Raw genomic sequence first — 56,793 nt, 5'->3', positions numbered from 1 at the left:
CGTGGATCGGATCGCACGATCCCACCCTCCCTATCGCCCTCAAGCGTCCAACCCCGGCCATCTCACCGAGCGCGTCGGAGGTGCAGCCTTCAACGCCGCTATGGCGCTCCAGCAGTTCGGAACCGCTGCGTTTCTCGTCTCGGTGCGCGGAGGTGACGCGGGCGGGGCGAGCGTCGAAGCGGCCTTGGCGGATCGCGGGATCGGCGACGGCTCGCTGACTTGGCTCGACCGCGCGACCCCGACCTACACCGCCATCCTCGATGATCGCGGCGAGCTGGTGGCCGGAATTGCCGACATGGCACTCTACGATCTCATGACCCCGCGCGTCCTATCGCGCAAGCATCTGCGCCTTCAGCTCGACGCCGGCGCCGCCCTGCTCGTTGATGCCAATCTTCCGGCGGAGACACTCTTGGATCTCGCATACGCCCGGCGCAGTCCGGTCGCGGCGATCGGCGTCTCGCCGGGCAAGGTCGGAAGGCTTGCGGCGGCCCTGCCGCGCCTCGCCATGCTCTTCGTCTCCCGCCTCGAAGCCGCGGCTCTGGCCGCATGCGAGCCGGACGCCGAGCCTCGCGTGTTCGTTCAGGCGCTCACGGCCGCGGGACTTCGTCGCGCCGTCATCACCGACGGTCCGCGCGAGGCCTGGATCGTCGAGGACGGACAGATCTTTGCGCAGGCACCGCCGCCCGTCGATGCCGTCCGCGACGTGACCGGCGCGGGCGACACGCTCGCCGCCGTCACCCTCGCCGAGTGTCTGAACAGAGCCTCCTTCCGCCAGGCGGCGCGAACGGGAATGGCGGCCGCCAGCCTTCATATCGCCGCAGGTCTGTCGCCCGGCTGTGCGGAAACCTGCCGAAACCTCGGCGCCGATCTGGCGCCGCTTCGTCCCATCGCCTAGACGAGTTTGCCCATGCGCCTGCCTTTCACCACCTCGCCCGCCGTCGAGGCCGCTCTTTCCGAGGGACGGCCCGTTGTCGCGCTGGAATCGACGATCATCACCCACGGAATGCCGTGGCCGCAAAACCTGGAAATGGCCCGCGGTGTCGAGCAGTTGATCCGCGATGCCGGCGCCGAGCCGGCGACGATCGTCGTCATCGACGGCACCCTGCACATCGGCCTCACCGACGCCGAACTCGAAGCGCTGGCGCAGACGCGTGACGCGCTCAAGCTGTCGCGCGCCGACCTCGCCTATGCGGTCGCCGCCAAGCGAACGGGATCGACCACGGTCGCCGCGACGATGATCGCGGCGGCACTGGCCGGCATCGAGGTCTTCGCCACCGGCGGCGTCGGCGGCGTGCATCGCGGCGCCGAGACCTCGTTCGATATCTCCGCCGATCTCGAAGAGCTGGCGCGCACGCCGGTGATCGTCGTCTCGGCCGGCGCCAAGGCGATCCTCGATCTGAAGAAGACATTCGAAGTGCTTGAAACGAAAGGCGTTCCCGTCGTCGGCTTCGGCGTCGACGAGCTTCCGGCCTTCTGGTCGCGCTCGTCCGGCATCGCATCTCCCATCCGCCTCGACAGCGCGGCGGAGATCGCGGCCTTCCAGCAGGCTCGCGAGGCGTTGGCCATCGACGGGGGAATGCTGATCGCCAACCCCTTGCCGTCGGATCTCGAGATCGACACGGCGACGATCGGCAGCTGGATCGACGTCGCGCTGGCCGATTCCGAGCGCGACGGGATCAGCGGCAAGGCTGCAACGCCCTACCTGCTCAAGCGGATTTTCGAGCTGAGCGAGGGCCGCTCGCTGGCCACCAACATCAATCTCGTTCGCTCGAACGCGCGGCTGGCCGCCGAGATCGCCGTGGCGCTCAAGGCCCTCGACGACGCCTGATGAAGCTCGGCCGGCGGGCGGCCGATGGTCGCCCGCACCACGGCAACCGGATCGTCGGGAACGGCGCTACCGCGAGCGGCATGGGTGAGACAGACCGGACGGCGGCACTGACGCCGCCCGTCAGAAAGACATTTTCCGAATAGTAGCGGCCCGTTGGGCGCTACTCCTCGAGCGCTTCCTTCACGGCGACCGCGAGTTCGCGCAGCGAGAAGGGCTTGGGCAGGAAGCCGAACTTCTCGCCGTCCGGCAGGTTCTTGGCGAAGGCGTCCTCGGCATAGCCGGAGACGAAGATGAACTTGAGGTCGGGACGCACCTTGCGCATCTCGCGCAACAGCGTCGGGCCGTCCATCTCGGGCATCACCACGTCGGAAACGACGAGATCGACCTTGCCACCGATCTCCTCCATGACTTCGAGCGCCTCGACGCCGCTCGATGCCTCGTGAACCTCGTAGCCTCGCATCTTGAGGGCGCGAACATTGCCGGCGCGCACGTTGTCCTCGTCCTCGACGAGCAGGATCGAGGCGGTGCCCGACAGGTCCATCTTGGCCGCCGAAACGGCCGCGGTCGGCTCGGCTTTGAGCGCCGGCCCTTCGGCCGGGATGTGGCGGGGCAGGAAGATGCGGAACGTCGTGCCCTCGCCCAGCACCGACTCAACGAAGATGAAGCCGCCAGACTGCTTGACAATGCCGTAGGCCATGGACAGGCCGAGACCGGTGCCCTTGCCGATGTCCTTCGTGGTGAAGAACGGCTCGAAGATGCGCTCGGCAACGTCGGCCGGCATGCCCGATCCCGTGTCGGCGACTTCCATCAGGACGTATTCGCCCTCGATCAGCTCGGCATAGCCGAAGCCCTTCGCCTCGGCCGAACTGACGTTTCGCGTCGAGATGGTCACGCGCCCGTTCGTCGACATGGCGTCGCGCGCGTTCTGGACGAGATTGGTCACCACCTGCTCGAACTGGCCGATATCAGCCATGACGGGCCAGAGGTCGCGGGCGTGATGGCGCTCCAATTTGACCAGATCACCGGAAATCCGCTTGAGGAGAAGATGCATGTCGGCGACGACATCCGTCAGGTTCAGCATCTTCGGCCGCATCGTCTGACGGCGCGAATAGGCGAGCAGCTGGCGCACCAGCGATGCAGCGCGGTTGGCGCTCTGCTTGATGAGGAGCAGATCCTGGAACGAGGGATCGCCCGTCCGATGGTTGAGGAGCAGGAAGTCGACCGAGGCGGTGATGATCGTCAAGACGTTGTTGAAGTCGTGCGCGATACCGCCGGCGAGATTGCCGACCGCCTGCATCTTCTGGCTCTTGGCGAACTGGTCTTCGAGCGTGCGCTGCTGGGTGATGTCGACGCCGTAGAGGATCGCAACCTCGCCCGTGTCGTCGCGCGGGTCTGAATTGGCGCTGATGTAGAGGCGGGAGGAGCGCATCGGCTCCGTGGTGAGTTCGGCATCGACCGAGGGAATGCCGGCCTGCCCGCGCACGGCGGCGGCCAGCGCTTGACGGATCGCCTCGCGGCTCTCGTCGCGGACGCAGTCGGTGATGAGCGTCGTACCCACCGCGGCCGCCTCGCCGAAGAGGCGTGCGAAGGCCGCGTTCGCCCGCGCCACCTTGCCCGACGCGTCGAGCGCGGCGATCGCCATCGGCGAGGAGTTGAAGAAGCGGGTGAACCGCACTTCGGCGGCCCGCAGCGCACTTTCCTTCTCGCCGCTGCCCGAACGGTTGAGGACGAGGGTGCGCGTCAGCCCGGGCGCACCATCGCCGGCGCGCGCCATGTTGCGCAGGAGGCGCACGGGCAGCCGATGCCCGGTCGCGGTGACGAGATCGAGGTCGATCGTCGTGGTGCCGCTGTCGTCGTCGGGGCGGCCGTCGCGCTTGAGGAAGGTGGCGCCGTCGTCGCCGACGTGATCGAAGATCGTGCGCCCATAAGGCTTGAACGTGGCGAGATCGACGCCGAGCCAGCCGGCCAGCGTCGCATTGATGTAGGCGATGCGGCCGGTCTCGTCGGCCGCGAAGAAGCCCGCCGGCGCATGGTCGAGATAGTCGATCGCGTGCTGGAGATCCTTGAAGAAGCTCTCCTGATCCTCGCGCTCGCGGGTGATGTCGGCGATCTGCCACGCCTGCATCGGGTTGGTCTCGCTCGGCAACGGGCGAACCGAGGCGCGATACCAGCGCGGCGACGGTTCGCCGCCACCGCCGAGATGACGCGTCAGGCGAAACTCTTCCTGCCCGGCGACGTTTTCGCGGGCGAGGTTGGCCAACCGGTAGATGGCCTCCGACGCCTCGGGCTCGCGCGACAGCAGACGCTCGAGCGTGCGAACGTCGCTCGACGAAGCCGCCCCGGTGAGCTGACCATAGGCCCGGTTGGCGTAGACGATCCGCGCCTTGCGGTCGGTCAGGAGCGTGCCGGTCGGCAGCTCGTCGAGGAAATCCTTGGCGATGTCGCGCCCGCCGTCGCGGCCGCCGAACTGCAGGATCCCCAGCGCCAGCGCGAAGACGGCGGCGATGCCGACCATGGCGAGAACGCCGAAGATCGCGAGCAGAGCGATGGCGCCGTAGACATGCCCGAAGAGCGCGAGGGTCGCGGCGAAGACGAACAGGAAACCGGCGAGGAAGAGAAGGCGGCGCACGCCTACCGAGTCGGTGTTCCGATCGATCAAGGGTTTCTCGCTCATGCTGGACGCCATCTGGGCCGTCTGTTCCACAGGTGATGCTCCGTGCGCCGAGATCGGCCCTATCGGGGACAGGCATTAACGATTACGAGCTTAGGACGCCGAACGCACGAGATTCTGTCGAATTTGCGCCTGACGTATTCGTCCGACATGATGCTTTGGCAGTATGGGCCGAACCTGACCTGGCGCTGGACCAGGAACCGGGGCGACCTAAGAAGTGGAGTACCGGCCGTTGGTCCGCACCGTCAACGGTTGCGCGCCACCGCTCATCGGAGGACGTGGTAAATGCGTGAATGGCTCGCCGGCGTGGTTGGCAACGATTGGGCCCCGGTGGTTTCGGTGATCCTGGCAGCGGCGGTGGTGATTCTGCTGGCCCTCGTCCTGATCGAACTGGCCAAGCGCGTCTTTTCAGGAACGGGCGGGATCGGAAGCCGAAGCCGGGCGCCGCGTCTGGCGGTCCTCGATGTCGCGGCGATCGACCCCAAGCGCAAGCTCGTGCTGGTACGGCGCGACGAGGTCGAGCATCTCCTTTTGATCGGCGGGCAGAACGACGTGGTGATCGAGCCCAGCATCGTTCGTGGCCAGCCGCAGGCGCGCCGCGCCCGCATCGATCCGGCCGTCCGCTCGGAACCGGAACTGGCGCGCGATCCCGCGCCCGAGCGTGTCGGCCAAGCGGTTCCTCAGCGCCGCGTCCCGGTTGCGCCGGCTCCCGTTGCGGTGCCGGCCCCGGCCCCGGCGATACCGGCTTCGGCAGACGTGGCGCCGCCGCAGCGCCAGCCCATTCCGCTCGTGCCCCCGGTCGTCGCACCTATTGCGATGGCCGTCCCCCCCGTGTCGGCACCGGTCGCGGCGGAACCCGCGCGCGTGATCGTCGAGCCCGTTCGGGCAGCGGACACGGAACGCAGCGTGTCCAGCTCGGGCGAAACACGCGCGACCTTCGGGCGGACGCCGCCGCTCGTCTCCGCCATCATTCCACCTCCGGCCAACCCGATCGCGGCATCACGCATCGCCGCCGAACTGGACGGAGCCGGCAAGGATTCCACCCCGGCACCGCGCGAGCGGGAACCGGTCGTTGTCATGGAAGAGGCAGCCAGCCAGCCGGCGTCGAAGGCACCGTCAGCCGCGCCCATACCGGCGCCTTCGGCGGTTGAGGCGCAGCAGCCCGCGCCCGAGCGGCCGGCTGTGCCACGCCAGGCTCCCATCGAACGTCCGATGGCCCCACCGAGGCCGGCGGCGACGCGACCGCCAGAAGTCGAGCAGGTCCGGACCGGTCCGGTGGTGACGCAGCCCGCGACGCCCGTCGACGTGCCCGAGCGCCCTTCGGACCCGGTGCCTGAGCCCGCGCCGACTGCCGCCCTCCATTTCAACCCCGCGCCGCCACAGCCGGCCGCACAAGTCGCTTCGGCGACGACGCCGGTGCCTCCTCCGTTCGCGTCGGCGCGTTCGATGGCGACGCCGACGCTGCCGGTGCCGCCGCGTGCACCTGCCGCCCCAGCCCCAGCCCCAGCCCCATCCACGCCGACGCCGGCACGCTCTCTGTGGTCGAGCGCGCCTGCCTCCCCTGCCCCTCGAGCTCAGAACGGCTCCGACAGCACGGCCGCCGGCGGTGACGACGCCGTGATCCGCAATGGCAGCGGTGCTCAGACCGACAAGGCGGCGCCGGCTGCCGCGACCGAAGTGCCACGCACTCCGTTCGCCGACGGACCGATCCTGCGGGCCGACGAACCCTTGATCGAGACGAGCCCGTCAGCGCCCGCACCGGCGCCCGTCGTGACAACCGAGGCAAGACAACCGCTCTCGGTTCGCAGTTTCGCCACCACCATTCAGGAGCGCCGCCCACCCGCTCCGACGGTCGCGGTGACGCCGGTCATGGCCCCGATCGATCGTTCGATACCCGCACCGCACGAGCCGGTGCGCAATGAAGCGCCCTCGCACATCGAACCGGAGATCCACGCCATTCACGAGCCGACCCTTCCGCAGGGCGAGGACAGCATGAAAGCTGCACCGCAGGCCGAACCGGAACGGGAACTGACTTTGGAAGAAGAAATGGAGCGCCTGCTCCATGACTTCACTCTTGACGTGTCGGATCGGCGCTAGAACAAGCGCACCCTACCCGGAAAACGAAGACGGGCCGCAATGCGGCCCGTTCTTTTTTGTCTTCGGCTCGTCTGCGACGCTACTCGTCACGATAGACTTTCTCGCGGCGCTCATGGCGCTCCTGCGCCTCAAGCGACATCGTCGCGATCGGACGAGCATCCAACCGCTTCAAGCTGATCGGCTCGCCGGTCTCTTCGCAAAAACCGTAGGTGCCTTCGTCGATCCGCTCGATCGCAGCGTCGATCTTGGCGATCAGCTTGCGCTGCCGGTCGCGCGCACGCAGTTCGATTGCGCGGTCGGTCTCGGAAGACGCGCGGTCGGCGGCGTCGGCCTGGCTGGCATTCTCGCTGGCGAGCGCTTCGAGCGTTTCGCGCGACTCACGCAGGATGTCGGTCTTCCAAGCCATGAGCTTCTTGCGGAAGTAATCCTTCTGGCGGTCGTTCATGAACGCGCCGTCTTCCGAAAGACCCGTTCCGATTGGTAAGGTTTCGCTCATGCTGCATCCTCCAAGACCGTCGTCGCGGTGCTTATAGCGGCGGAGACGCCAGCGAACAAGTTGTGCCGGGAATCGTCCCTTGGCGCTCCCGCCTCGGATAAGCCTCGACAAATGCTGCGCTTTCTCATGGCGGTCAAACGCCCCCGCCCCATCTGCTGTAAGGGAAACGCTTGCGGAGCATTTGCGCCGCCTTCGCAGGGCAACACACGCGCAAATTGCCCCACGGCAGCAGGGCAAGGTTCGCAATGAGGCGTCGGCCGCTCGCTTGACCGCGACCGCGGTTGCTGGCCCACTCCGTCCAATGACATTGCCCGGCCGAACCCTCCATCTCCTGCGTCACGCCCATTCGTCATGGGCACTCCCGGGACAGCGCGACCACGAGCGTCCGCTCGACGATCGAGGCCGGCAGGATGCAGCCAGCTTGGCGGAAAATCTGCGGATCGAGCCACCTTGCGTCGACCGCATCCTCTGCTCGACCGCAAGCCGGGCGCGCGAGACCCTCGCCATCATCCGCCCGGCACTGCCGTCCGACCTTGCCGTCGACTTCTCGGACGATCTCTACGCGCTGGGTCTCCAGGCCTATCATGCGGCAGCCCGTCGGCATCGGGCCTGCGCCGGGGTTCTCCTCGTCGGTCACAATCCGACGATCGAGGAGTTCGTGGCAGCCTTCTGCGCGAGCGGCTCGCCCCAAGCATTCGAGACCATCCGGCAGGGGGTGGGCACCGCCCATTGGCTGACGATCGAACTGCCCGGCGGCGACACGCCAAGCTTGAGGCTGCATGGTATTCTTCGCGGCGTGAGAACGCCCTGAAGACAGGCGCCGCCACCTGTCGGCCGGCCGGCACCGCAACTATATAGGCGAGGCCATAATCGACCGAAAGCGCCGCGCAACCTCATGACGTCCCTCGCCGACGAAGCCCGCATCGCGCTCGACAACCTCGCCGATCGCGGCGCCGGCTTGTTTCACCCCACCGTTCGCCTCGGCGTCGCCGGCCTGTCGCGCGCTGGCAAGACCGTCTTCATCACCTCGCTGATCCACAACCTCCTCCACGGCGGCAGGCTTCCGTTGTTCGAGGCGCAGAGCTCGGGGCGGATCAAGCGCACCTACCTGGAAGAGCAGCCCGACGACGCGGTGCCCCGCTTCCAGTACGAGGAGCATATCCGGGCGGTGCTCGAAGACCGGGTCTGGCCGCAGTCGACGCGCGCCATCTCCGAGTTGCGCCTGACGATCGAATACGAATCGGCGTCGGGCTGGTCGCGCTTCTTCTCGCCGGGCAAGCTGTCGCTCGACATCGTCGACTATCCCGGCGAATGGCTGCTCGACCTGCCGCTGATCGACAAGGACTACGCCACCTTCTCGCGCGAATCGATCGAGCGGGCCCGGCTGCCCTCGCGCGCCACAATGGCGGGCCCCTATCTTGCGCTTCTGGCCGATCTCGACATCACGGCGCCCGCCGACGAGCAGACGAGCGGAAGGCTGAGCGCGGCCTTTGCCGATTACCTACGCGCCTGCCGCGCCGACACGACGGCTCTGTCGACGCTGCCACCGGGCCGGTTTCTCATGCCCGGCGATCTCGAAGGGTCGCCGGCGCTGACCTTCGCACCGTTGCCGGTCGAGCCGAACGTCGACTACGCCAAAGGCAGTTTCGCCGCCGTCCACGCGCGGCGCTACGAGGCCTACAAGACGGTGGTCGTCAAACCCTTCTTCCGCGACCACTTCGCCCGGCTCGACCGTCAGATCCTCCTCGTCGACGCGCTACAGGCGATCAACGCCGGCCCCGAGGCCGTGCGTGATCTCGAGACGGCGCTCGCCGACATTCTCGCCTGCTTCCGTCCGGGCCGCGCCAGTTGGATGGGCTCCCTGCTCACCCGGCGGATCGACCGGATCCTCGTCGCGGCGACGAAGTCCGACCATCTCCATCGCGAGAGCCACCAGCGGCTGGAAAACATCGTGCGGCGCCTCGTCGACGACGCGATCGGCCGCGCCAACTTCTCCGGCGCGACTACCGACGTCGTGGCGATGGCCGCGATCCGCGCGACGCGCGAGGCGAGCGTCACCGATCGCGGCCAGGCGCTGCCGGTGATCGTGGGAACGCCGATCGCGGGCGAAGAGATCGCCGGCGAGCGCTTCGACGGCGAGACCGAGACCGCCGTGTTCCCCGGAGACCTGCCAACCGACGTCTCGCGCGTGCTGCGCGAAGGCATCGTGCCCGGTCGCGGCCTCGATCCCGTGACCTTCGTCCGCTTCCGCCCCCCGCGGCTGGAGCGGACCGCCGAGGGCCTGACCCTGTCCCTGCCGCACATCCGGCTCGACCGCGCGCTCGAATTTCTTATCGGGGACAAGTTGCGATGAGCGACGACACGCCCCGCCGTCCCGCCGCGTTCCGTCTCGACGAACCGCCCACACCCGCGACACCGCCGCCGGTGCGCCAACCCCGTGCGATCGGCGACCTCAGCCGGGTGGAGATCGAGGCCGACGGCGCGTTCGAGGCCGAGGCGATGGCGCAGATGGACGCCGAGCCCGCACGCCGGCGCGCACGCCGGGGCTTCTCCTTCGGCCGGCTGCTGGTCGGGGCGCTCGGGGCGATCGTCTCGCTCGTCACGGGTCTGGCGATCGACGCCTTCGTGCGCGATCTCTTCACCCGCGCCGACTGGCTGGGCTGGCTGGCAATCGGCCTGACGGCGCTTGCCGCCATCGGCCTTCTCGGCGTCGCCGGACGCGAGATCCGCGGCATCCTCAAGCTCAACCTCGTCGAGCGCGAACGACGCGACGGCGCCAAGGCGTTCGAGACCGATTCCGCCCGCGACGCGCGGGACGTGGTGGGGCGGCTCGTCTCGATCCTGGCGGACCGGCCGGAAACCGCGCGCGGCCGCGAGCGGATGGCGGCCACCGCCGACGACATCATCGACGGGCGCCAACTCATCACTCTGGCCGAGCGCGAGCTTCTCCTGCCGCTCGATGCACGGGCGCGGGCGCTCGTCATGGCCTCTTCCAAGCGTGTTTCGATCGTGACCGCCGTCAGCCCGAGAGCCATCGTCGACCTCGCCTTCGTCTTCTTCGAAACGATCCGGCTGGTTCGTGCGATCTCCGAACTGTACGGCGCAAGACCCGGAACGGTCGGGCTGATCCGATTGACGCGCGACGTGCTGGCGCATCTCGCGGTGACGGGATCGATCGCGGTCGGCGACAGTCTGGTGCAGCAGGTGGTCGGGCACGGGCTCGCCACCAAGCTCTCGGCCAAACTCGGCGAGGGCGTCGTCAACGGACTGCTGACGGCACGGGTCGGGCTGGCGGCGATGGATCTCTGCCGCCCGCTGCCGTTTCTCGGCGTCCAGCGCCCACGGATCGGCGATTTCCTGCAGGATCTGACGCGCCTGACGCGAACACCCGGCGAGCGAACGGATTGAGGCGAGAGGGCAACAGCGCCGGCTGGCTACGGGTTCGCGAAAGGATCGGTTAACCAATCCCCTTGATAAAGGGCACAACCTGTTTTTTCCTTCTCCCGAAGGGTTGCCCATGCTCCGCTCGCCCGCCCGCGTGTTGTCGTCCCTCGTCGCGCTTGCCGCCCTCTGCGGCCCGGCTGCGGCAGCAGACCAGGACGCCGCCTTCTTCGAAACCGTCTTCGGGCGCTGGGTCGGCCCCGGCGAGATCGTTGCCGGCAAGTACAAGGGCACCAAGTTCGTCTGCGATCTCAGCGGCGTGAAGCCGACCATCGACGTCGGCATGGCACTCGACGGCACCTGCCGGGTCGGCATGTTCTCGCAACCGATGAGCGCCCAGTTCACGAAGGGCGGCTCGTCCTACAAGGGCTCGTTCCTCGACGGGTCGCAGGGCAAGGGCCTCGACATCGTCTCGGGCGACGTCGAGGGCAACCGCATCGTCGTCGGTCTCGATCGCAAGCAGTTGAAGGGCGCGATGGTCGCCCGCCTCGTCGATCCCGACAAGCTGAACGTCACGATCTCGGTGCAGGTCGCCGACGAACTGGTCCCCGTGATCGGCATGAACCTGAAGCGCGACGCCACCGTCAAGCGCGCCGCACTCGGCGACTGACGGCTCAGGCCTCCCCGCGCCACCAGTCGACCGAAGCCGCCTCGCGGACGATCCCGTCGCTCTGCAGGCTGTCCCGCCACGAGGCGACGCTGCGCCCGTCGATGAGCAGGTCCGGCGCGATCTCCGCCAGCGGAACGAGAACGAAGGCACGCTCCCGCATGCGCGGATGCGGCAGCTGCAGGTCGTCGGTCTCGACCGTACCGCCGCCGAAATCTAGAATGTCGATGTCGATCGTGCGCGGGCCCCAGCGCTCGCCGCGGATCCGATGCAACTGCCGCTCGACGTCGAGACAGGCCGACAGCAGATCGGTCGCCGATCGAGCCGTGTCGATTCCGGCGCAGGCGTTGAGGAAGTCCGGCTGGTCGAGCTTGCCCCAGGGCGGGGTCCGGTACGGCGCGGAGACGCCGACGACGCGCTGCCCGGGCTGCGTATCCAGGAGCCTAAGCGCAGCCGCCATCTGCCGCCTCGGGTCGCCGAGATTGCCGCCGAGGCTGAGATAGGCGCGCGTCATGTCCGGCGGGCTCCGAGGGCGGCATCCGCCATCTGCAGAGCATCCCGGTTGGTCGCGACGTCGTGGACCCGGAAGATCGCTGCGCCGCGTTCGCGCAGGAGAACGCTGGTCGCTGCCGTCGCCACATCGGCGTTGGCGGGCTCGCCGCTCAGGACGCCGCGGACGAACCGCTTGCGGGAGGTGCCGACCAGCAGTGGAGAGCCGAGCGCGTGGAGTTCCGTCAGCCGCATCATCAGTTCCAAATTCTCATGCGCCTCCTTGGCGAAGCCGAAGCCGGGATCGAGGACGATCCGGTCACGTTCGACGCCGGCCGCCGCTGCGATCGCCAGCGAACGTTCGAGAAAGTGGAACTGGTCTGCGATCACGTCGGTCAGGCGCTCGCGCTCGCGCCCGGTGTGCATCAGGCAGAGGCCGGCGCCGGTGCGCGCCGCGACATCGGCGATGGCGGGATCGCGCTGCGCGCCCCAGACGTCGTTGACGATATGCGCCCCCGCCTCGACCGCCAGCCGTGCGGTCTCGGCGCGGTAGGTGTCGACCGAGATCAGGCATGTGCCGGATTTCGCCAGACCCTCGATCACCGGCAGGATGCGGGTCTGCTCCACCTCGGCCGACACCGGCTCGGCGCCCGGCCGCGTCGATTCCCCGCCGACGTCGATGATCGAGGCACCGTCTACGACAAGGCGCAGCCCCTCCTCCACCGCGCGTTCGGCTTCGCCGGCAAAGCGACCGCCATCGGAAAAGCTGTCCGGCGTGATGTTGAGGATCGCCATGAGAATGGCGGACGGCCCGAGCACGAGCTCCCGCCCGTGGGCCAGCCGCCAGACGCGGGAATTTCCCCAATTCATGGATGGGATAGACGACTGGAGCAAATCGAACGCAAAATTAATCTGTCCCGGCGGTTGCACTCGCTGCGCGACCGCTTAGCGTGGCGTCAGAGGGTTTCAAGTCTTTCGAGGTCGAAACATGAAGCGTGCATGCGTCCTCAGTCTTGCCATCGGCCTTTGCGCCGCAGGCTCCGCCTCGTCCGGCGAGATCAAGGAACGCACGACCTATTTCATGGTCAAGGGTCAGACCCTCGCCGACCTGACCAAGTCTTTCGGACGGGGTGGCCCGATGCTGGGATCGGGCGAGCGACACGGGGGCGCCACGCAGGTGACGTTCGCTGGCGACGCGACCTATGCCGAAGGCGCCGGAACCTGCCGCGTCGACCGCGCGGCCTTCAGGCTGAACCTCGTGACGACTCTGCCCCGCTGGTCGCCCCCGGCCGATGCGACGCCGGAGATGAAGGTCGTCTGGCGCACCCTTCGCAACGACGTCGCCACCCACGAGGCCAAGCACGCCGAGATCGCCAAGCGTTGGCTTCGGCAGCTGGAAACCCGCGTGAAGGCGCTTTCGCCCGAGCCCAACTGCGCGGCGATGAAGCAGCGCGTGGCCACGGAGCGGCGCGATGTCCTGAAACAGCACGACCTCGCGCAGGTCGACTTCGATCGGCATGAGACCGGCCGTGTCGATGCACGCGTCGAACATCAGCTGTCGCGCAATCTCGGCCGCTTCACCCTGCGCTGAAACGTCGGCGCCAGGTGTGCCGGCCGCCGTCACGCTTGGCGCGCGGGCACCTGCAGGGTCATCCCGGCAAGGTCGGGACGAATGCGGATCTGGCACGACAGCCGCGATGCCGGCTTCACGTCGATCGCGAAGTCGAGCATGTCCTCTTCCATGGCCTCCATCGGGGCAATGACCTCGAGAAAACGCTCGTCGACATAGACGTGGCAGGTGGCGCAGGCGCAGGCGCCGCCGCAATCGGCGTCGATCCCCGGCACGTCGTTCCGGATGGCATTTTCCATGGCGCTCGACCCGTCGGGAGCATCGATCTCGTAACGGGTGCCGTCGTGGGCGATGAAAGTTATGGCGGTCATGCGTTCGCCTAGTCCGCTTGCCCGCGTCGTGTCAATCGGCGGCGTCGCCCGCGACGAAGGGTGACAGGAACGCCGAGACGCGGCGCATCTCGCGAAGAAGCGCATCGTTGGCCTCTTCGCCGCTGGGGTTGCGCTCGACCAGGGACGCCGCTTGCGCGAGCGGAAAAGCGCCGACATTGCGCGCCGAGCCGGCCAGTGCGTGGGCGATCGATCCACGAGCGTCTACGGCAGCGCCCAGAAGCCGCGCTTCCATCAGTTCCAGCTGCCGATCCAGAAGCACCAGGATCTCGCGCTCCAACCCGCGATCGCCCATCGTCTGCGCCGCGAGGTGGACAAGATCCACCGGGCGTCCGCGAGAGGGGCAGGACGCGCGGAGAACCGGCATCTCTGAGGACGAATCGAAGTCTGATCGGACGGCCAGCATGCGTGCTCTCTTCTCCTTGGCGATATGAGCGGGGGAAAGCAGGACTTCCCGGACATGGAAGCGTTCCCCTCGGGCTCGATCGGGTCCATCCTGCCCAATCGACGTTTGGATTTCCTGAACGCCCTTTGCAAAACGGGGGGCGTAGGGTCAACCGCTCACACGTGTGGTTACCGGTTCCTGCAACCAGCGCTGAAACTCTGCGCCCAGGCGTTAACCAAATGTTTAAACTTGTACCGATCGGGCGCTTTTACGGTTTCTTTCGACCGTAGGGCTCATTAGGTTTCAAGCAGTTGGAATTCCGTCTTCCGTCCGCCAGCTCCAGCGGCGGAAGCGCAGTGGCCAGCGCCCCAACGTTCCCCTCTGTTCGAGGGGTGCGGGGCGAAGTGGCCGAGTGTAACGAGTATCGAGGCGCGGCGGACCATGTCGAAGATCAAGACGGCCGAACAGCTTTCAGACGAAGCGGTCAACGAACTGGAAGCCGCGCTGCGAGGCGAGGATTTTGCAGGTCCCGACGCTTCCGATCCCGGCACGTCCGGAACTGCCGAAGGCCATGTCGAAACGGAGACGTTGAAGGCCGACGAAGTCTCGATCGACTTCGCCTTCAGCGAATTCGACAGGACGGTGGAAGCGGCGACGAGCGCGTTCCGGCAGGAGGCCGAAGTCGCTGCCGCGACCGAGCAGCCCGCCGACGAGCCTGTAGCGACCGCCGAGGCCTCGACCGTCGAAGCCGACCCGATGGCGCTCGACGACTTCTATCTCGGTGAAGAGGACCTGATCGAGGCCGTCTCGCAGGACGAAGGAACGGCACAGGTCGTCGATCACGCGGAGCGCGCCGAGCCCGCGCTTGCAGCCGACGATGCCGACGGATCCAGCCTTGGCGCCGCAGCCGCGATCGTTGCGGTTCCGCCGGTGGCCGAAGCCGCCGCGACCGCCAGTTCGCGGCTTCGTGCCGAACGTCGCAACGGTCCGGAAAGCCGCGTCCGCCGCGAGGAGGACTCGTCCGCTGCTCCCGCCTTCCCGTCCGCCGGCGCGGCTCCCGCCTCGCCTGCTGCCGCGAATGGCGGGCGCAATGCGCGCGACTTCAAGGCGACCGTCGCCAACGACGAGAAGCGGTCGGCCGCGGTAATGGCCGATGCCCTGCTCTCGCGCCGCACCTCGCGGCGCACAATCCTTCTGGGCAGCGTCGTCGCGGCCGGCTGGGTCGTCCTTTCCGCGGCGGCTGCCGTCGCCTTCGTCGGTGCCGACACGTCCGGCGCAACCACGGGAGCCGGTGCGGGCGTCACGCTGGCGATCGTCGCCGCGGCCGTCGTGCTGCCGGCCCTCCTCATCATCGCCTTCGCCGTGATGGTGCGTCGCTCGCAGGACCTGCGCCTGATGAGCCGCTCGATGGCCGAGGTGGCGTTGAGGCTCGCCGAGCCCGAATCGGTCGCCGCCGAGCGTGTCACGAGCGTCGGTCAGGCCATCCGCCGCGAAGTCGCAGCGCTGGGCGAAGGCGTCGAGCGCGCCCTCTCGCGCATGAGCGAGCTCGAAGGCATCGTGCATTCCGAGGTCACGTCGCTGGAACGGGCCTATGCCGACAACGAAGTGAAGATCCGCGCGCTCGTGACCGATCTCGGCACCGAGCGCGAAGCCATGCTGTCGCATGCCGAGCGCCTGCGCACCTCCGTCGTCGGCTCGCACGATCGTCTCGTCGGCGACGTCGACAGCGCCTCGCAGCGCATCCTGCAGCAGGTCGAGGCCGCCTCCCTGCGCTTCCATTCGATCCTCGACGAACGCGGCGAAGCGCTGACGCGCTCCTACGACGATCGCAGCCGCGCCATGATGGCCTTCTTCGACGAGCGCAGCGCGCAGGTCGACGCCGCGCTGTCGGGTTCGAGCAGCCTCGTCATCGAGAAGATCGCTCGCACCGCCGACGAGACGACGGCTCGCCTCGAGCGCACCGGCGAAGACCTCGCCCGCTCGCTCGAGCGGCAGACCGGCGAGATCCAGACCCGGTCCGACGAGCTTGCCGATCGCATCGCCACCATCGGCGCGCAGACGGGCGACCGGATGCAGGCCTCGAACGAGCGCGTCCTGGCGCTCCTCGACGAACGGTCCGAACGCCTGAATTCCGAAGCCGAGATCTTCGACCGCAATCTGGCCGAGACGCTGGACAAGCGATCCGCCCGCATCCGCTCCGACAGCGACGCCATCGCCAGCACGCTGGCTTCCAGCGTCGACGAGCGCGTCACTCTTCTCGCCAGCGCGACGGACGGCTTCCTGCGCCGGATCGACGAAGGGTTCGGCGAACGCGTCGAGAAGGCCTCGAGCCTGCTCGGTGACCGCAACGCCACCCTGCTCCAGCAGTTCGACGAGCGTCTCGCCGCCCTCGAAGAGGCGCTGTCCGGCAAGGGTACGGCCCTCGTCACCGCGATCGAAGGTCGCGCCGCCGCGATCGACCGCTCGACCGACCGCATCTCGGATGCCCTCGGCAAGCGCACGGCCGAGTTCGCGCAGGTTCTCTCCGACCGCACCGGCGAGATCGGTCGTGCCTTCGCCACCGGCCATGCCACGATGAACCGCACCGCGAGCGAAGCTCTCGCCAGCGTCGATGCGGCGTTGAAGTCGCAGACCGACGAGCTCGGTGCGACCTTCGATTCGCGTATCGGCTCGCTCGGTGCCGTGCTCAGCGATCGCTCCGCCGATATCGACACCTCTCTCGCCTTCGCCCAGCAGTCGCTGCTCGCCTCGTTCGAGGAGCGCGGCAACGCGATCACCGGCGCGATCGAGACGAATGTCGGCCGCCTGGAAACCGTCCTCGACGGCGCGGAAGGCCGTCTGGCGGCGGGCGTCGATGCTCGCACCGTCGAACTGGAGCGGGCTCTGGACGCTCGCGTCGACCGGATCGAGCGTGCGCTCGACGACAGCCAGCGCCTGTCGGGCAGCGAGTTCGACGATCGTCTGCAGCGCATCACGGCCGTCCTCGCCGAGAAGGGGTCCGCGATCAACGTCGCCTTCGACGAGCGCTCGCGCGTCCTGGCGGCCGATCTCGACCGGCGCCAGATCGAAATCGACGACGTGCTGTCGACCCGGACCGATCGCTTCCTCGGCGGTCTCGACGAGCGTTCGACCGCCCTCACAACCGGTCTGGCCGACCGGATCGCCGCCAGCGAAGCGTTCATGCGCTCAAGCGGCGAGCGACTTTCGGAGTCGCTCGAGCTCTACACGGCTCGCGTCGGCGACGACGTGATCGGCCGCCTCGAAGCTTCGCTGATGACCGGCGACGACCGGCGCCAGGAGTTCCTGACGCGTCTGGAAGCACAGACCTCCGGCATCGAAGCGACCTTCGAACGCTCGGTCGCTCTCGTTGCCGAGAACCTTGCCGCCCGCATCGTCGAACTCCAGACCGCCATCGACGCGTCCCGCACCAACCTCGTCGAGACGCTGGATGCCCGCACCGGCCTCTTCGGTCGCGAGATCGACCAGAACGCCAGCACGATCCTCACCGCCGTCGAGAACGCGCTGTCGCTTCTCATCCAGGGTCTCGATGGTCGCGGCGCCTCGCTGCGCGACAGCGTCGAGAGCGCCCGCACGGCCATGCTCGACGGGCTCGACGAACGCGTCCTCTCGATGCGCCAGATGGTGGACGCGTCCGAGACCGCCCTCCTCGGCGACCTGACGGAGCGCACGGAACGGCTCGCCTCCGAGCTCGATCGCGGCAACGCGGTCATCGTCGGCACTCTCGACTCGCGCATCGACGCTCTTCGCCAGGCCCTCGTCGACTCCGACGGTCAGCTCGGCACGGCGATGGATGAACGCCGCGAGAACCTGACTGCCGCCATTGAGGACGTCGCCAGCTCGCTGGCCGCGACGCTCGGCGATCGCGCCGACGACGTGCGCCGCGTGCTCGAACAGAGCGCCAGCAACGTCTCGACCACGCTTGACACCAAGCGCGACGAGATTCTCGCTGCGTTGGAGACGGGGACCGCCACGCTCTCGCTCGCTGTCGAGGAGCGCACCGACGCCATGGCCGTCTCGCTCGAACGCGGGCTTGCCAATGTCGAGCGCACCCTTACGGGTCGCACCACCCACATTGCCGACACGCTGCGCGACTCCATCGTCGCCGCCACCGCCACGATGGGCGAGCAGGCGGACCACGCCCGCACCGGTCTCGAAGGCGAGATCCAGAAGATCGCCATCGTCATCGGCGAGCTCGGCAACGTGTTCCATGCGTCCTCCGAGGAGGCGCAGGCCAAGTTCGGCGAGGAAGTCGCCAAGTTCGAAGCCCGCGTCCAGTCGGTCGTGCAGTCGGTGCAGGAGACCTCGGAGGCGGCCCGCAACGATCTGACTGGCGAAAGCGCCCGGATCGCGGAAGGCATCTCTCTTTCGGCGGAGACCATCCGCTCGATGAGCGAGGAGGCCCGGAGCCGCTTCGCCGACGAAGCACAGTCGCTCGGCCGGAACGTCGCCGAGGTCGTCGCCCGCATGCGGACCGACGCCGAGGAGGTTCGCGAAGCCCTGGCGCTCGAAGGCGATGCCTTCACCACGCAGATCGGCGGCGCATCGCTCGCCATGCGCAGCGAAGCGGAAGCCGCACGCGAACGCCTCGCGCTCGTGGCCGGCGAGTTCGCCGGCGGCCTGGAAGACATGGCCGACCGTCTTCGCAGCGATGCAGAGACCGCCCGCCGTATCGTATCGGATCAGGCCGTTGCGCTGTCCGGTGACTTCGAGGCGGCTTCCGATCGCCTCCGACTGGTGGGCGACCGGACCCGCGAGCAGTTCACTGCCGATGCGCAACAGATCCGCGAAGAGGTGGCCGCGGCCGCCATCCAGATCCGGGAGCATTCCGATCTCGTTCGCCGCGAAGTGTCCGAGCAGTCGGCGGCCATCGCCGGCGAGTTCGCCAATGCCAGCGGCCATCTGCGCGAGGCCGGCGAAGTGTCGCGCCGCCTCATGCTGGAGGATGCCGGTCGCATCGCCGCCGAGGTCGGCAACGTCGCCGCCGCCATGCGCGGCGAGACCGACCGCGTGCAGAGCGAGGTCGACGCGCAGGTCCGCCGGATCATCGAGGAGGTCGGCGGTGCCGCAGATCGCCTGCAGGCCAGCAGCGGCGAGACCCGCGAGCGCCTCTCCACCGAGGCCGTCCGCCTCGTCGAAGAGCTGGATGCCGTCGCGCTGTCGATGAGCGAGCAGGCAGAGGCAGCCCGCAACCGCCTGTCCGACGACGCCGCGACCTTCGCGGCCCGCGTTCAGGACGCCGCGACCCTCATCCACGGCGAGACCGATCGCTCCTCGATCGCGCTCGACGAACGCGCCGCCCGCTTCGCGGACGAACTGGCGGGGCTCTCGACCCAGCTCGCTCTCGCTCTAGACGGGACGACCGGCGGCATCCGCGACGACCTCGCGCAGTCCGCTACCGCCCTTCGCCGCGAGATCGAGGACGCTGCCGGCGTCATCCGCTCCGAGATCGGCGCCGTATCCGCCAACATCCGCAGCGACACCGCTGACGTCGCGGGCGCCATGCTCCGCGACGCACAGCAGGCCCGCGAGGTTCTGGTTCAGGAAGGCTCCGACATCTCGTCGCGCCTCGCCGGGGTGGCGACCGCCATCCGTATCGAAGCCGATCGCATCCGCGAGCAGATGGCGGACTCCACCTCCGCCTTCGGTCAGGAAATCGCGGAGCGGATCGCCTCGTCCGAGCGTGATTTGGCGGCCAGCGCCGACGCCATCGGCCAGGGCATCGACGGGCGCACCCGCGACCTCGCCGACATGCTCTCGAACCGCAACGCCGAGATCGTCGGTCGAATCGCATCGTCGGAGCAGGGCCTCGCCGCCAGCGCCGACGCCATCGGTCAGGACATCGAGAGCCGTACCCGCGACCTCGCCGACATGCTCGCAAACCGCAACGCTGAGATCGTCGGCCGCATCGCGTCGTCGGAGCAGAACCTCGCGGCCAGCGCCAGCGCGATCGGGCAGGACATCGAGGGCCGCACCCGTGACCTCGCCGACATGCTGTCGAACCGCAATGCCGAGATCGCCCGCCTGATCGACGAGGAAACCCGTCCGATCGTCGAGCGTCTGTCCGAAACCGGCTCCATGGCCGTGCGCGCGCTGGAAGAGACCTCGCAGGACATCGCCAACCGGTTGCGCACCGAGAACGCGGCGATCGTCGCCGCCTTCGTGCGCCGCGCGGAAGAGACCGTCGAACAGCTCGGCGCGTCCTCGTCAGGCCTTCTGGCCGCGCTCGATGCCCGCACCGAGACGGCCGTTGCATCGATCTCGGGCGCCCGCCTCGAGATTACGCAGGAGATAGGCGATCTCGTTGACCGCTTCTCCTCGAGCAACGCCTCGCTTCGTGATCTTCTGGACGAAGCGGCCGGCAATCTGGGCCGCGCCGAGAGTGCGCTGCAGGAGACGAGCGTGCGCTTCCGCGGTGAGACCGAGCGGGTGGGTGACGAGATCGCGTCCTCGTCCGATCGGTTCGAGCAGCAGGTCGGCCGTATGGACGGTGTCGCGGGCGCCGCCTTCGACCGGATCGAGGCTCTGACCTCGAAGTTCGGCGAACACGGCCGGATGCTGGCGGAAGCCAGCACCCTTCTGGACGGTGCACAGTCCAATCTCGAAGTCACTCTCGAGGGTCGCCACGAGGGCCTGCAGCGTCTGGCCGACGGCCTGACGGAGCGCTCGGAAGAGATTCGCACGATGCTGACCTCGTTCGACGGTGTGGTCGACCGTCTGTTCACCGACGCCGAGAAGCGTTCGCGTGACATGGCGGCCTCCATCACCGGCGATCTCGGCACGACGCTGAGCGATGCCGAACGCCAGCTCGAAGAGACCGAGCGCCGCTCCGAAGCGACCGCCGAGCATGTGCGCGAGGCCATCCGTTCGGTGATCGAGGAAGCGACGGAGCGCTTCGGCGGTGCCACCGCCGAGATGCGTCGCGCCGCCGGCGAGATCCGCGGCGAACTCGAAAACGCCCGGGCCGAGATCCGGCGCGGCGTGTTCGAACTGCCGGACGAGACGCGTGAAAGCACCCGTGCGATGCGCCGGGCGGTGTCGGACCAGATCCGGGCGCTGCGCGAACTCAGCGAGATCGTCACGCAGTCCGGCCGCGCCTTCGACGTGCGCTCGCCCGACGCCACCACGGCGGCGCGGCCAGTGGCTTCGAGCACGGCCCGTCCGGCTCCGGCGACAGCGGCCCGCTCCGTGGTGACGGCCGCGCGCGCCGAAGAGGATGTCGACGCCCGCTATGCCGGCGGCTACGTCAGCGACGGCAATCTGGCACGGTCGACGGGCGGTCCGTCTTACGACGTGCCGCGCGCCGAACTCGGCGCGTCCCGCCCGGCACCTGCGACGGGAACCCGCGCCGGCGATCTGTCGCCGCTGCGCCCGGCGGCTGGCGCCGCGCAGGCTCGGCCTCTGCCCGCGCGCTCGGAAGCGGCACCTGAAGCCACGGCCGACGACGCCCGCCAAGGTGGCTGGGTCTCGGACCTGTTGCGCCGCGCCTCGCAGGACGAGGACGGCGACGACGCGATCGAGCCGGCAGCCCCGGCCCGGTCTTCGGAGGCCCCTCGCCCGGCCGAGCGTTCGCAGGCTCATGTCGTCGACTCGCTGAACTCGCTGTCGGTCGACATCGCCCGAGCCATCGACCACAACGTTTCGGTCGAACTGTGGGACCGCTACCGCAGCGGCGAGCGCAACGTCTTCACCCGTCGTCTCTACACGATGAAGGGCCAGCAGACGTTCGACGAGATCCGTCGCAAGTACCAGCGCGACTCGGACTTCCGCAGCGCGGTGGACCGCTACATCGCCGACTTCGAGATGCTGCTGCAGGATGCGTCCCGCAAGGATCCCGACAACACGCGGAGCAAGAGCTACCTCACCTCGGACACGGGCAAGGTGTACACGATGCTCGCGCATGCGTCGGGCCGCTTTGACCAGTAAGCGAACCGGCAAACGATGACAGAGGGGCGGATCCGCAAGGGTCCGTCCCTTTTTTCTGGGTGCAGGGCGCGATGACTCGTCCCGGCTGTTCGAGGTATGAACGCTACGAAGCTTTGCCGCAGCGAAGCAATGGCTCGTCGATGGATCCCTCGACGCCAGGCGTGACGGTCCATCCATCTGACCGTCCAGAACTCCGCGGGCGGCGGATTAAAGCGATGGCGTGGTCGATGAGGAAGCAACGTTCGATCGACGCGACCGGGGTCCGAATGCCCCGTTCAGAGGAGAACCGTTTCACGTCGGACACGCCGTGCCGGTCGATCTCGGCGCAGCACCCAGCGCAAGCGGCACAAACCATCGGCAAATCATGGGTTGCCTCGGAGTTTAACGATTTGCTCCATCCCATCTGCATCTCGGCCCGCCATGGTCACGTCGGTTCCCCCGACGACTGGAGTTCGACAGTGGCCAAGAGCAAGTCCCCGACCCCGGAAACGGCATCTGACACAGCGAAGCCGTCCGGCTTGTCGAAGAAGGTTCGCCTGATCGGCACTGCGGTGCTTGGCCTCGCCGTCATGTCGGCGGGCGGGACCTACTTCGCGATGTCGGGCGCCGAGGCCTCGGAAGTCGCGGAAGCCGCGCCGGCATCGAGCGAGATCCCCGTCCCCATGCCGGTCGCTCCCGTCGCCTCCGCCGTGCCGGTCCAGGCCGACGACTACAAGATCGTCTCGATCTTCGGCGACGAGGCGATCCTGATGACGGGAACGAACCTCGTGCGGGTCAAGGTCGGCTCGACGGCGCCGGGCCTCGGCGTCATCACCGCTGTGGAAGCCACCCCCGACGGCGGCGGATCGGTCGTCGCCACGCAGGCCACGCTGCGCGCGCTTTAAACGACGTCGCGACGAAAGGACGGCGACGCAACTCCGCCGTCGCGGGTGTGGGATGGGGTTCCTCGTCAGGCTTGGGCAGCGGTCTTGCAGCGTCACTCCGTTCACGGCGAGTGACGGCGGCTCTGTTCTAGCTCAGCTGCTGCGCCCGCCTCCTTGCGCAATGTCGGCGATGAGGACGCACGGAAGCCAAGCTTGCGGATCGGCATCGTTCAGCTTGGCGGCGCGAGTTTGACCGACCATAGCAGCCGCCTCTCACCTTTCAGACCCGGAAGGGCTCGACGTCCGGCGACCGACTGTGGAACCACTCAGCTAGGACCAGTCGCATTGTCGGATCGGCAAATCCGGCCATCGCAGGGCAAATCGGCAAAGCATTTCGAGAGCAACAGCCTACACTCGATCGACCGGCCGTTGCTCGTCAGAAGGCAACGGCCGAGTGTCGCCTGCAGAGCCAGACGCGGGGATCGGCTACGAGCGACCCGCTGCGTTCGCAACGATGTGCAGTCGCATGGCCTGTTCTGCCTGCCGAAAGCCAAGCTGAGGCCGGAAGAGAAGAGATACGGTGTCGACGGCCTCTGCCAAGCTTCGGCCTTGCGCGGCATCAAGGCCTGCATTCCCGCCCGTTCCAGACGCAAGGCCCCGGTCACGCAAGACGTGATGCCTGATCGCCAGCGCCACAAGATCGAGATCAGGTTCGGTCGGCTCACGGACCCGCGCCGAATCCAAACCGGCGACGACCGGTGCGCCCTCACCTTCTTCTCTGGCGTCTGCATCGCAGCCGGCATCACCGTCGGCCGCTGACTATTTTACCAGTCGAACGTTCTCGTCACCGGCCTTTTCCCAGACCGGGCAACCGATGATGATGCGGATGTCGTTGTAGTCGCGGTCGCCATTCGGCGTGTCTTCCCAGCCATAGTAGGTATACTTCCCTTTTTCACAGGGCAGCGTATTCTTCAAGGGTGTTCGACCGGTGCCGACGGGGATGATTCCCAGAGGTTTCTCGCGGCAGGCATTGAGATTGGGGCACAAGATTGTCTCAAGAAGGTCAGCCGACAAATTATAAACGTCCCCTCCATTCTTGTCCTTTGTCGTGTCGGTAAAGTAGCGATTGACCTTCGATGGATCGGATTTGTTTTTCGGGACGTGCTTTCCCCAGACGATATTGTACAACTCGAAGCTCAATGTCTCGCCGTCCTTGCATTGTGGAACGGTGGACGAATACTGGCCGCTGTCGTTGTCGGCAATGGTCACGCTTTGCGTTCTTGCGGCAGACTTGTCTTTCGCGCCGATCGCCGCGTTGTAGCAATAGGCATTCACCTTGTTGTAGTCCCAGGCCAGCGGGTCTAAGAACAAGGTTTCAGGCTGCTTGTAGACGAGCTTGGCACCCGTGTAACGGGCAAGCGATTTGGCGGCGACCGCGATCGAGGAACCGCCAACCGGGATCAGTCGGGACAGCGTTCGCGGCACGTCGGCGGTGGCGGTGACCTCGTACTCGGTCGCCGAAGTCCAGGTTCCGACGAATTTCGCCTTGGCCAGCGTGACGCGACTTCCTGCCGTCGCCGTCATCGCATCGTAGAAGCGACTCTTCGCACCCGGTCCTTCAGAAGCGACGGCGAGGGCAATGGCGTCGGCCTCGCCCTGCAAAGTGGCTTGCGTGGCATAGGCCTGCGAATAGTCGACACCGAGACCGGCCATACCCATGACAGGAATGATCGAAACCGCGGTGATGATCGCGAAATTTCCGCGATGGCACCGTGCGAAGCGTTTCAGCAATCCGTGCACGTGATGGGCTTTCCCGGTCTAGGCCGAACGATCGACTCGGCATTCATTTGCAATTGCTTGAAGAAGAGAGCCGGAAATGTTGCGGAATGATTATACCTGACGGATGTCGTCAGGTATCCGACGTCTCGTAGCGCCGAGTAGTTGTCGGGAAGTTGTGAATTCAACACGCTCCCCTTTTTTCCGCTGGGGAAGTTTTGCGTCCAACTCGTCGAAATCTTGCCGTCGGCGCCGATGTAGCGATACGTGACATCGATCGTCGCATTCGTGCCATCGAGTGGCGCGAGGACGGAAACGGCCGCCGACATGGTTTTCTGTACGATCTGCGCGGTGACGGAAGGCGCCTTCGTGATCAGCTGGTCGACGGTGTACGCGAGTTTCTGCGTTTTCTGATAGGCGATGACGGCGTTCGTGATCTCGAACATGCCCACCATCAGCAGCAACAAAACGGGGTAGATCAGAGCGAACTCGATCGCGGCGACACCGGAGCGGCTGCGCGTGAACTTTCGCGCCAAACCCTTCACTTTTCGATCCTCACGAGCGAGGTACTGACGAGGAACACACTGCCGTTGGACAGGTTCGACAGCACGACCGCCAGCGGCTCGAGAATCAGGCTCCACTCGTAACCGACCCGCAAGCTGGTGAAGGAAGGATCGCTGATCACCTTGAAATCGAATGCGGTGTCGACGACCTTTCGGTTGGCCAGTGGCTTCGGCAGACTGAAGTCCGTCACCGCGGCGACCTCTCGATAGTCGATGCGCATGGCAGCACAATCGATCCTGAAGACCATTTCTCCACAGAGGTCGGTTCTGATCGCGGCCTTCTCGTTGATCGTCTCTCCGGTCATCAGCCGGCGCGCGACGCGATCGACCGCGTGTTCCAGCTGCATCGACGCTGTCAGGATCAAGGCAATTTCCATGATCGAAAAGAGAAGCAGGAAGAACGGGATCGCCAGCAGTGCGAACTCGATGGCCGCCACGCCCCCGTCGTCTTTGCGGAACGATCTCCAACCCAGTCTCATCCGCTTCACCCTACCTGCGAGACCCAGCCTAGGCGCAGTGGGTTAAGTCGGATTTAAGTCGCTGTCGAAATTGGTCTCGATCATAGAAAGCCATCCATATGATCTTGGCAATCTCAATGCGATGCTTCAATTTTTCCGTTCATTCTCCACTAAAGATCGAAACAGCGCCGCAACGCCCAGATTGCATTCATGCAACCCGATAGCGGCATTTGACGACCAATTTGGCGCCGTCATGCGGAATGCTCAAACCGGACCGGGGAGCGCGTCTCTAGCCCTTCGATGCGAAGAACCGTGCGAACCGCGAGCCGGGGTTCGAGAGGCGGGCGACGACGACCAGTTTCCTGATCTCGCCCCGGCGGAAGGCGGCGAGGAAGCGCTTGTAGTCCTTGAACGAGACGCAGCCGTTGGAGTCGCCGCGCGGTCCCAGCATGTAGGTGTGGGCCAGAAGCCCGTTGCGGTTGTGGATGTTGCGCTCGCCGCCGACAGGATTGAGCCGGATGGCCTGGACGCCGTGGAAGAGGCTTTCTCGCAGGGTGAGATTGTAGGTGTGCGGCGGCGTCACGCCGCGATTGCGCGTATGGGCGAAGCGTGGATCGTCGCGAAGCGCACCGAGGCCGGAATGCGCCTCCAGTTTCTCGCCGTTCGGCAGGTAGACCGTTGCGGCCTCGATATCGTAGATCGCCGTGCCGCTTGCGCGCCCCGGCAGCGACATAGGAATGCCAACCGATGGCGTGTCGGTCCGTGGCTCCTCGCCGGCGTCGGGACGAGCATAGGCGAGAACCGGCGCCTCGCGCCGCGCCACCGGTTCGCGACGAACCGCCGCGATCGCGTCGACCGCACGGACTGCAGCAACCGGCCGCCGTGTCGGCCGCACGTTTGCCACCGGCACCTCTGCGATTGGAGGTTTACCGATGAGGAGCTGGGGCGAGCGATCCGGCTCAATCATCGCAAGTTGCGTTTCGGCAGCGGGATCGGCTGGCGTGGTCGCAGCGACGACGTCCGGTTCCTCGCCGCCGACCGCAGGCATCCGCCGGTCTTCGAAGGACCGGGCACTTGCCGTGCGGTCCAGCCCCTCGGTCGATCGCAGCGTTGTCGCGGCTGTCAGCATGGGCGCGGCAAAGAGATGCGTTGTTGCCGGCGATGAGGGGGTCGTCTGCGGGCTCGGTCTTGCGGGCAGGGTGTCGGTCGGCAGGAAGCGATCGGCCAGCCGAACCGGCGCCGCGCTGGCCGGGCGTGCAAAGCGCGGGAAGCGGGTCGCACGCGAGGGACTGTCCGCCGCGATCCGCATGACGGCGCTTGGCGGCGCCACGCCGGGCGAGAGCAAGGCCAGCGGATCGAGGGGCCCAACCACCGGCATCTCGCCCAGCATCGTCAGGCCGAGCAACGCGCAGGACAGGACGATTCCGCCCCACGTGAGGCCGGTTACGATACGGCGTAGATGCCGGTGCCGCAGAGGTCTGGAAAGTCGGTTGCGGCTGCGGGAGATCCCGCGAGAGGTCGGCAGGGACAACGTCGCAGCAGGAACGAGGGTCATCGAAAGCGCCGTCATCACGAGGATCAAACCGCAGGCGGAACGCGCTGACCTCGATCAGCTCGCCCATCGGCATTTCCGATGATGATGAAGGCTTATGGTTACCAATTTCCTCTCGCACGGATGGCGGCGGGATCTCGGATATGTCGATGGCCCTTCCGCGTCTCCCCGTGAGCGAGCCGATGCGCCCGCCGACGAGAGCTGGCCGGCCCCCTTTTGAACCGGCCGCCCCGTCAGCCGGTCAGGCGAGCGTCAGCCCGACATCGACGTTGCCGCGCGTCGCGTTCGAATAGGGGCAGACCTCGTGGGCTGCCGCCATCAGGCGCTCGCCGTCGGCATTGTCGATGCCAGGCAGGTTCACCGTAAGATCGGCGGTGATACCGTAGCCGCCTTCGGAGCGCGGACCGAAGCCGACTTCCGCGGTAACGGTCGCGTCGTTCGGCACCTTCACCCCGACCTTGCCGGAGACCGCCTTCATCGCGCCGAGGAAGCAGGCGGAGTAACCGGCCGCGAACAACTTTTCAGGATTGGCGCCTTCGCCGCCCGGGCCGCCCATCTCCTTCGGCACCACCAGCTTGACGTCGACCGAGCCGTCGTCGGAGCGCGCAGCGCCATCGCGCCCGCCCGTCGAAGTCGCAGAGGTCTTGTAGATCACGGTCACGGGCATATCGAAGTCCTTCCAACACAAGGGTCTGAACGCACGACGCCAGCTCGATCGAAGAGCAGACACCGCCGGACGAATGATGCCACGGCAATCCTTATCGCGGCAATTGTCTGATAGATGACGAACCATGCAGTGTCCAGGAAAATGTTATCGCGATATCTGTCATCGTGCTACGATGCGTTCGACCGCATCGACTGCCCGCAGGATGGCTATGCCCCGCTCCAAGCCCCCTCCGCTCCTCGACGAGCACCTGTGCTTCTCGCTCTACGGCGCGTCGCTGGCGATCAACCGTGCCTACAAGCCGTTGCTCGACGAATTGGGCATCACCTATCCGCAATATCTCGTTCTCGCGACGCTCTGGGAACAGGACGACCGAGCGGTGGGCGAGATCGCCGATCGGCTTTCGCTAGAATCCAGCACCGTCACGCCGCTGGTCAAGCGGCTGGAGGCGGCGGGTTTTGTCGAACGTCGCCGCAACCCCGACAACGAACGTCAGGTCCGGGTGACCCTCTCGGCCGATGGCCGGACGATGAAGGATCGCAGCGCCTGCCTCGGCGACACGTTGTTTGAATCATCCGGGCTGTCCGGCGAGGATGTCCGCCGGCTCAACCGCGACGTCCGCCTGTTTCGCGACGCCGTTGCGCGATCCCTGTCGACCGCGGACTGATTCCCGTGGCTTCAGAAAACTGCTCGCCCGGCGCGCCGCTTGCGCTTTCGCGAGCACAGCCATCGAACGTTCCTGCGGCAGTTTGGCGACATGCCCAAGAAAGCAGCGAATTTTTTGCATTGCAATCTTGCAGCGCAACGCCGACAGCCTTCTAATGCCTGAAAGCATACGGCGATCCCGCCGCGTGATGGGCCGGAGCCTAACCAACCGATGGCCGTCTTCTCGGTGAAGCACAGGACGGTGTTCCATTATGCCAAGCCCGTGGGCTTCGGCGAACACCGCATCCTGTTTCGGCCGCGCGACAGCTACGACCAGCGCCTGCTGGAAGCGACGCTGACGGTGGATCCCCTCCCCAGCGACATCCGCTGGATCCACGACGTCTTCGGCAATTGCGTCGCCTTGGTGCGCTTCGCCGGCCGCGCCAGCCGGCTGGCCTTCGACACCCATATCCGGATCGATCACTCGCCACAGGCGGGCCCGGACTTCTGCATTGACCCCGGTGCCATGTCCTATCCCTTCTCCTACGATCGTGACGACGCGACCGATCTGGAGCGCCTGATCGTCCGCCACTATCCCGACGCGGATGACGAGGTCGGACGCTGGGCGCGACGCTTCCTGACACCGGGTGCCGACAAGACGGACACCGGCAAGCTTCTGATGACGCTCTGCTTTGCCATCCGCGAAAGCTTCAGCTATTCGCGTCGGCACGAGAAGGGCACGCAGACCCCGCTCGTGACGCTGAGAACGCGCCGCGGCACCTGCCGCGATTTCGCACTCTTCATGATGGAAGCCGTGCGCTCGCTCGGCTTGGCCGCCCGCTTCGTCACCGGATACATCTATGTGCCCGACCGCGACGGGTCGGATGTCCTCGGCGGCGGCTCCACCCATGCCTGGTGCCAGGTCTATCTTCCGGGCGCCGGCTGGATCGAGTTCGACCCGACCAACGGGATCGTCGGCAACCGGGATCTAATTCGTGTCGCGGTCGTTCGGGATCCACGTCAGGCCATTCCGCTATCGGGGACGTTCGACGGCGAGACAGAGGATGCCAAGGAGATGACCGTCCAGGTCAACGTGACGACCGAGACCGGTGCCTCCAGCCCCGCCGCCCCTATGCCCACATCCGTGCCGCGCCTCGAACCCGAAGAGGCCGGCGCTTGACCCCTCGCCCGTGCCAGCCGGCGCCGGCATGTTCGACACCTCGAACCGACTTGGAGACTCGATGAAGATTCGCGCTGGTTTCACCTTGGGCTACGAATGCTATCAGCCGACGCCGATGCTTCTCGCGCTCAACATCCACCCTTCGCGCCGCGCGAATCTCCTGACCGAACAGGTCATCACCTATGACCAGCCGGTGAACGCGCGCGACTACATCGACGGGTTCGGCAACGTCTGCACGCGCATCGTCGCCCCTCCCGGCGTGACGCACATCTCGACGTCCTTCGACTATTACGACAGCGGCGCGCCGGACGTCGTGCCGTGGAATGCCGTGCAGCACGAAATCCAGGACCTGCCTGACGACGTGCTCGTCTATCTTCTCGGCAGCCGCTACTGCGACACCGACAAGCTGGCGACCTTCGCCTGGCAGATGTTCGGCCATACGGCGCCCGGCTGGGGCCGCGTGCAGGCGATCTGCGACTTCGTCCACAACCACATCCGCTTCGACTACCAGAACGCCGATTCCACGCGTTCGGCCTTTGGCGGCTACATGGACGGAACCGGCGTCTGCCGCGACTTCGCGCATCTGGCGGCGACGCTCTGCCGCTGCATGAACATTCCCGCACGCTACTGCACAGGCTACCTTGGCGATATCCGGATTGCGCCGGTGCCGGGCCCGATGGATTTCAGCGGCTGGTTCGAGGTCTACCTCGGCGGCAACTGGTACACGGGCGACGCTCGCCATAACTATCCCCGCGTCGGGCGTATCCTGATGGCGACCGGCCGCGACGCCACCGACGTCGCACTGTCGACGAACTTCGGCACCGCCAACCTCGTGCATTTCGACGTCGTGTCCTACGAGCTGATCGACGCCTGACTCCGACCGTCCGTTGACGCAGAAAAGGCCGGCACCCTTGAGGTGCCGGCCTTTTTTCGTTCGGCGGCACTGCGTGCCTATTCCTTCACGGCGCCGGTCATCGACGAGACGTAGTAGTCGACGAAGAACGAGTAGAGGATGACCACCGGCAGCGAGCCGAGCAGCGCACCCGCCATGAGCGAGCCCCACTCGTACACGTCGCCGCGCACCAGTTCCGTCAGCACGCCCACGGGCACCGTCTTGTTCTCCGACGACTGGATGAAGGTCAGCGCGTAGATGAACTCGTTCCAGGCCAGGGTGAAGGCGAAGATGCCGGCCGAGATCAGCCCGGGCACCGCCAGCGGCAAGACGATCTTCGTCAGGATCTGCCAGCGCGTCGCGCCGTCCACCAGCGCGCTCTCTTCGAGCTCGAACGGGATCGAGCGGAAGTATCCCATCAGCAGCCATGTGCAGAACGGAATGAGGAAGGTCGGATAGGTGAGGATCAGCGCCAGCTTGGAGTCGAAGATGCCGACCTGGAAGACGATGAAGGCGAGCGGAATGAAGAGGATCGAGGGCGGGATGAGGTAGGCGAGGAATACGAGCAGCCCCGTCACCCGCGCCCCGGTGAACCGGACGCGCTCGATCGCATAGGCCGCAAAGACCGATGCCGCGAGAGCGATCACCGTCGAGCAAGTGGAGACTACGATCGTGTTCCAGAGCCAACCGGGATAGGAGGTCTCGAAGAGGAGATACTTGATGTGGTCGAGCGTCGGTCCGACCACCCAGAACGGACTGTGCGCCGAGTAGTTGGTGAGCTGGTCGTTCGGCTTCACGGCGGTGATCGCCATCCAGTAGAACGGAAACAGCAGCACGAAGATGAAGACGGCGAGCGGCAGGTAGATCACCAGGATCTTGCGCGCCATCGTGTCGTGCTGGGACATGCCGACGATATCGTCGGACATCACGGCCGGTTCGGCGGTGTGTGCGGTCATCAGGTCTCTCCTCAATCCGAACCGCCCTGCTGCCACTTGCGGCGTTGCAGGCCGAAGAAGCTGAACAGGATGGCGGCCAGCAGGAAGGGCACCATCGCCACCGCAATGGCGGCACCCTCGCCGAGGTCTCCGCCGGGGATGCCGCGCTGGAACGAGAGCGTCGCCATCAGGTGCGTCGCGTTCACCGGGCCGCCCTTGGTCAGGACGTAGATCAGCTGGAAGTCGGTGAAGGTGAACAGGACCGAGAAGGTCATGACCACCGCGATGATCGGCGTCAGCAGCGGCAGCGTGATACGCCGGAAGCGCTGCCAGGACGTCGCTCCGTCGAGCGCGGCCGCCTCATGCAGCGAAGCTGGCACCGTCTGCAGCCCCGCCAGAAGCGAGATCGCCACGAAGGGGATGCCGCGCCAGACATTGGCCGCCATGACGGAGAGCCGCGCGTTCCACGGGTCGCCGAGGAAGTTGATCGGCGCCGAGATCCAGCCCCACTTCATCAGGACGTAGGAGATCACCGAGAACTGCGCGTCGTAGATCCACCAGAACGCAAGCGCCGAAAGCACGGTCGGCACCACCCAGGGCAGGAGGATGATCGCGCGGAAGAAGGACTTGCAGGGTAGGTTCTCGTTGAGGATCACCGCCAGCCAGAGCCCGAGACCGAACTTCAGGATCGAGGCGAGCGTGGTGTAGAAGATCGTGTTGAAGACCGACATCCAGAAGACGCGATCGTGCATGAGGTAGGCGTAGTTCTCCAGCCCGATGAAGACGCCGGGACGGCCGATCTTCGTGTCGGTGAAGCCGAGCCAGACGCCGAGGCCGAGCGGATACGTCAAAAAGCAGAGAAGAAAGACCGCTGCCGGCAGCATGAACAGCAGGCCGAGCCCGTTCCGGCTCTGCGACAGGCGCTCGAAGAACGAGGCGCGCGGCGGTCGCCTGGTCGGTCTGGTGGTGATCGTCGACATTGGTCGATCCTTTGCCCTGATGCGCTCTCATGCGGTTCCGATGCGGGACGCGCTCGCCCATGACGCGAGCGGCCAAGCGCGCTCGCCGGCCGGCTCGACGGCAAGGCTGGCCGCGATCCCCGGGACCGCCGCTTCGCTGCGTTCGCTTCGTAGCCCTCGCCTCCCGCTGCCGGGAGACGAAGGTCGGGACACCTCAGACGCGGTAGTAGCGGTTGGCGCGGCGTTCGGCGTTGGTGATGGCATCCTCGGGCGAGGACTGGCCGGTCACGGCTTCGGCGAACATGTCGACGAGCACGTAGTCGGCCATCGCGCCGGCCGAAGCTGCGCCGAGCGGTCCGGCATAGCCGTTCGGGCGAAGGCTGGCGGAGGCCTTGGCATAGGCTGCGTGGATCGGGTTCGACGTCCAAACCGGGTTGCTCTCGAACGTCCGCAGTGGCTGGCAGCAATAGGCGCTGGCACCCTGGATCCAGGCGTTCATGTTCTCGGGCTGATACAGGAACTTCAGGTAGGCCTTGGCCGCCTCGGGGAACTTCGTGTGGCGGAAGATCGAGATGGTCGAGGTCTGGTGCAGTTCGACCGACTGGCCGACCGGCCCGATCGGCAGGTTGGTGGAGCGCATGTCGTCGGCGATCTCCTTCATCGCCGGGTCCTTCAGAGCCGCATAGTAGACTGAGACACCGTTGGCCGTCAGCGACACCTGACCCGCCAAGAAGGCGCGGTTGTTGTTGACGTCCTGCCAGCTCTCGGTGCCGGGAATGAAGGTCTTGTAGAGCTCCTGCGCGTACTTCACGGCCGCGAGCGTCTCGGGGCTGTTGAGCACGACCTTGCCGCTCTCATCCACCATCTTGCCGCCGTGGCTCCACAGCAGCCAATGCGCGTAGTTGTTGCCGTCGCCCACGGCCTTGCCGTGCGGGAAGCCAGCCGGCGTGCCCTTAGCCTGCATCGCCTTGCAGAGTTCGAGGAAGCCCGCAGTGTCCTTGGGAAACTCGCTGAAGCCCGCCGCCTTCATGTGGCTGTCGCGGTAGACCACGGCATTACCGATGGCGCAGAGCGGCAGGGCGATGAACTTGTCGTCGCGCTTGGCATAGGATTCCAGGCCCGGATACCAGCCGCCATTGGCGCCGCCGATATAGGTGCCGAGGTCGGTGACGTCGACGAGCTTGTCCGGGTACTGCTGCGGGTCGTCGAACCAGCTCATCACCATGTCGGGGCCGGAGCCGACATTGGCCGCGACGGCGGCCTTCGGGCGCACGTCCTCCCAGCTTTCCTTGTCGATGCGCACGGCGACGCCGGTGGAATCGGAGAATTTCTTGGTGTTGGCGAGGAAGGCTTCCTCCTCGGCCGGCACGAACGGCACCCAGCGCAAAAGCCGCAGCGAGGCGCCGGCCTCCGGCGTAAAGTTCGGTTCGGCGCCCTGCGCAAAGGCGCGGCCGAACCCCAGCGGTCTACCGAGCGCACCCGCGGCGACAAGACCGGCGGAGCCCGCCAGCAGGTTTCTACGATTGATCATGATGCTTTCCTCCCAGAAATCGTGATCGTTGATGCGGTCGGCGGTCGAACGCGAAGAAGCGCCCGCCGCCTTTTTCTTGGCCCCGGCACGAATGCCCCGGGCAGTCTGGTTCAGAGGCGTTCGCCGGTCTTGGCGTCGAAGAGATGGACCGAGTTGGCGTCGACCGAGACGTGCAGCCGCTCGCCGGGCCGGATGTCGACGCGCTCGCGGAAAACGCAGGTGACGCTGGTCTGGCCGAGCTTGCCGAGGACCTGGCTTTCGAAACCGGTGGGCTCGATGACGATGACCTCGATCGGAATGTCGCCGCCGAGGCGGATCGCCTCGGGCCGCGCGCCGTAGACGAGATCCTTGCCGACAGCGCCGCGATGCGCCTGCCCCAGCGGCAGCGAGATGCCGTCATTGGTGAGGAAGCGCGAGGGGTCGCTCGGGTCGAGCTTGCCGTGCAGCATGTTCATGGCGGGCGAGCCGATGAAGCCGGCGACGAAGAGATTGTTGGGCTTGTCGTAGAGTTCGAGCGGCGCGCCGATCTGCTCGATGCGTCCGTCCTGCATGACCACGATCTTGTCGGCCATGGTCATGGCCTCGATCTGGTCGTGCGTCACGTAGACCGTCGTCGTGGTCAGGCGCTGGTGCAGGTTCTTGATCTCGGTGCGCATCGAGACGCGCAGCTTGGCATCGAGGTTCGACAGCGGCTCGTCGAAGAGGAACACCTGCGGATCGCGCACGATGGCGCGACCCATCGCGACGCGCTGGCGCTGGCCGCCTGAGAGCTGGCGGGGATAGCGGTCGAGCAGGCTCGTCAGGCCTAGAATGTCGGCAGCCGGCTTCACGCGCTTGTCGATCTCGGACTGCGCGGCGCCCTTCAGCTTGAGCGAGAACGCCATGTTGTCGGCGACGCTCATATGCGGGTAGAGCGCATAGTTCTGGAACACCATCGCGATGTCGCGATCCTTCGGCGGCACGTCGTTGACGACGCGGTCGCCGATGCGGATCTCGCCGCCGGAAATGTGCTCGAGCCCCGCCAGCATCCGCAGCAGCGTCGACTTTCCGCAGCCCGACGGGCCCACGAGAATGACGAACTCCCCGTCCTCGATATGGACGTTGACGCCCTTGATCACCGGATGCGAGCCGAAGTTCTTCTTGACGTCGACGATATCGACAGAAGCCATGCTGAGGGTTCCTCCCTGAACTGGTGGCCGGTGGGCGTTCCGCCTCGTCTCGGCTCTCGAATGGATTGGCGTGGCTAGCCGCGTCCGACAAAGGGCATCTTGGTCGCCATGATCGTCATGGTGAGCACGTTGGCTTCAAGCGGCAGCGCGGCCATGTTGACGACGGCTTCGCCGACCAGCGCCACGTCCATCGTGGGCTCCGGGCGCAACTGCCCGTCGGGCTGCAGGACGCCGGACGACATGGCCGAGGTCATGTCGCTTGCGGCATTGCCGATGTCGATCTGCCCGCAGGCGATGTCGAAGGGACGGCCGTCGAGCGCGGTGGACTTGGTGAGGCCGGCGATGGCGTGCTTCGTCGCTGTGTAGGGCGCCGAGTTCGGCCGCGGGGTCGTCGCCGAGATCGAACCATTGTTGATGATGCGCCCGCCCTTCGGGCTCTGGCGCTTCATCAGCTGGAAGGCGCCCTGCGTGCAGAGGAAGGCGCCGGTGAGATTGGCGGCCACGACGCCCGACCACTGCTCGAAGGTTACATCCTCCAGCGGGATCGGCGGCGCGTTGGAGCCGGCATTGTTGACGAGCAGATCCAGCCGCCCGAAGCGCGTCTCGACCTCGTCGAAAAGTTTGGCGACAGAAGCGGGGTCGCCGATATCGGCGGGAACGGCCACCACCGCCGGGCCCGTCTCGGAGATCGCGGCCGCCGTCTCGTCGAGCACGCCCTGGCGACGTCCGGTGATCACGACCTGCCAGCCCGCACCAGCCAGGGCGCGCGCGATGGCCTTGCCGATGCCGGTGCCGCCGCCCGTGACGAGCGCGATCTTTGGCGAGGAACGGGTGTCGGATGCGGTCATGGCAAATGTCGGGTCCGGTTATCGGGCATCAGGAAGGGTGGCGCCGGACAGTCCGGCATAGATGCGGGCGAGCGAGGCGTCGTCGTCGCGCCCCATACCGGCGCCCGACGCCGCGAGAAACATCTGCAGGGCGGCCGCCGAGACCGGGACGGGAAACCGCGCGCTGCGCGCCATATCCTGCACGATGCCGAGATCCTTGACGAAGATGTCGACGGCGCTCTTCGGCGCGTAGTCGCCATCCAGAACATGCGGCATCCGGTTCTCGAACATCCAGCTGTTTCCGGCGGATGCGGTAATGACCTCGTAGACCTTGCGAAGATCCAGCCCCTGCCTGGCCGCAAAGGCGATCGCCTCGCAGGCGGCGGCGATGTGGACGCCGGCCAGAAGCTGGTTGATCATCTTGAACGCGGCGCCAGCGCCCGCGGCATCGTCGAGTTCGTAGACCGTGGCGGTCACGGCATCGAGTGCCGGGCGCGCGGCGGCAAAGGCCTCAGGCGATCCCGACGCCATCATCGTCAGCTCGCCGGCGGCCGCGCGCACCGGGCCGCCGCTCATCGGCGCATCGAGATAATGGCGACCCGTGGCTTCCAGCGATGCCGACAACCGGCGGGCGATCTCGGGATCCATGGTGGCGCAGGAGACGAAGACGGAGCCCTCGGGCATGGCCGCCGCGACGCCGCCCTCACCGAACAGAAGGCTCTCCGTCTGCGCCGCGTTCACCACGACGCTGATCACCGTTCCCGCCTGGTCCACGGCCTCGGCCGCACTCGGAGCGACGGTCCCGCCAGCGGCTTCGAAACGTTCCACCGATGCCGGGAAGGGATCGTAACCGACAACCGAATGCCCGCCGCGCAACAGAGACGTGGCCATGCCGAGACCCATCGAGCCGAGGCCGAGCACCGCCACAACGGGCGCAGTGCCGGATGCATGGGTGGCGCCGTCGACCATCCGTCCTCCCCTTCCAACAGACCCTTCGGTCCACCGCTTCCGAGCGGCCGTCTGCGCGGCTTGTGACCCGGGATCGCCGCCCGGATTCGGGCGCTTTCAACGATTGGTATTATACTTAGACCAGTTTGCCAATGCGAATGTGGGGCCCGGGTTTCCCCTTCCCGTAATGCCTCAGCTGGCGATGCCCGCCACCCATCCGAGGCCTTCGTCGGTCCCGGCGCGTGGCTTGTATTCCGCGCCGAAGAACCCGGCCCAGCCGGCCTCGACGAGCGCTGGCAGCAACCGCTCGTAGGCCAGTTCGCCCTCGTCTGGCTCGGCCCGCGACGGTACGGCGGCGAACTGGACGTGACCGACGAGCGAGTGAAAGCGCTGGAACCGCCGGGTGAGGTCGCCGCCCATGATCTGCTGGTGATAGCAGTCGAACATGATCTTCAGTTCCGGCCGGCCCGCCCGCTCGACCACCGCGGCGGCCTCCTCGACGGTGGCGTGAAAATAGTTCGGCGCGTCGCGCGCGTTCAGCGGCTCGATCAGCACGGTCATGTCGTGGGCGCTGGCGAGGTCGCAGGCGTGATGAAGGTTGCGATCGAAGGTCTCGGCGGCTCCAGTGACGCTGCGCGAGGCGCCCGCCATGACATGCACCGCCCTCGCGCCGATCGCGATTCCGTAGGCGAAAGCCTGATCGATCGCGGCACGTGCCTCCTCCTCGCGGCCGGGCAGCGCGGAGAGGCCGAACTCGCCCGGGCGCCCCTTGGCCGTGTTCAACCCGAGCATCGGCAGGCCGGTCTCGTCGAGGGCGCGGCGCATCGCACCGGCATCCTGATCGTAGGGCCAATGGCATTCGACGGCGTCGAACCCTGCGGCCTTCGCCGCATGGACCGCGTCGGGCAGCGGCCGGTCGGCCCAGAGGAAGCCGAGATTGGCGGAGAGACGGATCATGCGGACCACTCCACGTCGAAGGCGGTGACGACCGCCCGGATCTGGTCGGGCTGGAGGGTGCGGGGCCGGTGGCCGTGGGTGAGCATGGCCAGCCGCGCCGTCGCCTCCAGCTCCTCGATCGCATTGACCGCCGCCTCGAGATCACGCCCCGCGACGACCGGACCGTGATGGGCGAGCATCACCGCCGAGCGCTTGCCGGCAAGGCCGCGGATTGCGTCGGCCGTGGCGGGGTCGCCGGGCACGAAGAAGGGCAGAAGCTGCACGCGGCCGAGTTGCATGATCGAATAGGCGGTGAGCGGCGGCAGCAGGTCGTCGGGATCGACGTCCGGCATCATCGACCACGCCACCGAATGGCAGGAATGCAGATGCACCACCGCACCGGCCGAACGCCGTGTCTCGTAGAAGGCCTGATGCAGCGGCATTTCCTTCGTCGGCCGGTCGCCCTCGATCAAGGTGCCGCCGGCATCGAACCGGCTGAGCCGCGCCGGGTCGAGCCGCCCGAAGGACGAGCCGGTGGGCGTCACGAGCAGGCCGCCATCCTCGGTGCGCACCGAGATGTTGCCCGAGGAGCTGTGCGTCAGCCCCCGATCGAAGAGCGAGGCGGCCATCCGGCAGATCGTCTCACGCAGCCGCGCCTCGGCGCTCATCGCGCCGGCCTTTCGAGCACATGAAGCGCGGTTTCGAAGAAGTCGGCGTCGCCGAAATTGCCCGACTTCAACGCCAGCCAGAGCGGCCGGTCGGATGCCTTCACGGCGGGCACGCCGGGGGCGATCTCCGGTCCGATGTCGAGGGCCGCAAGCGCCAGCCCCTCGACAACGGCGCCGGACGTCTCGCCGCCGGCCGTGACGAGCCGGGCGACGCCGCCTTCGACCAGCCGGCGCGCGAGTTCGGCGAAGAAGTCCTCGATGCGACCAGCGATCTCAGCGCGGCCGTAGCGCTCCTGCGCGGCGCGCACCGCGTCCGGATCGGCCGAGGTGAAGACGAGCGGCGCCTCATCGATCCGGTCGAGCGCCCAGCCCGCAATCGCTTCGGCGGTCACGCGCCCGTCCATCAGCTCGTCCGGCGCCACTTCGCGGGCGGGATGGCCGGCGCGGTAGCAGTCCACCTGCCGGCGCGTCATGTCGGAACAGGAGCCGGACAGGATCGCCGCCGGCCCGCCGCCGGGCGCCCAGGCCTGCGCACCCTTATCCGCCAGCAACCCGGCATCGCGGAAGTTCGCGGGTAGGCCGAGCGCGACCCCGGAGCCGCCGGTGACAAGACGATGGTCGTGCGCGGCCCGGCCGATCGCCAGAAGATCCTCGTCGCGGATCGCGTCCACAACGACGACCGGCCTCCCGGCCCCGACCTCGCGATCGAGACCCGCGCGGATGACATCCGCGCCGGCGAAGACCTCGCGCGCCGCGACATGGCCGACCGCGGCTCGCGTCTGCGGCGCCAGCCAGAGGCGCAGATCGGCGTCGCGCATCGGCGTCAGCGGATGGTTCTGCATGCCGCTTTCGCTGAGAAGCCGGTCGCCGACGAAGAGATGGCCTTGGTAGAGCGAGCGGCCCGCCGCCGGAAAGGCTGGACAGACGATCGCGCGGTCGGCCCCCAACCGCTCCATCAGCGCGTCGATCACCGGCCCGATATTGCCCTCCGGGGTGGAATCGAAGGTCGAGCAGTATTTGAACAGGATCTGCCGGCAGCCCTGCGCCAGCAGCCAGTCCGCCGCCGCCAGCGACAGGCGAACCGCGTCTGCCGCCGGGATCGTGCGAGACTTCAGCGCGACGATCCCGGCCTCGACTGCGCCGTCGGCAGGGAGTGCGGGAACGCCGGTATACTGCGTCACCCGCATGCCGCCCTTGCGTAGCGTGTTGGCGAGGTCCGACGACCCCGTGAAATCGTCGCCGATGCATCCGAGCAGCATGCGCCCGCCTCCCTGTCGCTCCGCGGATCAGACGGCCGCGGTGCCGCCGAGTTCGTCTTCGAGATGGGCGCGGATGATCTCGTCGAACGAGGTTTCGGCCTGGAACCCCAACTCGCGAGCGCGGCGGGCCTCGATGTCGGGAGCCCAGCCGGAAACGATGCGCATGATCGTCTCGTCGGGCTCGCGCCGGATCAGCTTCACGGCGCGCTCACCGACGATCCGCCCCAGCGCGGCGATTTCGTTCCCCACCGTCGCCGAGAGGCCCGGCAGGCTGAGATTGCGCCGCGGGCCGATGTTCGCCGTGTCGAGCGCCGCGGCATGAAGGAAGAAGCCGATCGCCGCGCGCGGGCTGGCGAAGTAGTGGCGCACATCCTCGCCCACCGGGAGCACGGCCTCCTGCCCCGCCATCGGCTCGCGCAGGATGTTGGAGAAGAAGCCCGACGCCGCCTTGTTCGGCTTGCCCGGACGAATGCAGATCGTCGGCAGGCGCAGGCCCAGCCCGTCGAAGATGCCCCGGCGGGTGTAGTCGGCCAGAAGCAATTCGCAGATCGCTTTCTGCGTGCCATAGCTCGTCAGCGGGGTCAGCGCGAAATCGTCGGGGATGCGGTCGGGGAACGGCGCGCCGAAGACGGCGATCGACGAAGCGAAGACGAGGCGGGGCGTGTAGCCGCTCGCCTCGTGCTCGGCGCGGATGGCCTCGAAGAGATCACGCGTTCCGTCGAGATTGATGCGGTAGCCCTTGGCGAAATCGGCTTCCGCCTCGCCCGAGACGATGGCAGCGAGGTGATAGATGATGTCGGGCCGCTCCGCGACGAGCGGCTTGGCGGCGCCGGGAACGGAAATGTCGACGGCCAGCGTCTTCACGTTGCCGACCCGGCCTGCCGGCGCCTGCGGTTCGACGACATCGGCCAGAACGAGTTCGTCGACCGCGCGCTCGCCGATGCCGCCATCGGCACCGATGCGCTCGGCGAGCTTGCGTCCGATCATACCGGCAGCGCCGATGATGAGCACTTTCATAGGTCTTCCTCCCCTCAAAGCCCGCCAGCGTCTCGCCGGGCCGGCCCTGCTAAATCCCGTTCGCGCCGGCCGGTGTTCCGGTCCGGGCGACGACGTCCCGTGTCGTGCGGTAGATGCGATCGAGATGAGTTTCGAACGCGGCGATCGTGGCATCGGCGTCGCGGCGCTCCAGCGCGGCGACGATCGCCTCGTGGTCGCCGACGCTGCGGGCGATGGCGCCGGGCTCGGCCACGGCGCGGCAGCGGTTTTCCATCATGTAGGCGTAGAGATCGGCCACGAAGTCGCCGAGCGCCGGGTTTCCGCAGGCGCGGTAGACCGCGAGATGAAACTCGCGATCGCTGATGAGGAAGCGGACGGGATCGTCCATCGCGCCGCGCTGGGCCTTCAGAGACTCGCGCAAAAAACGCAGCGTCTCGTCGTCCATCCGCGCCGCGGCCGCGCCCACCACCGTGCGCTCGACGAGGAGCCGCGCGCCGTGGATGTCGTCGAGGCCGTAACTGTTGACCAGCCGGGGCTCGCGCATCTGCTTGAATTCGGCGCCGACCTCGTCGGAGACGACGCGGGTGCGCGAACCGTGGACGACAGCCAGCAGGCCGCGCGCCGCCAGGATCTGGATGCCACCGCGAACCGATTCGCGGCTGACCTGCAGGGCGGCGGCGAGATCGCGCTCGCTCGGCAGGTCATCTCCGATCTTGAAGATGCCGGACGCGATGAGGATGGCGATCTTGCCGGCGACGACGTCCCGGATGTTGCGCCGAACGATCTTCTGCTGAAGCTCGGGCGCATGCTCGAGAACGAAATGAGTGAGCGACATGGGACTGTCCGAATGGCGGCTGCTGGTTTGGCCAGCAGACCAGTCGAATTGATCCGATCGCCCACCGCCTGTCAAGCGAGCAGGTTGCCTCGCGAACAAGCGCTCAGGCGGTGGCCGCAGACCCGCCGCGCAGGCGCTTCCACAGCGGTCCGATCACCTTGCCGACGAGGGGAATGAGCGCGGCACCCACCGCGAGGCCGATGATGCCGGACCCGGCCGCCGTCACCAGCCAGCCGAGGATGCCGCCTGCCGCCGCGGTGACGGCGGCGGAGGCGTCGTGGATGAGATGGGCGGGCGCGACGATGCCGTACTCCTCCAGTCCGTGCACGAGAATGCCGCCGCCGACCCAGACCATCGCCGCCGTGCCGACCACCGCGAGGATCTTCAGGAAGACCGGCATGCCCGTGACGAGCGCGCGACCGACGCCCCGCCCCAGTGCCGCGAAGGACGATGGCGAGCGGTTGGAGGCGAGCGCGAGCCCGACGTCGTCGGCCTTCACGATGAGCGCGACGCCGCCATAGACGACGGCGGTGATGCCGACGGCGACCACGGCGAGCACCGCGGCCTCGCTCCAGAAGCCGGCCTCGGGAACGGCGGCGAGGCTGATCGCCATGATCTCGGCCGAAAGGATGAAATCGGTCTTGATGGCGCTCGCGACTTTCTGGTCCTCAAGCGCCTGACTGTTGCTCGCCGATGCATCGACCTTGGCCTCGTGGGCATGGGCGGCGTGCGGAAACAGCCATTCCGCGACCTTCTCCGTGCCCTCGTAGCAGAGATAGGCGCCGCCGAGCATCAGAAGCGGCGTGATCGCCCAGGGCGCGAAGGCGCCGAGCGCCAGAGCAATCGGCAGCAGGAACAGGAGCTTGTTGCGCAGCGAGCCGCGGGCGATGCGCCAGACGATCGGCAACTCGCGCGCCGGCGCGAAGCCCACGACGTAGCGCGGGGTCACGGCGGCGTCGTCGATCACCACGCCTGCCGCCTTGACGCCGGCCCGCGCCGCCTGCCCTGCCACGTCGTCGAGTGACGCGGCCGCGACCTTCGCCAGAGCCGCCACGTCGTCGAGTAGCGCGATCAATCCAATGCTCACGGGCTCACCGTCCTTTGTTTATGGCGACAGAGCCGCCGGACAGGAATTGGACAGGTCGAATGCGGAGTCAAACTTCCACGCACAGCGATCTTGCGCAGCGCAGCATTCGCTCCCATTTACCATCCAGATGGATGGTTTAGGGATGGAACGAATGCAGAAGCCGAGAGTGCCCGACAGCGAGAAGATCACGCTCAACCTTGGCCATGTCGATCTCGGTCAGATCGATCTGCTCGTCGCCGACGGATTCTACGCCAACCGCTCCGACTTCATCCGCACCGCGATCCGCAACCAGATCGGGCGACACGACGACGTGCTGCGTCGCTCCGTCGAGCGGCACGAACTCGATCTCGGTCTGCGTCGCTACGACCGACAGGCACTGGAAGCCGCGCGGGATGCCGGCCAACGCCTGCGCATCCAGGTTCTCGGCCTCGCCGTCATCGACGACGACGTGCCGGCCGATCTTGCGGCCGAAACGATCGCCTCGATCCGCGTTCTCGGCGCCCTTCAGGCCAGCCCCGCCGTCAAGGCCGCGCTCGCCGGCCGCATTTCCTGATGCCCTCGCCCTGTCTCCCTTCGACCCGAAAGGTCTGATCTCATGATGCCTCTGTCCAAAAGCGCGATGCTCGAAGCCACCCGCCTCACCCGCGAGGGCAAGCTGACCGAAGCCATGGCGGTGCTGCAGGGCAGCGCACCTGTCCCCGCGCAGAACGACCACGACGGTCCGACGATCGACCTGACGCCCGGCAGTCAAGGCTTGCACAACCGCTCGCAAAGCTCCTTCGCCGACGGGCTCGGCCACGACGCCTCGGCCATCGCCGGCCGGGTCGGCTCTATGCTGAAGAAGCTGGCGCCCAAGCTCGGCGGGCTCGGCTCGCTCGGTGGGGCGATGGCGCACGCCAACACGCCGACGGCGCCTCTGCCCGAAGGCGCCCGGTTTCTCGATCGCACCCATTCTGCTTCGGCCGGTGCCCGCGACTACAAGCTGTATGTTCCGAGCGGGCGCGAGGGTCAGGCTCTGCCGCTCGTGGTCATGCTGCACGGCTGCACGCAGTCGCCCGACGATTTCGCGGCGGGGACGCGGATGAACGAACTGGCGGAGGCGCACGGGTTCCTCGTCGCCTACCCGGCGCAGGACAACCGCGCCAACGCGCAGCGCTGCTGGAACTGGTTCCAGCCGGCCGACCAGTCGCGCGGCGCCGGCGAACCGGCGATCGTCGCCTCGCTGGCCAAGGAGATCGCGCGCGAGTTCGCGGTGCCGAAGGGCCAGGTCTTCGTCGCGGGCCTCTCGGCCGGCGGCGCTCTGGCCGCCATCCTCGCCGTCGAATACCCGGATGTCTTCGCGGCCGCCGGGATCCATTCCGGGCTGCCGGCGGGCGCTGCGCACGACATGCCCTCTGCCTTTGCGGCGATGCGCACCGGCGGCACGGCCAGTGCGGCGGCGATCGCGATTCCCGCCATCGTCTTCCATGGCGATCGCGATGCGACGGTTCATCCATCCAACGGGGAGCGGCTGCTCGTGCAGGCCGGCGCCCGCTCGGCGGTCTCGACGCAGGTGCGCAACGGCACCTCGGCGAGCGGTGCGAGTTTCGAGCGGACGGTGCGCCGCGACGCGGCCGGCCGGCTGCGCAGCGAGCATTGGCTCCTGCACGGCGCGGGGCACGCCTGGTCCGGCGGCAGCCCGGCCGGCACCTACACCGATGCAGCCGGGCCGGATGCCAGCGCCGAGATGGTGCGCTTCTTCCTCGAAGCCACCAGCCCGGCGACCGCGTCAGAGGACGCGGACGTGCTCGCAGGCGGCTGAAACCTCGTGCGGGTGGGATTTCTGGCTGGCAGCGGCATCGAAGCCGTCCATCCATTCGATCCACTCGTTGGTCTGCACGTCATAGGGATTGGCGCTGCGATGCGTGCCGTCGAGAAACGCGGCCTCGCCTTCCCGTCGAATGAGATGGATCATCATGTGGCTCCGGGCGTCCCTTCCGAGCTGAATCTCATGCGGCAAAACGACTTTTGTGGGACGGGCCGCATCGGGCCCTCTCGCGCCGGACACCATCTCCCGACTTGCAGCGGCGGGCCTCAACCGTCATTGAAGGCCAAAGACATGCGGCGGCTCGCCATTTCGATCCGAGCCCGCCCGGAAAAAGGTGACCCATGAGCGCCGCAACGGACATGATGCCCGCCGCTCCCGGCGCGGCGAGCGCCAAAGGCTATGCGACCCGGCGGACCTTCGCCATCATCTCGCACCCGGACGCCGGCAAGACCACGCTGACCGAAAAGCTGCTGCTCGCTGGCGGCGCCATCAACATGGCCGGCGCGGTCAAGGCGCGCGGCGAGAACCGACGCGCCCGGTCCGACTGGATGGAGATCGAGCAGTCGCGCGGCATCTCCGTCACCTCGTCGGTGATGACGTTCGAGCGCGAGGGCATCACTTTCAACCTGCTCGACACGCCCGGCCACAGCGACTTCTCCGAGGACACCTACCGCACGCTGACGGCGGTCGACAGCGCCATCATGGTAGTGGACGCGGCCAAGGGCATCGAGGCGCAGACGCGCAAGCTCTTCGAGATATGCCGCCTGCGCGACATTCCCATCATCACCTTCGTCAACAAGGTGGACCGCGAAGGGCGCAGCCCGTTCGAGGTGCTGGACGAACTGGAGGAGGCGCTGGCGCTTTCCGTCTCGCCGCAGGTCTGGCCGGTCGGCATGGGCACCGACTTCCAGGGTTGCTACGACTTCGCGTCGAACGAATTCCTCTATTCCAAGACGCGCGCCAACGGCACGTTCGACAGCGTCAAGGCGATGTCGGGCATCGACGACCCGGAACTCACGAAGATGCTGCCGGCCCATGTCGCCGAACGCTTCCACGAAGAGGCCGAACTGGCCCGTGACGGCTATGCCGAGTTCGACGTCGACGCCTACCGCCAGGGCCACCTGACGCCGGTGATCTTCGGCAGCGCGCTGCGCGACTTCTCGGTGGACCAGCTTCTCAAAATCGTCGCGCGCTACGCGCCGCCGCCGCGCCCGCAGCCCTCCGACAAGGGCGCCATCTCGCCGGAAACCAAGTCCGTCTCAGCCTTCGTCTTCAAGGTGCAGGCCAACATGGACCCGAACCACCGCGACCGCGTGGCGTTCGTGCGGTTCTGCTCGGGCCATTTCAAGCGCGGCATGAAGCTGAACCACGTGCGCTCCGGCAAGCCGCTGGCGGTCAACAACCCCATCTACTTCTTCGCGCAGGAGCGCGCGCTGACGGAGGAAGCCTTCGCCGGCGACGTCATCGGCATTCCCAACCACGGGACGCTGCGCGTCGGCGACACGCTGACCGAGGCCGAGCCCTTCCGCTTCACCGGCCTGCCCTCTTTCGCGCCCGAGGTCATGCGCCGCGTCCGGCTCGAGGACACGATGCGCATGAAGCAGCTGCGCCGCGCCCTGGAGGATCTCGCCGAAGAGGGTCTGGTGCAGGTCTTCAAGCCGATGATCGGGTCCAACTGGATCGTCGGCGTCGTCGGCCCGCTGCAGCTCGACGTTCTCGCTTCGCGCATTCGCGGCGAGTACAAGACCGAGATCGGCTTCGAGCCGGTGCCCTATTCCACCGCACGATGGATCACCGCCACCGACGACAAGAAGCTCAAGGACTTCATGCGCGACAACGTCATGCAGGTGGCGCAGGACCGCGACGAGCGGCCGGTCTATCTGCCCAAGAGCGACTGGGAGCTGCGCTACGCCCGCGAGCGCAATCCCGACATCCGCTTCGAGGAAACGCGCGAACTCGTGTCCGTCTGAGCCACCCGGTCCATCGCTCCAGCGAGGTCATGCCGTGAAGCTGTTCTTCTCCCCGGATCAACTCCGCCATCGCCCGACCCAGTACGGCGTCCACGGGCGCCTCGTGCGTCCGCTCGAAAACCCGGACCGGGCGCAGACGCTGACCGACACGCTGGGTCGGCTGGGGCTCGCGGCGCACGAACCGGCCGATCATGGCCTCGCGCCGATCCTCGCCGTGCATGCCGACCATTATGTCGAGTTCCTGCGCACGGCCTTCGCCGAATTCACCGCGCTGCCGAATGCCGGGCCGGAAGTGCTGCCGAACGTCCACCCCTATGCAGCGGGCGTCGCGGGTCTCGGCGCGCGGGGCCGGCCGCGCACCACAGGCATTCTCGGGCGCACCGGCTGGTATATCGGCGATCTCTCCTGCGCGATGACCGAGGGAACCTATGCCGCGGCCTACGCTTCGGCACAGACGGCGGCGTCTGCGGCACTCGACGTGGCGGGCGGGGCGCGGGCAAGCTTCGCGCTCTGCCGACCGCCCGGCCACCATGCCTATGTCGATCGCGCCTCCGGCTTCTGCTTCTTCAACAATGCCGCCATCGCCGCGCAGGTTCTGCGCTCGCGCTTTGCCAGGGTCGCGATCCTCGACTTCGACACCCATCACGGCGACGGGACGCAGGCGATCTTCTATGCTCGACCTGACGTCCTGGTCGCCTCCACCCACACCGATCCCAGCGCCTACTATCCTCACTATTTCGGCTATGCCGAGGAGCGCGGCGAAGCGGAGGGCGACGGGTTCAACCTGAATGTCCCGTTGGCCTTCGGCTCCGACGACACGGCCTTCACCTCGGCTGTCGGGACGCTCGTTGACGCCGTCGCTGCGTTCGGCGCGGAGGCTCTCGTCGTCTCCGCCGGGTGGGACGCCCACCACGCCGACCCGCTCTCGAAGCTCGCCGTCACGACGCCGGCTTACGGTGCCATCGCCGAGCGGATCGCCGGGCTCGGCCTGCCGACGGTCATCGTGCAGGAGGGCGGCTACTCGCTCGAAGCCGTGGCCGAGGCCGCGCCGCTCTTCACCCAGCGCTTTGTCGCCGGGCACCGCTGACCGCTATTCCGCCGCCTGAGCCCGCCGTGCATCGTAGCGGATGCGCGCTCCGACGACGCGCGACTCGTTGCGGTTGGCCCAGTCGCCGAGCGCGCGCACCGGCACGAGGAGGTCCTGACCAAGCTCCGTCAGTTCGTATTCGACGCGGGGCGGGATGGTGGCGTAGGCAGTGCGGGTCACGTAGCCGTCGCGCTCGAGGCCGCGCAGCGTCACCGTCAGCATCTTCTGCGAGATGCCGTCGACCTCGCGCTTCAGTTCCGAAAAGCGGCGCTTGCCCTGCCCCAGCATGACCACGACGTAGATGCTCCACTTGTCGCCGATCAGCGACAGGACCTCGTCGATCATCCGGCAGCGGCCGGGCGGGTGAAGATGGGTCGGTTTCATGGCGGTGACCTACGCATGAAAAAGTGCCGTCTTGCATTGCAGCAGTCGGTCGCTCAAATGCCCTCGGTCACTTTTCTATACGAGGTTCGTTCCATGAAAAAGGTCGCTGTTCTCGTCGGGTCGCTACGCCGCGAGTCGATCAACCGCAAGTTCGCCGAAGCGCTCGGCAAGCTTGCCGCCGGCCGGCTGGAGTTCCAGTTCGTCGAACTCGGCGACGTGCCGATGTACAACGAGGATCTGTGGGCCGATGGCGGCCCGGCTCCCGTACTGCGCATGAAGCGCGAGATCGAGGCGGCCGACGCGGTGCTCTTCGTCACGCCGGAATACAATCGCTCGTTCCCGCCGGTCATCAAGAACGCCATCGACTGGGGCACCCGGCCCTACGGCCAGAACTCGTTCGCGGCCAAGCCCGGCGGGCTCATCGGCACGACGCCGGGCTCCACCGGCACCGCGGCCGGGCAGAACCATCTCAAGAGCGTCCTCAACGTCGTCGATGTCGTGCTGATGGGCCAGCCCGAGGTCTATTTCCAGTACAAGCCGGAGCTCTTCGGCGCGGATGGATCGGTCACCGACGAGGGCACCGCGAAGTTCCTCAACGGCTTCCTCGACCGCTTCACCAAGTGGATCGAGCGCACGTCGGAGCCCAGAACCAGCGCACAGGCCGACGCGGCCTGATCGATCGACCGCCCCGGCCGCCGCATCTAGACGATGTCGGCGGCCGAAACGCGAACGACCCCGCGCGCGTCCATATCAGCGAGCGCCCGCGCCATCGATCCGTCGAGGTCGATGTCACGGCTGGCATCCTCCACCAGCACGACGTCGAGCCCGGCATCGCGCGCGTCGAGCGCCGTCCAGGCCACGCAGAAGTCGGTGGCGAGGCCGCAGACGAAGACGCGCCTGATGGATCGCTCGTTCAGATAGCCGGCGAGGCCCGTCGGGCTCTTGCGATCCGCCTCGCGGAAACCCGAATAGCTGTCGACGCCGGCATTGAAGCCCTTGCGGATCACGGCCTGCGCATGGGGAATGTCGAGCCCGTCGTGGAACGCGGCGCCGCGTGTCCCCTGCACGCAGTGGCGCGGCCACAGGACCTGCGTTCCGTAGGACAGGTCGACCGTGCCGAACGGCTCGCGGCCATGCGTCTCGGCGAAGGAAACGTGGAAGGCGGGGTGCCAATCCTGCGTCAGCACGACGTTCTCGAAGCGACCCGCCAGCTGGTTGACGACGGGCACGACCGCGTCGCCATCGGCCACCGCCAGCGCACCGCCCGGGCAGAAGTCGTTCTGGACGTCGACCACGACGAGCGCGTCGTTCGAATTCGTGTGCAGGATCATGGCCGAATCGTCTCCACAGGATGCCGAGACACCTTAGCTGTCCCGCGCCGCCATGCCACGCTCGCCCATCCCACACCCGTGAGGGAACACGCGGACGGCCCGGCGGCTTCCTGTCGTGAATACGGTTCCTACCGAGGAGACACGCCGATGCCCCCCTGGCTCGTCGCCACCGCCACCCTCATGGCCGGCCTCGCCGTCCTGCCGGCACATGCGAAGACGCTCGACGACCTGCGCTGGGACAAGCGCGTCCTCGTGCTCGTTGCCGCGGATGCGGACAGCGAAGCGCTGGCCCGGCAGCGCCGCGAGATCCTGTCGAACGAGGCGGCGCTCGGCGAGCGCGACATGTTGGTCTTCGCAATCGTCGACGGGCGCGCTGCCCCCGTGTACGGCACGCCGCCGAGCGACGCACCGGCCGACATCGCACGGCGTCTTGGCGTCGAGGGCCGGCCGAGCTTCGAGGCGATCCTCGTCGGCAAGGATGGCGGGGTCAAATGGCGGAGCGCGGAGCCCGTTGCGCTGGCTAAGATCCTCGGCGTGATCGACGCCATGCCGATGCGCCGAAGCGGGCGCTGACGTCGGAAGACGACGCAAGACGGTTCTGCCGGCGCGCGGAACCGGCTATGGCAGCGGGACCACACCGGAACCCGCCATGGAAATCGTCTTCGTCGTCCTCGCGCTTCTCGTCGCCGTCACGGTCAGCGGCACGCTGGAGCGGATCGTGCCCGTGCCGCTGCCGCTCCTGCAGATCGCCCTCGGCGTCGTGCTGGCGCTCAGTCCGCTGCCGAGCGTCGAGCTCAGTTCCGAGATCTTCTTCCTCGTTCTCCTGCCGCCGCTGCTCTTTCTCGATGGTTGGCGCATCCCGAAGGAAAGCCTGCGGCAGGATGGGCGTCTGATCCTTGCGCTGGCGCTCGGGCTCGTCGTCTTCACCGTGCTCGGCATGGGTTGGTTCATCCACTGGCTGGTGCCGGCGATGCCGCAGGCCGTGGCCTTCGCGCTCGCCGCCGTTCTGGCGCCCACCGATCCGATCGCGGTCTCGGCCGTCGCCAAGCAGGCGCCGATTCCGCCGCGCCTGATGCACATCCTCGAAGGCGAATCGCTGCTCAACGACGCCTCGGGCCTCGTCTGCCTGCGCTTCGCCATCGCGGCCGCGCTCACCGGCAGCTTCTCGGCGACGGAAGCCTTCGCGACCTTCCTCTGGCTGGCAGTGGCGGGCATCGCCATCGGCGTCGCGGTAACGCTCGGCGTGACCTACGTGCAGGACCGCATCCTGTCGCGCGTCGGAGAGGATCCGGGAACGCAAACCCTTCTCAGCCTGCTCATTCCCTTCGGCGTCTATCTCCTCGCCGAAGAGGTCCATGCGTCCGGCATCCTTGCCGCGGTCGCGGCCGGCGTCACCATGAGCTTCGTCGAGAACCAGGGGCGCGCGCTGGCTCTCACACGCATGCGCCGCAGTGCGGTCTGGGACACGGTCCAGCTCGCGGTGAACGGCGCGATCTTCGTGCTGCTCGGCGAGCAGTTGCCGGGCATCGTGGACAAGGCGACGAGTGGCGCCCTGTCGTCGGATGGGCTGAACCTCGCTGAACTCGCGCTCCTCGCGCTGGTGATCGCGGCAGCGCTCGCCTTCTTCCGCTTCGTCTGGGTCTGCATCTCGCTGGCACTGACGCTGCGGCGCAACCGACTGGCCGGCGCGCCCGTCATTCCCTTTCCGATCGGGCTCGCCGTCGCCACGGCTTTGGCCGGCGTGAAGGGCGCGGTGACCCTGGCAGGTATCCTGACGCTGCCCTTCGTCCTCTCGGACGGCTCGCCGTTTCCCGCCCGCGATCTCGCGATCTTCCTCGCGATGAGCGTCATCCTGATCTCGCTGGTGACCGCGACGATCGTGCTGCCGCCGGTGCTGCGCCGCGTGCGCCTGCCGCCGACGCCGGCCCGCGACGACGAGGAGCGGCAGGCGCGCGAAGTCGCCGCTCGGGCCGCCCGCGAGGCGATCCAGACGCTGCGCGATTCCCTCACACGCACCGCCGACGAACCGACGCTGTATTCGGAAGCCGCCGGGCGGGCGCTCGTCCGCTACGAACAGCTGGTCGACGGTTCGGAGGCCGGAGACATCGCGCGCGGCCGCGAGATGTTCCAGGCCGAACGGCGGCTGCGGCTCGCCGGACTGCGGGCCGAGCGCGACGCCCTGTTCGATCTCCGCCGCCGTCACGCGATGCCCGACGACACGCTGCGCCGCCTGATCCGCGAGGTAGATCTTCTGGAAGCGCGCTTCGACGGCGGCTGAGGCCTCAGCCGTCCTTCTTCTTCGCCTTGCGGTCGGCCTCTACCATTTGCTTGTATTCGGCCTTCAGCTTCGGGTCGGCCGGACGCGGGCTGAGGTCGACGCCGTCCGATAGCCGGTCGGCGATGGCATCCAGCGCTTCGATGCGCGCGTACTTCTTGTCGTTGGCCGGCAACACGATCCAGGGCGCGGTGGTGCTCGACGTGCGCTCGATCATCTCGTTCGCCGCGTCCTCGTACTCATGCCATTTGTCGCGGTTGCGGAAGTCCTCGTAGGAGAGCTTCCAGCGCTTGAGCGGATCGTTCATCCGGTCCTCGAAGCGCTGCAACTGCTCGTCCGGGGTGATGTAGAGGAAGATCTTGACGATGCGGGTGCCCGCGTCCGCCAGCAAGCGCTCGAAATCGACGATCTCGCCATAGGCGCGGCCCCATTGGCTGGGTTCGGCAAAGCCCTCGATGCGCTCGACCAGCACCCGTCCGTACCAGGACCGGTCGAAGACGCAGATCTCGCCGTCGGCGGGAAGGCGCTGCCAGAAGCGCGAGAGATAGTGGTGCTTGGCGTCCTCGGCCGTCGGGGCCGCGATCGGCCAGACCTTGAAGCCGCGCGGATCCATCACCGAGGAGATGCGGCGGATGGTTCCGCCCTTCCCCGCCGCGTCCCATCCCTCGAAGACGATGACCGCCTTGTCCTTCGTGTGGAGATAGGCCTGCTGGATCTCCTGAAATCGCCGCTGCTGCGCCTTCAGCCGCGTCTCGTAGGCGTCCTTCTCGATCGTCAGCGACATGTCGAGCCGCGAGAGCGGCCGATGGTCGCTGCCGTGCGGGTGGGTTTGGTGCCGCGTCATCTGCGTCTCCTCGTTCAAACTCCCGCTATACCTGTCGTTTCCGCAGGGAACATCCACCGGGGGTCTTCCCGGCGGTTCCCGCGACGTAGGCGTGGCCACGCAGATTCCGGGGGACGGCCGCAACGGTCCCGGATCGTTGGAGGGAATGCGACGTTCACCTCTGACCGGATCGTCCGGCCACAGGGTTCATGCGTTCCATGCTTCAGTCCGTCAGCCTCGAAACCCAGACCTCGACCGCCGAGAAGCTGGCGCCCCTCAGCCCGATCGGCGCGACGGCCGCACTCATCCACCGGCAGGCCGCGAACAACCGGGGCCGCCTCGTGGTCTACGTCGCGCAGACCGCCCGCCGGGCGCGCGACATCCAGGACGTGCTCGAAGCCTTCGATCCCAACCGCCCCGTCGCCTACTTCCCGCCCTGGGACTGCCTGCCCTACGATGGGTGTTCCCCGTCGCGCTCCGTGATGGGGCAGCGCATGGGCGTGCTGCGCTGGCTGACCAACGCGGACAACCGGCCCGCCATCCTCGTCACCACGGCCGAGGCCTTGCTGCGCCGGGTTCCGCCTCGCCCGATCTGGACCTCGCTCCACCGCGAGTTCCGCGTCGGCGACGTCGTCGATGCCACCGAGATCGAAGCGCATCTGCGCGAGGTCGGCTACGTCTTCGACGACCGGGTCGACGAGCCCGGCGAGGCGGCGCTCCGCGGCCGCGTCATCGACTTCTTTCCGGCCGCCGCGCCGGCGCCCTGCCGCGTCGAGCATGCCGAAGGTCGCATCGTTGCGATCCGCTCCTATGACGCCGTGACCCAGCGCACGATCGCCGAGTGCGAGATGCTGATCATCGATCCCGCCAGCGAGGTGCCGGGACCGGCGCCCGCAGACCTCGGCGGCGCGACCGGACGCGAGCACCGGCTGGCCACCCATTACGACAAGCTGGAGTCCATCTTCGACTATATCGGCGAGGCTTCCGTCACGCTGGAAGACGGTGTCGAGCGTCGCGCCGTCGCCTTCTTGGAGGCCGCCGACGAGTCGGCCGCGGACGCCGCGCAGTCCCGCTCGGGCAAGCGGCCGGTCGCGGTGTCGCGGATGTTTCTCGGCTTGAAGGAATGGGACGGCGCCATCGCCACGAGGCTGGCCGTCGTCGTCGAGGACGAGCCGGGACAGGCCGCGCGCGACGCCCATTTCGTGCCGCGCTTCGCCGAAGCCGATCAGCCATGGGAAGCCCTCGAAGCCTTCCTGACCGAAAAGGCGGCGGGCAACACGCTCGTGCTCGCCGCGCCGACATCCGCGCTGCTGACGGATTGGACGCGGCGGGCGCAGCGCCATCTCGGACGCAAGCTGAAGCGCGACGCCGACTGGCCGGCGGTTCTCTCGTCGAAGGCGGGCGCGGCGTTCGCGATGGTTCTGCCCGTCACCGAGGGTTTCCGTGTTCCCGGTGCGAAGGTCACGGTCGTCACGGTGCAGGATCTCGGCGGTCACGCCGCCACGGTTTCGCGCTCCGACGCCGCCTCGCCTTTCAACCTTGCGGATGCCGAGTTCGCGATCGGCGACGCCGTGGTCCATCTCGACCACGGCGTCGGCCTTCTCGAAGGGCTCGAGCGCATGGAGCATGGCGGCGCCAAGCGCGATGTGGTGCGCCTGCGCTATGCCGATGACGGCAAGCTGATGGTACCCGTCGAGGAGATCGGGGCCCTCTGGCGCTATTCGAGCGGCGGTGGCGGCGTCACGCTCGACAAGCTCAAGGGCGGCAACTGGATCGAGCGCCGCAACTCGATACTCCAGCGCGTGCGCGGCACGGCGGAGCGCATGCTCGACCTCGCCGCCGCCCGACGCGACGCCAGGACCAAACCGCTGAAGCCCGACCGGCGCCGGTTCGAGCGCTTCTGCGCCCGCTTCCCCTACGAGTTGTCACCGGACCAGTCGAAGGCGGTGGACAGCGTCCTCGCCGATCTTGCTTCGGGTCGCCCGATGAATCGGCTCGTCTGCGGCGATGTCGGCTTCGGCAAGACGGAAGTGGCGCTGCGCGCCGCCGCCGCCGTGGCGTTCGCCGGGCGTCAGGTCGCGATCGTCGCGCCGACCACGGTTCTTGCCCAGCAGCATGCGCGCGCCGTCGCACGGCGCTTTGCCGGGTTCGACATTGAGGTGGCGCAGTTGTCGCGCCAGACGAGCGCGAAGGAGGCCAAGCGCATTCGCGAGGGGCTGAAGGATGGCAGCATCCGCGTCGTCGTCGGCACCCACTCGCTGTGCGGCAAAGGCATCGGCTTCGACGACCTCGGCCTCGTGGCGATCGACGAGGAGCAACGGTTTGGGGCCAAGCAGAAGGAGGTGCTGCGGCGCCTCGCCGACGGCGCCCATGTCCTGACACTCACCGCGACGCCCATTCCACAGACGCTGCAGGCCAGCTTCGTCGGCCTCAACGAACTCAGCATCATCGCGACGCCCCCCGTGCTGCGCCAGCCGATCCAGACCGTGGTCGCCGCCTTCGACGACGATCTCGTGCGCGAGGCGCTGGAGCGCGAGCACCGGCGCGGCGGCCAGAGTTTCGTCGTCTGCCCGCGCGTCGAGGACATCGCGCCGATGGCGGCGCGTCTCGGCAAGCTCGTGCCGGACCTCAGTGTCGGTGTCGTCCACGGCCAATTGCCGCCGGACGAAGTCGACGAGGCCATGCTGCGCTTCACCGAGGGCGACGGCGACATACTGCTGGCCACCAACATCATCGAAAGCGGCCTGGACGTACCCGCCGCCAACACGATGATCGTCTGGCGTCCCGACCGGTTCGGCCTCGCCCAGCTTCATCAGCTGCGCGGACGGGTTGGGCGTGGTTCGCGGCGCGGCGTCGCCTATCTCCTCTGCGAAGCCGGGCAGACGCTGGCACCCGAGACCGAGCGGCGGCTGCGGACGCTCGAGGCCATGAACCGGCTCGGCGCCGGTTTCCAGATCAGCGCGCGCGATCTCGATCTTCGCGGCGCAGGGGACCTCCTCGGCGAGGAGCAGGCCGGGCATCTCCAGCTCGTCGGCCTGACGCTCTACCGCCACTTCCTGCGCCGTGCCCTCCTCGTCGCCGAAGGCAAGCCAGTGCCGGACGACTGGACGCCCGAGATCCTGCTCGGCATCGCCGGCCGCATTCCCGCGGTCTACGTGCCCGACGACGAGACCCGCATCAATCTCTATGCCGAGATCGACCGGGTCCGCGAACGCAGCGCCCTCGAGGCGCTGGATGTGGATATCGAGGACCGGTTCGGCGCCCTGCCCAGGCCCGCCCGCGTCATGCTGCAACTCGCCGATATTCGCATCCGCTGCTTCGAACTCGGGATCGCCAAGCTCGCCGCCGGACCGAAGGGGATCGCGGCCGTGTTCCGCACGCGGGACGACGCCAAGCGAGCCATGGAGCAGGCGTTGCCCAAGGACTGGCGCTGGAGCGACCTCAAGCTCGTCTATCCCGTCGAGACCTTGGGAACCGATGCTCGCTTCGAGGCGGTGGGTCGTCTACTCGGGGCCATCGAGGGCGCGTCGTGAGTATCGGCAGCCGAGCAGCGGACACCGGAACATGAGTGCCGGACCCCAGACGCTTTCTAAGACGGTCGAGCGCGTCTACGCGATCGGCGACGTCCATGGGCGCGCCGATCTCCTCGCGCCGCTCCTGCGGGAGATCGAGCGAACGGCACCGGACGATGGGCGCGCTGCAATCGTGTTTCTCGGCGATCTCGTGGACCGTGGACCCGACAGTCGCGGGGTGCTCGATCTCGTGATCGGCGCCCTCCAGCGGTTCCCGGGCTCGAAGCTGTGCCTGGGCAACCATGACGACTGGCTGCGGCGGTGTCTGGCGGGCGACCCGACGATGGCCGACGATCTCGAACTCTGGCTCGGCCAGGGCGGGCTCGAAACCCTGCAATCCTATGCGGCCCCCGCCACACCCCTTTCCGACATACGCCGAGGCATCCTGGCCGAGACGCCGCGCCATGCGTCGCTGCTCGAAGAGGCCGCGCAACTGGTGCGCTGGCGAGATCTCGTCTTCGTCCATGCCGGGGTCGATCCCGCCATCGCGTTGGTCGATCAGCCGAGAGAGGCCAGCCTCTGGATCCGCAGTGTCTTCCTGCGCTATGTCGGGCCGCTGGAGGCCGCGGTGGTCCACGGCCACACGCCCCAGTCGCCACCCCGCCCCCATGTCACCGAGAACCGCATCTCGATCGACACCGGGGCGTTCTTTTCGCACGTGCTGACGGCGGCGGTTTTCGACGCGGCAAGTTCGACGCTGCAGTTCTGGACGGCGCGGCGCGACGGGACGGTTCGGCGCGTCGTACCAATCGGGGTGGATCGCGGGATGGGAACGCTGCTCGACCCCATCGGCGACGACGCAGAAAATGCCCGGCCTCAGCTCTTTCGATGGCCGTAACAAAAAGGGGCGGCCCGAGGGCCGCCCAATTTGGCTGGAGTATCAG

The 56,793-nt window shown here is 67.3% G+C and carries 50 protein-coding genes (1 of these 50 running past the window's edge); 23 read left to right on the top strand and 27 right to left on the bottom strand.

From position 1 onward, the window contains the following. Positions 1-895 carry the 3' portion of a carbohydrate kinase family protein gene (locus AUL33_RS17635; RefSeq protein ID WP_082652701.1) on the top strand. Its footprint begins 65 nt before the window's first position, so the window shows 895 of its 960 coding nt (coding positions 66-960); the start codon falls outside the window, past its left edge; its stop codon occupies positions 893-895. A 12-nt stretch (positions 896-907) separates the two neighbouring features. Further along, on the top strand, positions 908-1,828 hold the full coding sequence (locus tag AUL33_RS17630) for a pseudouridine-5'-phosphate glycosidase (protein WP_062211275.1): 921 nt from the start codon (positions 908-910) through the stop codon (positions 1,826-1,828). Between the two features lie 160 nt (positions 1,829-1,988). Here AUL33_RS17630 and cckA read toward each other — a convergent pair whose 3' ends face one another. After that, positions 1,989-4,502, bottom strand: a complete 2,514-nt coding sequence (cckA, locus tag AUL33_RS17625; protein WP_082652709.1) for a cell cycle histidine kinase CckA — start codon at positions 4,500-4,502, stop codon at positions 1,989-1,991. A 282-nt stretch (positions 4,503-4,784) separates the two neighbouring features. Here cckA and AUL33_RS17620 point away from each other — a divergent pair, with 282 nt between their 5' ends. Further along, positions 4,785-6,596: a flagellar biosynthetic protein FliO gene (locus tag AUL33_RS17620; RefSeq protein WP_062211268.1), complete on the top strand. Its 1,812-nt coding sequence runs from the start codon at positions 4,785-4,787 to the stop codon at positions 6,594-6,596. Between the two features lie 79 nt (positions 6,597-6,675). On the opposite strand, the gene dksA is transcribed toward AUL33_RS17620, so the two are convergent. Beyond that, positions 6,676-7,092: an RNA polymerase-binding protein DksA gene (dksA, locus tag AUL33_RS17615; RefSeq protein WP_062211265.1), complete on the bottom strand. Its 417-nt coding sequence runs from the start codon at positions 7,090-7,092 to the stop codon at positions 6,676-6,678. A 301-nt stretch (positions 7,093-7,393) separates the two neighbouring features. On the opposite strand from dksA, the gene AUL33_RS17610 reads away from it, so the two are divergent. The 4 genes from AUL33_RS17610 to AUL33_RS17595 all read left to right on the top strand — a co-directional run bounded on the left by AUL33_RS17610 (position 7,394) and on the right by AUL33_RS17595 (position 11,143). Further along, complete coding sequence (locus tag AUL33_RS17610; RefSeq protein ID WP_082652700.1) at positions 7,394-7,903, top strand: histidine phosphatase family protein; 510 nt, start codon at positions 7,394-7,396, stop codon at positions 7,901-7,903. An 84-nt stretch (positions 7,904-7,987) separates the two neighbouring features. After that, a complete protein-coding gene (locus tag AUL33_RS17605) occupies positions 7,988-9,445 on the top strand; it encodes a YcjX family protein (protein ID WP_062211261.1) in 1,458 nt (485 codons plus the stop codon). Further along, positions 9,442-10,500 (top strand): YcjF family protein, encoded by a 1,059-nt coding sequence (locus AUL33_RS17600; RefSeq protein ID WP_062211258.1) that lies wholly within the window; start codon positions 9,442-9,444, stop codon positions 10,498-10,500. Before AUL33_RS17605 ends, AUL33_RS17600 begins: the two co-directional genes overlap by 4 nt. Before the next feature lie 109 nt (positions 10,501-10,609). Then, positions 10,610-11,143 carry a hypothetical protein gene (locus tag AUL33_RS17595; RefSeq protein ID WP_062211255.1) on the top strand — a complete coding sequence of 178 codons (534 nt, stop codon included), beginning with the start codon at positions 10,610-10,612 and terminating at the stop codon, positions 11,141-11,143. A gap of 4 nt (positions 11,144-11,147) precedes the next feature. Here the strand turns inward: AUL33_RS17595 and folK are convergent, their stop codons facing one another. Both folK and folP read right to left on the bottom strand, forming a co-directional pair. After that, a complete protein-coding gene (gene folK, locus AUL33_RS17590; RefSeq protein ID WP_062211252.1) occupies positions 11,148-11,654 on the bottom strand; it encodes a 2-amino-4-hydroxy-6-hydroxymethyldihydropteridine diphosphokinase in 507 nt (168 codons plus the stop codon). Continuing rightward, a complete protein-coding gene (gene folP / locus AUL33_RS17585) occupies positions 11,651-12,499 on the bottom strand; it encodes a dihydropteroate synthase (protein ID WP_062211249.1) in 849 nt (282 codons plus the stop codon). Before folP ends, folK begins: the two co-directional genes overlap by 4 nt. Before the next feature lie 118 nt (positions 12,500-12,617). Between folP and AUL33_RS17580 the strand changes: the two genes are divergently transcribed. Further along, positions 12,618-13,220, top strand: a complete 603-nt coding sequence (locus tag AUL33_RS17580; RefSeq protein WP_062211246.1) for a DUF922 domain-containing protein — start codon at positions 12,618-12,620, stop codon at positions 13,218-13,220. A 29-nt stretch (positions 13,221-13,249) separates the two neighbouring features. Here the strand turns inward: AUL33_RS17580 and AUL33_RS17575 are convergent, their stop codons facing one another. Both AUL33_RS17575 and AUL33_RS17570 read right to left on the bottom strand, forming a co-directional pair. Continuing rightward, complete coding sequence (locus AUL33_RS17575) at positions 13,250-13,570, bottom strand: 2Fe-2S iron-sulfur cluster-binding protein (RefSeq protein ID WP_062211243.1); 321 nt, start codon at positions 13,568-13,570, stop codon at positions 13,250-13,252. Between the two features lie 31 nt (positions 13,571-13,601). Continuing rightward, entirely contained in the window at positions 13,602-13,913 is a 312-nt protein-coding gene (locus AUL33_RS17570) for an Hpt domain-containing protein (RefSeq protein ID WP_192843211.1), read from the bottom strand. Positions 13,914-14,414: 501 nt separating this feature from the next. On the opposite strand from AUL33_RS17570, the gene AUL33_RS17565 reads away from it, so the two are divergent. The 3 genes from AUL33_RS17565 (at position 14,415) to AUL33_RS17555 (ending at position 23,599) form a co-directional block, all read left to right on the top strand. Then, positions 14,415-21,917, top strand: coding sequence for a hypothetical protein (locus AUL33_RS17565; protein WP_062211237.1), 7,503 nt, complete (start codon positions 14,415-14,417; stop codon positions 21,915-21,917). Between the two features lie 215 nt (positions 21,918-22,132). Beyond that, a complete protein-coding gene (locus tag AUL33_RS22305) occupies positions 22,133-22,801 on the top strand; it encodes a hypothetical protein (protein WP_156419471.1) in 669 nt (222 codons plus the stop codon). A 588-nt stretch (positions 22,802-23,389) separates the two neighbouring features. Continuing rightward, complete coding sequence (locus AUL33_RS17555; protein ID WP_156419470.1) at positions 23,390-23,599, top strand: hypothetical protein; 210 nt, start codon at positions 23,390-23,392, stop codon at positions 23,597-23,599. Here AUL33_RS17555 and AUL33_RS17550 read toward each other — a convergent pair whose 3' ends face one another. The 5 genes from AUL33_RS17550 to AUL33_RS17530 all read right to left on the bottom strand — a co-directional run bounded on the left by AUL33_RS17550 (position 23,600) and on the right by AUL33_RS17530 (position 27,796). After that, entirely contained in the window at positions 23,600-24,571 is a 972-nt protein-coding gene (locus AUL33_RS17550; protein ID WP_062211225.1) for a TadE/TadG family type IV pilus assembly protein, read from the bottom strand. It lies immediately after the preceding gene. After that, positions 24,565-25,101, bottom strand: coding sequence for a TadE/TadG family type IV pilus assembly protein (locus AUL33_RS21735; RefSeq protein WP_192843210.1), 537 nt, complete (start codon positions 25,099-25,101; stop codon positions 24,565-24,567). The genes AUL33_RS17550 and AUL33_RS21735 overlap by 7 nt, the downstream gene beginning before the upstream one ends. Beyond that, positions 25,098-25,556 carry a TadE/TadG family type IV pilus assembly protein gene (locus AUL33_RS17540; protein WP_062211219.1) on the bottom strand — a complete coding sequence of 153 codons (459 nt, stop codon included), beginning with the start codon at positions 25,554-25,556 and terminating at the stop codon, positions 25,098-25,100. Before AUL33_RS17540 ends, AUL33_RS21735 begins: the two co-directional genes overlap by 4 nt. 310 nt (positions 25,557-25,866) lie before the next feature. Further along, positions 25,867-26,949 (bottom strand): DUF2778 domain-containing protein, encoded by a 1,083-nt coding sequence (locus AUL33_RS17535; RefSeq protein WP_244492319.1) that lies wholly within the window; start codon positions 26,947-26,949, stop codon positions 25,867-25,869. A gap of 421 nt (positions 26,950-27,370) precedes the next feature. Beyond that, positions 27,371-27,796 carry an organic hydroperoxide resistance protein gene (locus tag AUL33_RS17530; RefSeq protein ID WP_062211213.1) on the bottom strand — a complete coding sequence of 142 codons (426 nt, stop codon included), beginning with the start codon at positions 27,794-27,796 and terminating at the stop codon, positions 27,371-27,373. 202 nt (positions 27,797-27,998) lie between these two features. On the opposite strand from AUL33_RS17530, the gene AUL33_RS17525 reads away from it, so the two are divergent. The 3 genes from AUL33_RS17525 to AUL33_RS17515 all read left to right on the top strand — a co-directional run bounded on the left by AUL33_RS17525 (position 27,999) and on the right by AUL33_RS17515 (position 30,492). Further along, on the top strand, positions 27,999-28,460 hold the full coding sequence (locus AUL33_RS17525; RefSeq protein WP_202815312.1) for a MarR family winged helix-turn-helix transcriptional regulator: 462 nt from the start codon (positions 27,999-28,001) through the stop codon (positions 28,458-28,460). Positions 28,461-28,670: 210 nt separating this feature from the next. Continuing rightward, positions 28,671-29,618: a transglutaminase family protein gene (locus AUL33_RS17520; RefSeq protein ID WP_062211208.1), complete on the top strand. Its 948-nt coding sequence runs from the start codon at positions 28,671-28,673 to the stop codon at positions 29,616-29,618. A gap of 61 nt (positions 29,619-29,679) precedes the next feature. Then, entirely contained in the window at positions 29,680-30,492 is an 813-nt protein-coding gene (locus AUL33_RS17515; RefSeq protein WP_062211205.1) for a transglutaminase family protein, read from the top strand. A 77-nt stretch (positions 30,493-30,569) separates the two neighbouring features. On the opposite strand, the gene AUL33_RS17510 is transcribed toward AUL33_RS17515, so the two are convergent. The 12 genes from AUL33_RS17510 to AUL33_RS17455 form a co-directional block, all read right to left on the bottom strand. Continuing rightward, the gene (locus tag AUL33_RS17510; protein ID WP_374754445.1) at positions 30,570-31,436 is read right to left on the bottom strand and encodes a carbohydrate ABC transporter permease; all 867 of its coding nucleotides are present in this window, start codon (positions 31,434-31,436) and stop codon (positions 30,570-30,572) included. 41 nt (positions 31,437-31,477) lie between these two features. Then, the gene (locus AUL33_RS17505) at positions 31,478-32,425 is read right to left on the bottom strand and encodes a carbohydrate ABC transporter permease (protein ID WP_062211200.1); all 948 of its coding nucleotides are present in this window, start codon (positions 32,423-32,425) and stop codon (positions 31,478-31,480) included. 193 nt (positions 32,426-32,618) lie between these two features. Further along, positions 32,619-33,938: an ABC transporter substrate-binding protein gene (locus AUL33_RS17500; protein ID WP_156419468.1), complete on the bottom strand. Its 1,320-nt coding sequence runs from the start codon at positions 33,936-33,938 to the stop codon at positions 32,619-32,621. A gap of 107 nt (positions 33,939-34,045) precedes the next feature. Continuing rightward, positions 34,046-35,104, bottom strand: coding sequence for an ABC transporter ATP-binding protein (locus AUL33_RS17495; RefSeq protein ID WP_062211195.1), 1,059 nt, complete (start codon positions 35,102-35,104; stop codon positions 34,046-34,048). Between the two features lie 74 nt (positions 35,105-35,178). After that, entirely contained in the window at positions 35,179-35,952 is a 774-nt protein-coding gene (locus AUL33_RS17490) for an SDR family oxidoreductase (RefSeq protein WP_062211193.1), read from the bottom strand. A gap of 18 nt (positions 35,953-35,970) precedes the next feature. After that, the gene (gene ltnD, locus AUL33_RS17485) at positions 35,971-36,900 is read right to left on the bottom strand and encodes an L-threonate dehydrogenase (RefSeq protein ID WP_062211191.1); all 930 of its coding nucleotides are present in this window, start codon (positions 36,898-36,900) and stop codon (positions 35,971-35,973) included. Between the two features lie 171 nt (positions 36,901-37,071). Further along, positions 37,072-37,836 (bottom strand): hydroxypyruvate isomerase family protein, encoded by a 765-nt coding sequence (locus tag AUL33_RS17480; protein WP_062211189.1) that lies wholly within the window; start codon positions 37,834-37,836, stop codon positions 37,072-37,074. Beyond that, positions 37,833-38,483 carry an aldolase gene (locus AUL33_RS17475; protein ID WP_062211188.1) on the bottom strand — a complete coding sequence of 217 codons (651 nt, stop codon included), beginning with the start codon at positions 38,481-38,483 and terminating at the stop codon, positions 37,833-37,835. Before AUL33_RS17475 ends, AUL33_RS17480 begins: the two co-directional genes overlap by 4 nt. Continuing rightward, positions 38,480-39,742, bottom strand: coding sequence for a 3-oxo-tetronate kinase (gene otnK, locus AUL33_RS17470; RefSeq protein ID WP_062211185.1), 1,263 nt, complete (start codon positions 39,740-39,742; stop codon positions 38,480-38,482). Before otnK ends, AUL33_RS17475 begins: the two co-directional genes overlap by 4 nt. A gap of 27 nt (positions 39,743-39,769) precedes the next feature. Beyond that, entirely contained in the window at positions 39,770-40,759 is a 990-nt protein-coding gene (gene denD, locus AUL33_RS17465; protein ID WP_062211182.1) for a D-erythronate dehydrogenase, read from the bottom strand. A 49-nt stretch (positions 40,760-40,808) separates the two neighbouring features. Further along, positions 40,809-41,573, bottom strand: a complete 765-nt coding sequence (locus AUL33_RS17460) for a FadR/GntR family transcriptional regulator (RefSeq protein ID WP_062211179.1) — start codon at positions 41,571-41,573, stop codon at positions 40,809-40,811. A gap of 103 nt (positions 41,574-41,676) precedes the next feature. Further along, entirely contained in the window at positions 41,677-42,660 is a 984-nt protein-coding gene (locus AUL33_RS17455) for a DUF808 domain-containing protein (protein WP_062211176.1), read from the bottom strand. Between the two features lie 151 nt (positions 42,661-42,811). Here AUL33_RS17455 and AUL33_RS17450 point away from each other — a divergent pair, with 151 nt between their 5' ends. Beyond that, a complete protein-coding gene (locus AUL33_RS17450; RefSeq protein ID WP_244492317.1) occupies positions 42,812-43,213 on the top strand; it encodes a CopG family transcriptional regulator in 402 nt (133 codons plus the stop codon). Positions 43,214-43,255: 42 nt separating this feature from the next. Continuing rightward, positions 43,256-44,461 carry a PHB depolymerase family esterase gene (locus AUL33_RS17445; protein WP_062211170.1) on the top strand — a complete coding sequence of 402 codons (1,206 nt, stop codon included), beginning with the start codon at positions 43,256-43,258 and terminating at the stop codon, positions 44,459-44,461. On the opposite strand, the gene AUL33_RS17440 is transcribed toward AUL33_RS17445, so the two are convergent. Continuing rightward, on the bottom strand, positions 44,429-44,617 hold the full coding sequence (locus tag AUL33_RS17440) for a hypothetical protein (RefSeq protein ID WP_062211167.1): 189 nt from the start codon (positions 44,615-44,617) through the stop codon (positions 44,429-44,431). The genes AUL33_RS17445 and AUL33_RS17440 overlap by 33 nt on opposite strands. 191 nt (positions 44,618-44,808) lie before the next feature. On the opposite strand from AUL33_RS17440, the gene AUL33_RS17435 reads away from it, so the two are divergent. Both AUL33_RS17435 and AUL33_RS17430 read left to right on the top strand, forming a co-directional pair. Beyond that, positions 44,809-46,437, top strand: a complete 1,629-nt coding sequence (locus tag AUL33_RS17435; RefSeq protein ID WP_062211163.1) for a peptide chain release factor 3 — start codon at positions 44,809-44,811, stop codon at positions 46,435-46,437. A gap of 34 nt (positions 46,438-46,471) precedes the next feature. Then, the gene (locus tag AUL33_RS17430) at positions 46,472-47,524 is read left to right on the top strand and encodes a histone deacetylase family protein (protein ID WP_062211160.1); all 1,053 of its coding nucleotides are present in this window, start codon (positions 46,472-46,474) and stop codon (positions 47,522-47,524) included. 3 nt (positions 47,525-47,527) lie between these two features. Here AUL33_RS17430 and AUL33_RS17425 read toward each other — a convergent pair whose 3' ends face one another. Continuing rightward, positions 47,528-47,908 (bottom strand): helix-turn-helix domain-containing protein, encoded by a 381-nt coding sequence (locus AUL33_RS17425; protein WP_062211157.1) that lies wholly within the window; start codon positions 47,906-47,908, stop codon positions 47,528-47,530. Positions 47,909-48,001: 93 nt separating this feature from the next. Here AUL33_RS17425 and AUL33_RS17420 point away from each other — a divergent pair, with 93 nt between their 5' ends. Further along, positions 48,002-48,583, top strand: a complete 582-nt coding sequence (locus tag AUL33_RS17420) for an NADPH-dependent FMN reductase (protein ID WP_062211154.1) — start codon at positions 48,002-48,004, stop codon at positions 48,581-48,583. A 26-nt stretch (positions 48,584-48,609) separates the two neighbouring features. On the opposite strand, the gene pncA is transcribed toward AUL33_RS17420, so the two are convergent. Continuing rightward, positions 48,610-49,239: a bifunctional nicotinamidase/pyrazinamidase gene (gene pncA, locus AUL33_RS17415; RefSeq protein ID WP_062211151.1), complete on the bottom strand. Its 630-nt coding sequence runs from the start codon at positions 49,237-49,239 to the stop codon at positions 48,610-48,612. Between the two features lie 147 nt (positions 49,240-49,386). Between pncA and AUL33_RS17410 the strand changes: the two genes are divergently transcribed. After that, positions 49,387-49,812, top strand: a complete 426-nt coding sequence (locus tag AUL33_RS17410) for a DUF4174 domain-containing protein (protein ID WP_062211148.1) — start codon at positions 49,387-49,389, stop codon at positions 49,810-49,812. 76 nt (positions 49,813-49,888) lie between these two features. Next, positions 49,889-51,517: a Na+/H+ antiporter gene (locus AUL33_RS17405; RefSeq protein WP_062211145.1), complete on the top strand. Its 1,629-nt coding sequence runs from the start codon at positions 49,889-49,891 to the stop codon at positions 51,515-51,517. Between the two features lie 4 nt (positions 51,518-51,521). On the opposite strand, the gene AUL33_RS17400 is transcribed toward AUL33_RS17405, so the two are convergent. Beyond that, positions 51,522-52,358: a polyphosphate kinase 2 family protein gene (locus AUL33_RS17400; protein WP_062211447.1), complete on the bottom strand. Its 837-nt coding sequence runs from the start codon at positions 52,356-52,358 to the stop codon at positions 51,522-51,524. A gap of 197 nt (positions 52,359-52,555) precedes the next feature. Between AUL33_RS17400 and AUL33_RS17395 the strand changes: the two genes are divergently transcribed. Then, complete coding sequence (locus tag AUL33_RS17395) at positions 52,556-55,870, top strand: helicase-related protein (protein WP_062211142.1); 3,315 nt, start codon at positions 52,556-52,558, stop codon at positions 55,868-55,870. Between the two features lie 31 nt (positions 55,871-55,901). Then, the gene (locus tag AUL33_RS17390; protein ID WP_062211139.1) at positions 55,902-56,747 is read left to right on the top strand and encodes a metallophosphoesterase; all 846 of its coding nucleotides are present in this window, start codon (positions 55,902-55,904) and stop codon (positions 56,745-56,747) included. Positions 56,748-56,793 lie beyond the last annotated feature (46 nt).

Origin of the sequence: Aureimonas sp. AU12, from assembly GCF_001463705.1 — a bacterium.
Lineage (GTDB): Bacteria > Pseudomonadota > Alphaproteobacteria > Rhizobiales > Rhizobiaceae > Aureimonas.
This window is presented reverse-complemented; position numbering and strand designations above follow the sequence as displayed.

Excerpts from the sequence above, each read along its gene's own strand:
- AUL33_RS17410 (WP_062211148.1), top strand. The coding sequence starts at position 49,387 with ATGCCCCCCTGGCTCGTCGCCACCGCCACCCTCATGGCCGGCCTCGCC.
- AUL33_RS17630 (WP_062211275.1), top strand. The coding sequence starts at position 908 with ATGCGCCTGCCTTTCACCACCTCGCCCGCCGTCGAGGCCGCTCTTTCC.
- AUL33_RS17575 (WP_062211243.1), bottom strand. The coding sequence starts at position 13,570 with ATGACCGCCATAACTTTCATCGCCCACGACGGCACCCGTTACGAGATC.
- dksA (WP_062211265.1), bottom strand. The coding sequence starts at position 7,092 with ATGAGCGAAACCTTACCAATCGGAACGGGTCTTTCGGAAGACGGCGCG.
- AUL33_RS17495 (WP_062211195.1), bottom strand. The coding sequence starts at position 35,104 with ATGGCTTCTGTCGATATCGTCGACGTCAAGAAGAACTTCGGCTCGCAT.
- AUL33_RS17405 (WP_062211145.1), top strand. The coding sequence starts at position 49,889 with ATGGAAATCGTCTTCGTCGTCCTCGCGCTTCTCGTCGCCGTCACGGTC.
- AUL33_RS17620 (WP_062211268.1), top strand. The coding sequence starts at position 4,785 with ATGCGTGAATGGCTCGCCGGCGTGGTTGGCAACGATTGGGCCCCGGTG.
- AUL33_RS17400 (WP_062211447.1), bottom strand. The coding sequence starts at position 52,358 with ATGACGCGGCACCAAACCCACCCGCACGGCAGCGACCATCGGCCGCTC.
- AUL33_RS17505 (WP_062211200.1), bottom strand. The coding sequence starts at position 32,425 with ATGTCGACGATCACCACCAGACCGACCAGGCGACCGCCGCGCGCCTCG.
- AUL33_RS17530 (WP_062211213.1), bottom strand. The coding sequence starts at position 27,796 with ATGCCCGTGACCGTGATCTACAAGACCTCTGCGACTTCGACGGGCGGG.
- pncA (WP_062211151.1), bottom strand. The coding sequence starts at position 49,239 with ATGATCCTGCACACGAATTCGAACGACGCGCTCGTCGTGGTCGACGTC.
- AUL33_RS17525 (WP_202815312.1), top strand. The coding sequence starts at position 27,999 with ATGGCTATGCCCCGCTCCAAGCCCCCTCCGCTCCTCGACGAGCACCTG.
- AUL33_RS17610 (WP_082652700.1), top strand. The coding sequence starts at position 7,394 with ATGACATTGCCCGGCCGAACCCTCCATCTCCTGCGTCACGCCCATTCG.
- AUL33_RS17390 (WP_062211139.1), top strand. The coding sequence starts at position 55,902 with ATGAGTGCCGGACCCCAGACGCTTTCTAAGACGGTCGAGCGCGTCTAC.
- AUL33_RS17515 (WP_062211205.1), top strand. The coding sequence starts at position 29,680 with ATGAAGATTCGCGCTGGTTTCACCTTGGGCTACGAATGCTATCAGCCG.
- AUL33_RS17565 (WP_062211237.1), top strand. The coding sequence starts at position 14,415 with ATGTCGAAGATCAAGACGGCCGAACAGCTTTCAGACGAAGCGGTCAAC.
- AUL33_RS17420 (WP_062211154.1), top strand. The coding sequence starts at position 48,002 with ATGAAAAAGGTCGCTGTTCTCGTCGGGTCGCTACGCCGCGAGTCGATC.
- AUL33_RS17600 (WP_062211258.1), top strand. The coding sequence starts at position 9,442 with ATGAGCGACGACACGCCCCGCCGTCCCGCCGCGTTCCGTCTCGACGAA.
- cckA (WP_082652709.1), bottom strand. The coding sequence starts at position 4,502 with ATGAGCGAGAAACCCTTGATCGATCGGAACACCGACTCGGTAGGCGTG.
- AUL33_RS17520 (WP_062211208.1), top strand. The coding sequence starts at position 28,671 with ATGGCCGTCTTCTCGGTGAAGCACAGGACGGTGTTCCATTATGCCAAG.
- otnK (WP_062211185.1), bottom strand. The coding sequence starts at position 39,742 with ATGCTGCTCGGATGCATCGGCGACGATTTCACGGGGTCGTCGGACCTC.
- AUL33_RS17425 (WP_062211157.1), bottom strand. The coding sequence starts at position 47,908 with ATGAAACCGACCCATCTTCACCCGCCCGGCCGCTGCCGGATGATCGAC.
- AUL33_RS17510 (WP_374754445.1), bottom strand. The coding sequence starts at position 31,436 with ATGTCCGACGATATCGTCGGCATGTCCCAGCACGACACGATGGCGCGC.
- AUL33_RS17480 (WP_062211189.1), bottom strand. The coding sequence starts at position 37,836 with ATGATCCGTCTCTCCGCCAATCTCGGCTTCCTCTGGGCCGACCGGCCG.
- denD (WP_062211182.1), bottom strand. The coding sequence starts at position 40,759 with ATGAAAGTGCTCATCATCGGCGCTGCCGGTATGATCGGACGCAAGCTC.
- AUL33_RS17395 (WP_062211142.1), top strand. The coding sequence starts at position 52,556 with ATGCTTCAGTCCGTCAGCCTCGAAACCCAGACCTCGACCGCCGAGAAG.
- AUL33_RS17475 (WP_062211188.1), bottom strand. The coding sequence starts at position 38,483 with ATGAGCGCCGAGGCGCGGCTGCGTGAGACGATCTGCCGGATGGCCGCC.
- folP (WP_062211249.1), bottom strand. The coding sequence starts at position 12,499 with ATGAATTGGGGAAATTCCCGCGTCTGGCGGCTGGCCCACGGGCGGGAG.
- AUL33_RS17595 (WP_062211255.1), top strand. The coding sequence starts at position 10,610 with ATGCTCCGCTCGCCCGCCCGCGTGTTGTCGTCCCTCGTCGCGCTTGCC.
- AUL33_RS17450 (WP_244492317.1), top strand. The coding sequence starts at position 42,812 with ATGCAGAAGCCGAGAGTGCCCGACAGCGAGAAGATCACGCTCAACCTT.
- AUL33_RS17490 (WP_062211193.1), bottom strand. The coding sequence starts at position 35,952 with ATGACCGCATCCGACACCCGTTCCTCGCCAAAGATCGCGCTCGTCACG.
- AUL33_RS17440 (WP_062211167.1), bottom strand. The coding sequence starts at position 44,617 with ATGATGATCCATCTCATTCGACGGGAAGGCGAGGCCGCGTTTCTCGAC.
- AUL33_RS17445 (WP_062211170.1), top strand. The coding sequence starts at position 43,256 with ATGATGCCTCTGTCCAAAAGCGCGATGCTCGAAGCCACCCGCCTCACC.
- AUL33_RS17435 (WP_062211163.1), top strand. The coding sequence starts at position 44,809 with ATGAGCGCCGCAACGGACATGATGCCCGCCGCTCCCGGCGCGGCGAGC.
- folK (WP_062211252.1), bottom strand. The coding sequence starts at position 11,654 with ATGACGCGCGCCTATCTCAGCCTCGGCGGCAATCTCGGCGACCCGAGG.
- ltnD (WP_062211191.1), bottom strand. The coding sequence starts at position 36,900 with ATGGTCGACGGCGCCACCCATGCATCCGGCACTGCGCCCGTTGTGGCG.
- AUL33_RS17605 (WP_062211261.1), top strand. The coding sequence starts at position 7,988 with ATGACGTCCCTCGCCGACGAAGCCCGCATCGCGCTCGACAACCTCGCC.
- AUL33_RS17580 (WP_062211246.1), top strand. The coding sequence starts at position 12,618 with ATGAAGCGTGCATGCGTCCTCAGTCTTGCCATCGGCCTTTGCGCCGCA.
- AUL33_RS17460 (WP_062211179.1), bottom strand. The coding sequence starts at position 41,573 with ATGTCGCTCACTCATTTCGTTCTCGAGCATGCGCCCGAGCTTCAGCAG.
- AUL33_RS22305 (WP_156419471.1), top strand. The coding sequence starts at position 22,133 with ATGGCGTGGTCGATGAGGAAGCAACGTTCGATCGACGCGACCGGGGTC.